This is a genomic window from Pseudomonas sp. RA_15y_Pfl2_54, assembly GCF_963971015.1.
Classification (GTDB): domain Bacteria; phylum Pseudomonadota; class Gammaproteobacteria; order Pseudomonadales; family Pseudomonadaceae; genus Aquipseudomonas; species Aquipseudomonas baetica_A.
In genome coordinates, this window is record NZ_CAXAPN010000038.1 from 1 (window position 1) to 57,305 (window position 57,305).

50 protein-coding genes (1 of these 50 running past the window's edge) are annotated in these 57,305 nt (G+C 59.1%); 14 read left to right on the plus strand and 36 right to left on the minus strand.

Features of this window, described 5'->3' with window-relative positions:
- Positions 1–172: 172 nt before the first annotated feature.
- Complete coding sequence (gene metR, locus AACY50_RS24090) at positions 173–1,090, minus strand: transcriptional regulator MetR (RefSeq protein ID WP_339433523.1); 918 nt, start codon at positions 1,088–1,090, stop codon at positions 173–175.
- Positions 1,091–1,201: 111 nt separating this feature from the next.
- Here metR and metE point away from each other — a divergent pair, with 111 nt between their 5' ends.
- A complete protein-coding gene (metE, locus tag AACY50_RS24095; protein WP_339539262.1) occupies positions 1,202–3,514 on the plus strand; it encodes a 5-methyltetrahydropteroyltriglutamate--homocysteine S-methyltransferase in 2,313 nt (770 codons plus the stop codon).
- 72 nt (positions 3,515–3,586) lie between these two features.
- On the opposite strand, the gene AACY50_RS24100 is transcribed toward metE, so the two are convergent.
- Entirely contained in the window at positions 3,587–9,157 is a 5,571-nt protein-coding gene (locus AACY50_RS24100) for a dermonecrotic toxin domain-containing protein (protein WP_339539263.1), read from the minus strand.
- A gap of 206 nt (positions 9,158–9,363) precedes the next feature.
- On the opposite strand from AACY50_RS24100, the gene AACY50_RS24105 reads away from it, so the two are divergent.
- Positions 9,364–10,398, plus strand: a complete 1,035-nt coding sequence (locus tag AACY50_RS24105; protein ID WP_339433519.1) for an alpha/beta fold hydrolase — start codon at positions 9,364–9,366, stop codon at positions 10,396–10,398.
- Between the two features lie 153 nt (positions 10,399–10,551).
- Positions 10,552–11,217 carry a DsbA family oxidoreductase gene (locus tag AACY50_RS24110; protein WP_339539264.1) on the plus strand — a complete coding sequence of 222 codons (666 nt, stop codon included), beginning with the start codon at positions 10,552–10,554 and terminating at the stop codon, positions 11,215–11,217.
- A gap of 62 nt (positions 11,218–11,279) precedes the next feature.
- On the opposite strand, the gene AACY50_RS24115 is transcribed toward AACY50_RS24110, so the two are convergent.
- The 15 genes from AACY50_RS24115 to AACY50_RS24185 form a co-directional block, all read right to left on the minus strand.
- Complete coding sequence (locus AACY50_RS24115) at positions 11,280–11,618, minus strand: GlpM family protein (protein WP_339433517.1); 339 nt, start codon at positions 11,616–11,618, stop codon at positions 11,280–11,282.
- Positions 11,618–12,946 (minus strand): sigma-54-dependent transcriptional regulator, encoded by a 1,329-nt coding sequence (locus tag AACY50_RS24120; RefSeq protein ID WP_339433516.1) that lies wholly within the window; start codon positions 12,944–12,946, stop codon positions 11,618–11,620. Before AACY50_RS24120 ends, AACY50_RS24115 begins: the two co-directional genes overlap by 1 nt.
- Positions 12,943–14,844: a sensor histidine kinase gene (locus AACY50_RS24125; protein WP_339466330.1), complete on the minus strand. Its 1,902-nt coding sequence runs from the start codon at positions 14,842–14,844 to the stop codon at positions 12,943–12,945. The genes AACY50_RS24120 and AACY50_RS24125 overlap by 4 nt, the downstream gene beginning before the upstream one ends.
- Before the next feature lie 165 nt (positions 14,845–15,009).
- Entirely contained in the window at positions 15,010–15,744 is a 735-nt protein-coding gene (locus tag AACY50_RS24130) for an amino acid ABC transporter ATP-binding protein (RefSeq protein WP_339433514.1), read from the minus strand.
- Complete coding sequence (locus tag AACY50_RS24135; RefSeq protein ID WP_339433513.1) at positions 15,741–16,412, minus strand: amino acid ABC transporter permease; 672 nt, start codon at positions 16,410–16,412, stop codon at positions 15,741–15,743. Before AACY50_RS24135 ends, AACY50_RS24130 begins: the two co-directional genes overlap by 4 nt.
- Positions 16,412–17,158, minus strand: a complete 747-nt coding sequence (locus AACY50_RS24140; RefSeq protein WP_221732107.1) for an amino acid ABC transporter permease — start codon at positions 17,156–17,158, stop codon at positions 16,412–16,414. Before AACY50_RS24140 ends, AACY50_RS24135 begins: the two co-directional genes overlap by 1 nt.
- Before the next feature lie 194 nt (positions 17,159–17,352).
- A complete protein-coding gene (locus tag AACY50_RS24145) occupies positions 17,353–18,267 on the minus strand; it encodes a glutamate/aspartate ABC transporter substrate-binding protein (protein WP_339539265.1) in 915 nt (304 codons plus the stop codon).
- A 263-nt stretch (positions 18,268–18,530) separates the two neighbouring features.
- Positions 18,531–19,790, minus strand: a complete 1,260-nt coding sequence (mtr, locus tag AACY50_RS24150; protein ID WP_339539266.1) for a tryptophan permease — start codon at positions 19,788–19,790, stop codon at positions 18,531–18,533.
- A 160-nt stretch (positions 19,791–19,950) separates the two neighbouring features.
- Entirely contained in the window at positions 19,951–21,285 is a 1,335-nt protein-coding gene (locus AACY50_RS24155; protein ID WP_339466332.1) for an amidase family protein, read from the minus strand.
- 31 nt (positions 21,286–21,316) lie between these two features.
- Entirely contained in the window at positions 21,317–23,026 is a 1,710-nt protein-coding gene (locus AACY50_RS24160) for an NAD(P)/FAD-dependent oxidoreductase (protein ID WP_339433509.1), read from the minus strand.
- Positions 23,027–23,045: 19 nt separating this feature from the next.
- Entirely contained in the window at positions 23,046–23,531 is a 486-nt protein-coding gene (locus AACY50_RS24165) for an aromatic-ring-hydroxylating dioxygenase subunit beta (RefSeq protein WP_339466334.1), read from the minus strand.
- Positions 23,512–24,810: a Rieske 2Fe-2S domain-containing protein gene (locus tag AACY50_RS24170; RefSeq protein ID WP_339433507.1), complete on the minus strand. Its 1,299-nt coding sequence runs from the start codon at positions 24,808–24,810 to the stop codon at positions 23,512–23,514. Before AACY50_RS24170 ends, AACY50_RS24165 begins: the two co-directional genes overlap by 20 nt.
- 13 nt (positions 24,811–24,823) lie before the next feature.
- Complete coding sequence (locus tag AACY50_RS24175; RefSeq protein ID WP_339433506.1) at positions 24,824–25,756, minus strand: flavin reductase family protein; 933 nt, start codon at positions 25,754–25,756, stop codon at positions 24,824–24,826.
- Entirely contained in the window at positions 25,753–26,169 is a 417-nt protein-coding gene (locus AACY50_RS24180) for a DUF4440 domain-containing protein (protein WP_339433505.1), read from the minus strand. Before AACY50_RS24180 ends, AACY50_RS24175 begins: the two co-directional genes overlap by 4 nt.
- A complete protein-coding gene (locus AACY50_RS24185) occupies positions 26,150–27,517 on the minus strand; it encodes an MFS transporter (protein WP_339466336.1) in 1,368 nt (455 codons plus the stop codon). Before AACY50_RS24185 ends, AACY50_RS24180 begins: the two co-directional genes overlap by 20 nt.
- 105 nt (positions 27,518–27,622) lie before the next feature.
- Here AACY50_RS24185 and AACY50_RS24190 point away from each other — a divergent pair, with 105 nt between their 5' ends.
- Positions 27,623–28,510 (plus strand): LysR family transcriptional regulator, encoded by an 888-nt coding sequence (locus AACY50_RS24190; protein ID WP_339433503.1) that lies wholly within the window; start codon positions 27,623–27,625, stop codon positions 28,508–28,510.
- A gap of 89 nt (positions 28,511–28,599) precedes the next feature.
- Here the strand turns inward: AACY50_RS24190 and glpD are convergent, their stop codons facing one another.
- From glpD to AACY50_RS24210, 4 genes are all read right to left on the minus strand, one after another.
- Complete coding sequence (gene glpD / locus AACY50_RS24195; RefSeq protein WP_339466339.1) at positions 28,600–30,135, minus strand: glycerol-3-phosphate dehydrogenase; 1,536 nt, start codon at positions 30,133–30,135, stop codon at positions 28,600–28,602.
- A gap of 295 nt (positions 30,136–30,430) precedes the next feature.
- Positions 30,431–31,186: a DeoR/GlpR family transcriptional regulator gene (locus tag AACY50_RS24200; RefSeq protein ID WP_007916700.1), complete on the minus strand. Its 756-nt coding sequence runs from the start codon at positions 31,184–31,186 to the stop codon at positions 30,431–30,433.
- Between the two features lie 95 nt (positions 31,187–31,281).
- Positions 31,282–32,784 (minus strand): glycerol kinase GlpK, encoded by a 1,503-nt coding sequence (gene glpK / locus AACY50_RS24205; protein WP_221732102.1) that lies wholly within the window; start codon positions 32,782–32,784, stop codon positions 31,282–31,284.
- A 77-nt stretch (positions 32,785–32,861) separates the two neighbouring features.
- Positions 32,862–33,713 carry an MIP/aquaporin family protein gene (locus AACY50_RS24210; RefSeq protein WP_210703427.1) on the minus strand — a complete coding sequence of 284 codons (852 nt, stop codon included), beginning with the start codon at positions 33,711–33,713 and terminating at the stop codon, positions 32,862–32,864.
- 361 nt (positions 33,714–34,074) lie between these two features.
- On the opposite strand from AACY50_RS24210, the gene ybaK reads away from it, so the two are divergent.
- The gene (ybaK, locus tag AACY50_RS24215) at positions 34,075–34,545 is read left to right on the plus strand and encodes a Cys-tRNA(Pro) deacylase (protein ID WP_339433501.1); all 471 of its coding nucleotides are present in this window, start codon (positions 34,075–34,077) and stop codon (positions 34,543–34,545) included.
- A gap of 95 nt (positions 34,546–34,640) precedes the next feature.
- Complete coding sequence (locus AACY50_RS24220) at positions 34,641–35,423, plus strand: PhzF family phenazine biosynthesis protein (RefSeq protein ID WP_339433500.1); 783 nt, start codon at positions 34,641–34,643, stop codon at positions 35,421–35,423.
- 119 nt (positions 35,424–35,542) lie between these two features.
- On the opposite strand, the gene AACY50_RS24225 is transcribed toward AACY50_RS24220, so the two are convergent.
- Entirely contained in the window at positions 35,543–36,652 is a 1,110-nt protein-coding gene (locus AACY50_RS24225; RefSeq protein ID WP_339433499.1) for an ABC transporter ATP-binding protein, read from the minus strand.
- A complete protein-coding gene (argF, locus tag AACY50_RS24230) occupies positions 36,649–37,569 on the minus strand; it encodes an ornithine carbamoyltransferase (protein ID WP_339433498.1) in 921 nt (306 codons plus the stop codon). The genes AACY50_RS24225 and argF overlap by 4 nt, the downstream gene beginning before the upstream one ends.
- Positions 37,570–37,973: 404 nt before the next feature.
- Here argF and AACY50_RS24235 point away from each other — a divergent pair, with 404 nt between their 5' ends.
- From AACY50_RS24235 to grxD, 3 genes are all read left to right on the plus strand, one after another.
- Positions 37,974–38,264 carry a hypothetical protein gene (locus AACY50_RS24235; RefSeq protein WP_339433497.1) on the plus strand — a complete coding sequence of 97 codons (291 nt, stop codon included), beginning with the start codon at positions 37,974–37,976 and terminating at the stop codon, positions 38,262–38,264.
- Positions 38,265–38,397: 133 nt separating this feature from the next.
- Positions 38,398–40,503: a molybdopterin oxidoreductase family protein gene (locus AACY50_RS24240; RefSeq protein ID WP_339539267.1), complete on the plus strand. Its 2,106-nt coding sequence runs from the start codon at positions 38,398–38,400 to the stop codon at positions 40,501–40,503.
- Positions 40,504–40,600: 97 nt separating this feature from the next.
- Positions 40,601–40,942 (plus strand): Grx4 family monothiol glutaredoxin, encoded by a 342-nt coding sequence (gene grxD / locus AACY50_RS24245; RefSeq protein ID WP_016773402.1) that lies wholly within the window; start codon positions 40,601–40,603, stop codon positions 40,940–40,942.
- Positions 40,943–41,048: 106 nt separating this feature from the next.
- Here the strand turns inward: grxD and bfr are convergent, their stop codons facing one another.
- The gene (gene bfr, locus AACY50_RS24250) at positions 41,049–41,522 is read right to left on the minus strand and encodes a bacterioferritin (protein ID WP_003227727.1); all 474 of its coding nucleotides are present in this window, start codon (positions 41,520–41,522) and stop codon (positions 41,049–41,051) included.
- A gap of 201 nt (positions 41,523–41,723) precedes the next feature.
- Entirely contained in the window at positions 41,724–41,942 is a 219-nt protein-coding gene (locus tag AACY50_RS24255; RefSeq protein WP_003227725.1) for a bacterioferritin-associated ferredoxin, read from the minus strand.
- A 314-nt stretch (positions 41,943–42,256) separates the two neighbouring features.
- On the opposite strand from AACY50_RS24255, the gene AACY50_RS24260 reads away from it, so the two are divergent.
- Positions 42,257–42,859, plus strand: a complete 603-nt coding sequence (locus AACY50_RS24260; RefSeq protein WP_003227723.1) for a peroxiredoxin — start codon at positions 42,257–42,259, stop codon at positions 42,857–42,859.
- 74 nt (positions 42,860–42,933) lie between these two features.
- Here the strand turns inward: AACY50_RS24260 and rnt are convergent, their stop codons facing one another.
- Together rnt and pyrC are read right to left on the minus strand one after the other, a co-directional pair.
- Entirely contained in the window at positions 42,934–43,611 is a 678-nt protein-coding gene (gene rnt, locus AACY50_RS24265) for a ribonuclease T (protein ID WP_095190452.1), read from the minus strand.
- Positions 43,608–44,654, minus strand: coding sequence for a dihydroorotase (gene pyrC, locus AACY50_RS24270; RefSeq protein WP_221732093.1), 1,047 nt, complete (start codon positions 44,652–44,654; stop codon positions 43,608–43,610). Before pyrC ends, rnt begins: the two co-directional genes overlap by 4 nt.
- Before the next feature lie 159 nt (positions 44,655–44,813).
- On the opposite strand from pyrC, the gene AACY50_RS24275 reads away from it, so the two are divergent.
- On the plus strand, positions 44,814–45,722 hold the full coding sequence (locus tag AACY50_RS24275; protein WP_339539268.1) for a flagellar protein MotY: 909 nt from the start codon (positions 44,814–44,816) through the stop codon (positions 45,720–45,722).
- A 129-nt stretch (positions 45,723–45,851) separates the two neighbouring features.
- Positions 45,852–47,069: an argininosuccinate synthase gene (locus AACY50_RS24280; RefSeq protein WP_186622245.1), complete on the plus strand. Its 1,218-nt coding sequence runs from the start codon at positions 45,852–45,854 to the stop codon at positions 47,067–47,069.
- Positions 47,070–47,202: 133 nt separating this feature from the next.
- Here the strand turns inward: AACY50_RS24280 and AACY50_RS24285 are convergent, their stop codons facing one another.
- A complete protein-coding gene (locus AACY50_RS24285) occupies positions 47,203–47,916 on the minus strand; it encodes a hypothetical protein (protein WP_339539269.1) in 714 nt (237 codons plus the stop codon).
- Between the two features lie 516 nt (positions 47,917–48,432).
- Between AACY50_RS24285 and AACY50_RS24290 the strand changes: the two genes are divergently transcribed.
- Complete coding sequence (locus AACY50_RS24290; RefSeq protein WP_042560733.1) at positions 48,433–49,059, plus strand: response regulator transcription factor; 627 nt, start codon at positions 48,433–48,435, stop codon at positions 49,057–49,059.
- A gap of 90 nt (positions 49,060–49,149) precedes the next feature.
- On the opposite strand, the gene AACY50_RS24295 is transcribed toward AACY50_RS24290, so the two are convergent.
- The 8 genes from AACY50_RS24295 to metG all read right to left on the minus strand — a co-directional run bounded on the left by AACY50_RS24295 (position 49,150) and on the right by metG (position 56,166).
- Positions 49,150–49,329, minus strand: coding sequence for a PA3496 family putative envelope integrity protein (locus AACY50_RS24295; RefSeq protein WP_339433493.1), 180 nt, complete (start codon positions 49,327–49,329; stop codon positions 49,150–49,152).
- Positions 49,330–49,435: 106 nt separating this feature from the next.
- Complete coding sequence (nth, locus tag AACY50_RS24300; protein WP_339539270.1) at positions 49,436–50,074, minus strand: endonuclease III; 639 nt, start codon at positions 50,072–50,074, stop codon at positions 49,436–49,438.
- Positions 50,071–50,640, minus strand: a complete 570-nt coding sequence (locus tag AACY50_RS24305; protein ID WP_339433491.1) for an Rnf-Nqr domain containing protein — start codon at positions 50,638–50,640, stop codon at positions 50,071–50,073. The genes nth and AACY50_RS24305 overlap by 4 nt, the downstream gene beginning before the upstream one ends.
- Positions 50,637–51,242: an RnfABCDGE type electron transport complex subunit G gene (locus AACY50_RS24310; RefSeq protein WP_339466344.1), complete on the minus strand. Its 606-nt coding sequence runs from the start codon at positions 51,240–51,242 to the stop codon at positions 50,637–50,639. The genes AACY50_RS24305 and AACY50_RS24310 overlap by 4 nt, the downstream gene beginning before the upstream one ends.
- Positions 51,239–52,222, minus strand: a complete 984-nt coding sequence (locus AACY50_RS24315; protein WP_339433489.1) for an RnfABCDGE type electron transport complex subunit D — start codon at positions 52,220–52,222, stop codon at positions 51,239–51,241. Before AACY50_RS24315 ends, AACY50_RS24310 begins: the two co-directional genes overlap by 4 nt.
- Complete coding sequence (gene rsxB, locus AACY50_RS24320; RefSeq protein WP_339539271.1) at positions 52,209–53,417, minus strand: electron transport complex subunit RsxB; 1,209 nt, start codon at positions 53,415–53,417, stop codon at positions 52,209–52,211. The genes AACY50_RS24315 and rsxB overlap by 14 nt, the downstream gene beginning before the upstream one ends.
- On the minus strand, positions 53,414–53,983 hold the full coding sequence (locus tag AACY50_RS24325; RefSeq protein WP_339539272.1) for an electron transport complex protein RnfA: 570 nt from the start codon (positions 53,981–53,983) through the stop codon (positions 53,414–53,416). The genes rsxB and AACY50_RS24325 overlap by 4 nt, the downstream gene beginning before the upstream one ends.
- 131 nt (positions 53,984–54,114) lie before the next feature.
- The gene (gene metG, locus AACY50_RS24330; RefSeq protein ID WP_339433486.1) at positions 54,115–56,166 is read right to left on the minus strand and encodes a methionine--tRNA ligase; all 2,052 of its coding nucleotides are present in this window, start codon (positions 56,164–56,166) and stop codon (positions 54,115–54,117) included.
- A gap of 155 nt (positions 56,167–56,321) precedes the next feature.
- On the opposite strand from metG, the gene apbC reads away from it, so the two are divergent.
- A protein-coding gene (apbC, locus tag AACY50_RS24335) for an iron-sulfur cluster carrier protein ApbC (protein WP_339433485.1) crosses the window boundary here: on the plus strand, positions 56,322–57,305 show its 5' portion. The gene runs 111 nt beyond the window's last position; only the first 984 of its 1,095 coding nucleotides appear in the window; the start codon lies at positions 56,322–56,324; its stop codon lies off the right edge, out of view.

Sequence of the window (57,305 nt, forward strand, 5' to 3'; positions counted from 1 at the left end):
GGTCTGGCCAGACAAGAAACTGGGAGCCGATGGGCACTGTGATGTTGAACCCGGATCGGCAGCAGCAGACCAAGAAAAGAGCGGCATAGTTAGACGGCGACGCGACAACAACCTTGAAAAACGCCGAAACCAGCAAGTAGTACCGACTGGTTTCCTTTTGGTGTTGGGTGATTCAACGCACCGCGCTAACACCATCCAGCGTCGAGAACGAGGTGTCCTTGGCCGTCAGCAGAAAATCGCGCATGTACGGCGCATCGAGCATATCGGCGCGAATCCCGGCGTACAGCGTGGCAAACAAGCCTTTCTCCCCCAGCCGTTTGCCCTTCACGTAACCGCGTGAGCTGTATTCATGCAGCGCCCAGTGCGGCATGCCGCAGACGCCACGGCCGCTGGCGACCAGTTGCATCATCATCACCGTCAGTTCCGAGGTGCGTACCTGCGCCGGTTCGATGTCGGCCGGTTCAAGGAAACGGGTGAAAATGTCCAGGCGGTCGCGTTCCACCGGGTAGGTAATCAGCGTTTCGGTCAGCAGGTCTTCGGGGACGATGTAGGGTTTGTTCGCCAACGGGTGCTGATTGGCCACCGCGAGCATGGCTTCGTAGGTGAACAGCGGCACGTAGGTGATGCCGGCGATGTCCAGTGGATCAGAGGTCACTACCAGATCCAGATCACCCCGGGCCAGGGCCGGCAGCGGGGCGAAGGAGAAGCCCGAGGCGAGGTCGAGTTCGACTTCCGGCCAGGCGTCGCGGAACTGGTCGATGGTCGGCATCAGCCACTGAAAGCAGCTATGGCATTCGATGGCCATGTGCAGGCGCCCGGCGGTGCCGCCGGCCAGTCGGGCGATGTCGCGTTCGGCGCCGCGCAGCAGCGGCAGGGTCGCGTCGGCCAGTTGCAGCAGGCGCAGACCGGCGCTGGTGAAACGCACCGGTTTGGTCTTGCGCACGAACAATTGCATGCCCATGCGCTCTTCCAGCTCCTTGAACTGGTGGGACAGCGCCGATTGGGTCAGGTGCAAACGGTCGGCGGCATCGACCAGGCTGTCCGCCTCGCGCAATGCGTGCAGGGTTTTGAGGTGACGGATTTCAAGCACCGGCTGGCTCCATGAACAAAACTTGTGATCAACACGAAAAGGTTGAGTTTGTCTCATGTTGGCCTGGCTGTCGACAATGGCGCCATCTTTTACTCATGGAGCACCTTCGACATGGCCGTGGCCCACACCCTTGGTTTTCCGCGCATTGGCGCCGACCGCGAACTGAAAAAAGCCCTCGAAGCCTACTGGAAAGGCGATCTCGATCAGGCCGCGCTGAACCAGGTTGGCCGTGATTTGCGTGCCACTCACTGGCAATTGCAGAAAGCGGCCGGCATCGACTTGCTGCCGGTCGGCGATTTTGCCTGGTACGACCAGGTGCTGACTCACTCGCTGACCTTCGGCGTGATCCCCGAGCGTTTCGACGGCGTGCGCGATGAGCACGGCCAGCCGAGCCTCGACACCCTGTTCGCCATGGCCCGTGGCGCTACCTCGAACTGCTGCGGTAGCGAACACGGCCAAACCCGATATGCCCAAGAGCTGACCAAGTGGTTCGACACCAATTACCACTACCTCGTCCCGGAATTCAGCGCTGATCAACAGTTCAAGCTGAGCTGGGAGCAGTTGTTCGATGAAGTCGAAGAGGCCAAGGCGTTGGGCCACAACGTCAAACCGGTGATCATCGGCCCGTTGACGTATCTGTGGCTGGGCAAGGCCAAAGGTAACGATTTCGACAAACTCGACTTGCTGGAGCGTCTGCTGCCGGTCTACAACCAGATCCTCGTGCGCCTGGCCGAGCAAGGCGTGGAATGGGTGCAGATCGACGAGCCGATCCTCACCCTCGACCTGCCGCAAGCGTGGAAGAGCGCCTTTGAGCGCGCCTATCACATCCTTCAGTATTCGCCGTTGAAAAAACTCGTGGCGACCTACTTCAGTGGCCTGCAAGACAACCTTGGTCTGGCTGTCGGCCTGCCGGTACAAGGGCTGCACATTGATGCGGTGCGTGCGCCGGAGCAACTCGGTCAAGTGCTGGATCGCCTGCCGACCTACAAGATTCTTTCGGTGGGCCTGGTCAATGGGCGCAACGTCTGGCGCTGTGAACTGGAGCAGGCGCTGGCGCAATTGCAACCGGCGCAGGAGCGTTTCGGTGACAACCTGTGGGTCAGCAGTTCCTGCTCGTTGCTGCACAGCCCGGTGGATGTCGAGCGTGAAGACAAGCTCGATCCGGAACTCAAGAGCTGGCTGGCATTTGCCGTGCAGAAGTGCAGCGAAATCTCCGTGCTGCGCGATGCGTTGAACGACCCGCAAGCGCCCAAGGTACAAACCGCACTGGCCCAAAGCCGAGCGATTCAGGCAAGCCGTGCGCAATCACCGCGCATTCATAAAACCCAGGTGCAGGCGCGGATCAACGCGATCAATGCCAGCGACAGCCAGCGCCATTCGCCGTTTGCCAAACGCATCGCCAAACAACAGGCGCGCCTGCAATTGCCGACGTTCCCGACCACCACCATCGGCTCGTTCCCGCAGACCGCTTCGATCCGTCTGGCGCGTCAGGCCTTCAAGCAGGGCAAGCTGTCGGCCAACGATTACCACGACGCCATGCGCAGTGAAATTCGCCACGCCGTGCAGGTGCAGGAACGCCTGGGGCTGGATGTGCTGGTGCACGGTGAGGCCGAGCGCAACGACATGGTCGAGTACTTTGCCGAGCAGCTCGACGGTTACCTGTTCACCCGTTTCGGCTGGGTGCAGAGCTACGGTTCGCGCTGTGTGAAACCGGCAGTGATTTACGGCGACCTGAGCCGGCCGCACGCCATGACGGTGGACTGGATCAGCTACGCGCAAAGCCTCACCGACAAAGTCATGAAAGGCATGCTGACCGGTCCCGTGACCATGCTGATGTGGTCGTTCCCGCGTGAAGACGTGTCGCGCAAAGTCCAGGCGCAGCAATTGGCGTTGGCGCTGCGTGATGAAGTGGTGGATCTGGAAAACGCCGGGATCAAGATCGTGCAGATCGACGAAGCGGCGTTCCGCGAAGGCCTGCCGTTACGCCGCGCGCAATGGCAGGAATACCTCGACTGGGCGGTTGAGGCGTTCCGCTTGACGGCTTCGGGCGTCAAGGACGAAACGCAGATCCACACCCACATGTGTTACAGCGAATTCAATGACGTGATCAAAGCGATTGCCGACATGGACGCCGACGTCATCACCCTCGAGACCTCGCGCTCGGACATGGAACTGCTCGAAGCCTTCGAGGCGTTTGATTACCCCAATGACATTGGCCCGGGTGTCTACGACATCCACTCGCCACGGGTGCCGGACACCGCCGAGATGGTCAAGTTGATGAGCAAAGCGGTGCAGCGGATTCCGGCCGAACGGTTGTGGGTCAACCCCGACTGCGGCTTGAAGACCCGGGCGTGGCCGGAGACCGAAGCGGCACTGGTGAACATGGTGGCGGCGGCGCGGCAGTTGCGCACCCGGCTGGCGTAAGCGCTGGGGGTGATCGAAAGCCTGCGTGGCGAGAGAGTCGATCTCTCGCCACAGGCGTCCCTTGCCACCGCGTCAGTTAACGTCTGGCAGCATCAAAAAGTAATCGAGGATGGCCGATCCCCTGCCAATCTGCCCGGCAGGCAGGTCGGGGTTTTCGGCGCGGGTGACAAAGCGGTGTTCGGGCAGTTTCAAATGCGCTTTTTCGAAATCCCTGAACGGCACGCCCGGCCTTCGATAGTGAAAGTGGGCGTACCAAAGCAATTGTGCTGGGTCCAGCGATATGTCCCAGATCTCGTACTCCTGCATATGATCTGGTTTGTTCGGGGTTTTGGTGAGGTTCTGCAGGGGGCTGACCCTGCGGATCTCCACGACGTCGTGATCGATAAGATCCTGCAACATGCCATCGGTAGGCTGCTGGCTGGTCAATGATCGCTGGGTGCGTATGGATCGGCCGGTGACAATCAATTCGTCGGCCTTGTTGCGCAGTTGCTCAATGATCGGGAGCTGTGCCGACCTGGCCTGAATCAGGTTGGCGCGTTGATTCAACTCGCCGGCCTGACTGACCATCATGTGTTCCAGGTCGACGGGAAGCATGCCCAGATCGGCATTGCTTTCAACCGTGGCCCGGTAGGCTGCCTGGGCGTCCAGACGCCGTTGCGCATCGCTTACAAGGACGGCGAGCGCCACCTGTGGCGGTGTGGGGGGCGCAATGTTTTGCGGGTTCGTCAGACGGATTCTGCCGTCGGCGCCTTGTTCCCAGATTTCCTTGTATCCCCCGCGCCCGGTGAACACGTACTGGCGTGCCTGGGTCACCGGATGCCATTGCTCAACGCCATAAAGCACCTGATTGTCGGCGGTGGTGAAGACCCGCTGCACTACCTGCCCTGTGCGCCTTGGTGCAGGGGGATCAATGATGCCCCGGCGGGCACGGTCGCCCAAACGCTCGATTCCGCTCAGCAGCGGTTCAACCACATCCAGGTGGAAGTGTTGCGGATAGTTGGTGGTCCAGATCGTCATCTCGAGACGAAACCGGGAATACAGGTTGAGGCAATTTTGCAGAATCTGGTTGCGTTCGGCCTGTGACGCAATGACGTTAGGCAGGTTGTGCTGCGTGTACAAAGCCAGGTCAACATCGTCGCGAAGTTCGCGTGCCTGGGCCAACAGGTAGAACCACGACAAATCATCCGTGCTGCCATAGTTCTTGACCATTTCCAGTCGATGGGCGGTTTTCAGATACAGCAGGTTGGTATCGCTGTGGTTGGTATTGAGCTCCTCGACCAAGTGCGTCATGTTTTGTTTGTCCGCTCTGACGCGGATGCGGTCATACCAGAGGTTGACTTGCCCCCTGAGTGCCTCCATCTGCTCCAGCCATTGCACCATCTGTACACGCAACGTGCGGGTTTCTTCCAGCATCATCAACCGCTGGTGGAGCGTATCGGGCAGTAGATCGTCCATCGCATCACTCAGCACTTTGATTCTTTCTGACAAGGCTTTGGCTCTGTGTGAAAGGTGCAACGCGCGGCGCCTGTGCCGGTCAGTGATCAACCATGCGGTCTTGCTCTGCATTTCGATCAGGGTTCGTTTCTTGTTGCCATGGGTCAGTGGCATCAGGTCAACCAGTGTCTGATAGCGTTTGCTCGCCAACTGGATATCGCCGACACAGGCGGCTTCGACAGCCGGTTGCAGGACCGCTCGATCCGCCAGCGAGGCGCTAGCGTATTTATTGATCAAGGCATCGCTTATCTCTCCCCGGGCCTGGAGTTGGTCGGCGAGGTCGTCAACCGCCTGCGTCAATTGATGGTGTCGGCGAAATGTACGGCTGGCCCACCATTGCGGCAGTCGTTGTCGAATGGGGGCCGGCCAGTGCGGATCAAGTGCATCGGCCAGATATCCGACGATGTTGCCGCCGCCGAGCATGCCGCCTTCCAGGGTGGTGCCATACACGCCGAACCAGGTATCCCACTGGCCGGTTTCGTCCAGGGCGATGGGCTGTTTGTAGGTTTTTTGCGAGTTGCCACGCAATCGCCAATTGCGTGAATCGGTGCTGGGCTGAACTTCATAAATCCGCCCCTGACGCACGATGAAGTCACCGTCGGCGTGGCGGTAAACGCCGCGATAAAGGCCGCTGGTCCCCGGCTCCAGCCCGGCCAGGGAAATCGGACGTTGATACTCGTAGCCGGCAAAACGGGCGATCAAGTGGCGGGCCTGGCGCTGCGAAGGCATGTGCATCGCCGTCGCCGAGGTCGCCAGTGCTCGGGCCTGGCGTGCCCGCACCAATGAGCGAACCCCGCGCGAGACTCCCGAAAACACCATTTCACCGGGCAACAGATCCATGGCAGCGTCAATCAATGACACCAGTACCGACTCGATTTCGGCCAGGCCGTCACCCACGTCTGCGCGCAAAAAAGCCGCCACGGCCTGATTAGCCGCCGTCCAGGCATCGTAGAGCGCCAGGGCGGTGCCGATGAAAGGCAGCATGCCCAGGGCCATTTTGATGTAGTTGAATGCTCGCGGCCCTTTCAGGGCATAACGCTCCATGTACAACGCATCGTTGGAGCGAGAGGTCGAACGATGGGCTTCGATCAATCGGCCCATGTGCGCATCGAGCAGGTGGGCGGCAAACGAAGTCGTGGCCGGCCAGCGCACGCCGACGCCGATGATGGCGTCAAAACGCTTGAGCACGGCCTGCGCAATCCGGCCTTCATGTGCCCGCACGGTGCCTTGCAATGCCCGGCCGGCCAGATAAGAGGTCCACTTGTCTGTCTGACACAGCGTGTACAGGCCCAGGCGGGCCGCTTCCAGGTTGTCGTAACGGCGCAGGAATCGCTCATCGGGGCTGTCGGGCAGATACAGCAAGGTCGTGCCGCTGACTTGCTCTTCAATAAAAGTCACCCCGGACAATGTGGCCGGGCCCTCGTTGTGCGTGTCCTTGCCACCCGCGCTCAGATAGGCCGGGCGGATCACCACACGTTTGTTATCGGCATGCCAGGCCTCAGCGGTGTTGGCGTCGATGGCAATTTTCAGAATCTGCAACTCGTCCAGGCTGATCTGCTTCTGCAGATGGGCGAATTCACCTTGCAGTCTGAGCATGACCTGCCAGGGCTCGATCAGGCATTCGCGGCGATGTTCGCGCACATAAGCGGACTCATCCACCGACCCTGTGAAGGTATCGCGAATGAGTTTTTCATAGGCGTTGGGCAGATCCAGTTCCGGAATGACACGTTTGAGGTACGCAAAGGTAATGCCGTCCTCCAGCGTCTGGCGTTCGGTGGCATCGGTGGCGGTGATTTCGGTCTGGACGAAATTCAAACGCAACGAAAGCGGTTCGAGTTGCATGGACGGGGTGTTGTCGATGTTGAGCTGAGCAAACTCCACCAGGGTCATTTTGCTGCGGGCGGTACTGGGCACCATCACCAGTTCATAACCGGAATGTCCCGGGGCGGGCTTGAAGCGTTTTTCGTATTTCACAGACTCGGGCAGGTCGAGCGTCACCTCGAAATCGCCCTTGATCGAAAAATCATCGCCCAGTCGCTTCAGCAAATGTTTGCGGGTGAATTCGTCTCGCGATTCCAGCGCCAGCGCCAGTTGTTTATGGCTGCGGTGCATCGCCGAAATAAAGCGCTGGATCAGGTCCTTGAGTGTGCCCCGGTCTGTCTCGGACAGATGCTTGAGCCAGCCTGGCAGACGGGTGGCGAGCGTGTCGCTGCGATCCTGCTCCAGCACATGAGCGAAGGTCAGGTTGCGCGCGGCATTGACCGGCACCTGCAAGGCGGCGAGGGTGCGTTTACGCAGGATTTCCAGCTCGTCGGCGTGTTCGCTGCGGCCACGCAGTGCGCTGGCGTTCGACTCGAACTCACTGATCTGCGCATCAAGGCTCGAGTGCAGCGGATCGGTGTCGATCCGGTTCAACAGCAGCGCCAGTTCGGGGTCCTTTTCCTGGATCTTGAACACTTCGCGTTCCAGTTCGCGGCGATTGGCAAAGCGTTGCAAGCCGCCTCCACTGCCGGGCCAGTAAAGCAACACACTGCCTGTTGAGTCTGGGTCGAGAAGCGCGGCTTGCCGCATCACAACAAGCGGGCCCTTAAGTGTTTCGGTCTGCTTGGTGGTGGTCGGGTCAGACGTTTGAGTCATTGTCAGGGTCAGGCTGGCAACCGTGAGCTCAGCGTCGCGCTCGGCTGCGAGGGGCGTGTCCAGAATCGCCTTGAGCAGATTGTGCTCAGCGCTATCGAGTTGACCCAGTGCCAATTGCACTGTTGCCTCGGCGTGCAAGCCGTCCTTGTGCGCCTGATGAATCTGATTGAACGCTGTATTGAACGTGCTCAGGTCCTGTGGTCGCGCTCGATACAGCAGGGCCGTCGCGGCCGTGTCGCAGGTTTTTTCTGCTGCTTCCAAGGCTTTGAGTGCGTCTTTGCACGCTTGCTGACGATGTCCCCTGCCGTCGTTTTCAAGCAATGCGTCGAGTGCGTCGCGCGCTCGTTTGAGCGACGCCTGTCGCACCGACAACGGGATTGCTGCGCGCAGGCTGCCGAACAGCGATTGTTCGTCGGTTTCGATATCGAGTTGTGCGGGCACCGGGTTTGGCGGCAACGCCACGATGATCGCTTTGCTGCGCTGGCTATCGAGCAGGTCTGCCTGAACAAGCGAGTGCGCGCCATGCTCCATCAGCCCGGGCTTGCCGTGGTTGGCGTTGCGTAACGCGCTGATTTGAGCCTGTGGGCGATCGGCAAACAGGTCGCTTGAGCCCGTGATCATTGGATCGGCAGCGGCGCTGTAGACAAAGCGCAGGTCCTTGGTCGGCAAACCGGTCGGGACAAGCGCCTGGCCGCTCAGCCAGTCTTCCATGACTTGGCGTGTGCTGAAGGCCTGGATGGCAACGGGGTGGGAGGGCAGATACAGCAAAGGGCTGGCCTTGGCCGGATCGCCCACGCTGATGACCCACGCGCCTTTGAGTTTGACTTTGCTGTTATTGCTCAGCAGCAGTGCCAGTTGTTCCGTATGGATAGGCTGACCGTCCAGTGTCAGTACCCCGGTGCGGGTGTCGATGATCTGTTGCAACGGTTTGAGTTGTTCTACGGTCAGGGTCCTGCGGGCAAATGCCACCTGGGCAGTGGCTTCGAAGTGATCACGGTAAAGCTGAATTGCCCGTTCGCGTCGAGTCACCGGGGTGCCGCGCGCCCGCGCGTCCCAAAAACTCAACCAACGAGCCTGGTGTGCCTGTTCGGTGCTCATGGCTTTGAGCTGTTCAAGCATTTGCAGCGGCTTCAAGGTGGCCAGCGGATGAGCCACAGGCACGCCGGTCACCCGGCTGTACCGATCGACCGACGCCTCCAGTGTCGGGTGTTGCACAACAAAAGCACAGGCATCGGTGAGGCAGACAAAACGCTCTGGCTGGTTATCCGTGGCGGTCGAGCGCAGGCCGGCTTGCTCGCCATCAAGATCCAGTTGTTGGCGCAACAGTTCATTGATCGAGTCGCGCAGTGCTGGCGTCGCGGCAACCAATTCGCGCAAACCCTGGCTGCTTTCGCGCCAGCGGGCCGTGGCCTGCAGCAACAGGCTGTCATCAAGATGTCTGGGCAATGGGGCGGCGGGTGGCAGCGCCAGCGGTGGTGGGTAAGGCAGATCGGGGAAAAGGCTATCGGGCATGGCGGCATATCTCGCAATGGGAGCGGCGGTTCCACTCCTTGAGCAAGCCATTTAAAAGGGATCGCGAAGCACCATGGCGGTAGATAGTTATGGCATTGACGACCGCTCGGCACTCTTCATCAAACTGTCATCGAACTGTGGCAGCGCGCTTGTACAAACTTCATCAGACTCGCGCTCTACTGGGGTTCCGCGTTTCGGTGTTTTTCATGTACAAGGTTTTTCTATCAGTCGCGGCCATGTTGGCCGCGCTTTTGTTCGGTTTACCGGCATCTGCGGCGTCGCGTTGTGACGTGAATGTACCGACCGAGCGGGTTGATCTGGCGCAGGTAAGCCTTGCTTACCAGAGCATCGGTCGTGCCTCGGACCCGGCGCTGTTGCTGGTGATGGGCCTGGGTGGGCAATTGATCCATTGGCCGGATGAGGTGGTGGTTGCGCTGTGTCAGCAGGGCTTTCGAGTCATCCGCTATGACAACCGCGATGTCGGCTTGTCGACCTGGCGGCAGGCACCGGCGGAGGCCAACCTGACCTTTGAAGTGCTGCGCTACAAACTCGGTCTGCCGGTGGCGGCGCCCTACAGCCTGACCGACATGGCCGAGGATTCACTGGGTTTGATGGATGCGCTGCACATCGAGCAATTCCATGTGCTGGGCGCGAGCATGGGCGGGATGATCGCCCAGCACATCGCCGCCATGGCGCCGCAGCGGGTGGAAAGCCTGACGCTGATCATGACCAGCTCCGGCGCCGAAGGTTTGCCGGCGCCGAGTGCGGCATTGGTGCAACTGTTGTCACGGCGCAGCGCACCGAACCGTGAAGTGGCACTGGAACAACAGGCGGATTTGCTGGCGGCGCTGGGCAGCCCTTCGGTCACCGATGATCGGCAGGCGTTGTTGCATCAGGCGGCGGTGTCCTATGACCGGGCGTTCAATCCCGAAGGCGTGAAGCGGCAGATCATGGCGATCCTGGCCGAGCCGAGCCGGGTGGCGCTGCTCAATCAACTGCGCGTGCCAACGCTGGTGGTGCATGGCACGGCTGATCCGTTGTTGCCGGTGATGCACGGCGTGCACCTGGCGGCGCATATTCGTGGCAGCCAGTTGAAACTCATTCCGGGATTGGCCCACCGGTTTCAGGAGGCGTTCAAGGCGCCGTTGCTGGCGGCGGTGTTGCCGTATCTGCAGGCGCATCGTGAGGACACGTCGCATTGGGCGCAGATCGAACCGGTGGCGGCGGGGAATCTGTTGTAGCTGAGGTTTGGCGGGGGCCCTTGCGGGAGCAAGCTCCCTCCCAAAGGGGAACGCATTGCCAATGTGGGAGGGGGCTTGCTCCCGAAGGGGCCAGCACTGTCGCCGCAAGACCGGACAGGTGTATCGTCTGGGTTTTGCGGCGCGAGGTGGCTCATGAATTCCACTCTGAAAATCGATTTTGTCAGCGACGTGTCCTGCCCATGGTGCGTCGTCGGTCTGTATGGCTTGTTGCAGGCGCTGGAAATCCTGCGCAACGAAGTGCAGGCCGAGATTCATTTTCAGCCGTTCGAACTGAACCCGAAAATGAGCCCAGAAGGCCAGAACATCGCCGAGCATATCCAGGAAAAATACGGATCGACCCCGGAGCAGTCGCAGAAAAATCGCGAAGCCATCCGTGTCCGTGGCGCTGAGCTGGGGTTTGCCTTTCGCACCGATGGCAACAGCCGGATCTACAACACCTTCGATGCCCACCGTTTGCTGCATTGGGCGGGGCTGGAGGGGTTGCAGTTGCCGTTGAAGGAGGCGTTGTTCAAGGCGTATTTCACCGATGGCGGAAATCCGTCGGATCACGCGCAATTGGCGCAGATCGCCGAAGACGTCGGGCTGGATCGGCAACGCGCCGAGGCGATTCTGGCGGCGGACGAGTTTGCCGGGCCGGTGCGCGAAGAAGAGCAGGTATGGCTGCAGCGCGGGGTGAGTTCGGTGCCAACCGTTGTGTTCAACGGTCAGTACGCGGTGACGGGCGGGCAGCCGGTGGAGACCTTTGTCGGGGCGATCCGGCAGATCATGGCCGAGTCCAAGGGTGGCACCGTCAACTGAAGAGCTACGAGCCCCTCACTGAAGACCTCTCCCGCAGGGAGAGGGGCTGACAGGCTTTGATCTTAACTGTGAAGACGCACCCAAACGGTCACCAACACCGTCGCCGCCATCAACCACGCCACCGCCGCGACCGCCAGCGAAGCCTCCAGGCGCATTCGATCGACCATCACATACAACGTCGCCAGATATACGAAGTATGGAATGATCGACCACATGCCGAACACGATCGTGGTCTTGAGGTCATCGATTGATCGCCCCTTGCCGACGATATAGTGCGCGATCAAGGCGAACGTCGGAAAAAGCGGCACCAGGCCGGCGATGTAATAGTTTCGGGTCTTGGCCAGCGCCGCCAGAATCACGACAACGGCAGCGCCGAGTGCCGCTTTCAGTAGCAGATCCATCAGTGGCTCAACCCATACTTTTTCACTTTGTCGAACAGCGTGGTCTTGGCCATTCCCAGTTCCAGGCTGGCCTGGGTCAGGTTGCCGCCACTGCGCAGCAAGGCGTCGTTGAGCAGGTTGCGTTCGAAGGCTTCCACCGCTTCGGCGAATGTCAGCCCCTGGCTACCGCTGCTGGCGCCGGACTTCTTGAAGGCCGGCAAGCCGAGGGCGAAGCGTTCGGCGACGTTACGCAGTTCACGCACGTTGCCCGGCCAGTCGTGGCTCATCAGGTTCGACAGGGTCTGGTTGTCCAGTTCCGGCAGGGCACGGTCGAAACGCAGGGCTGACTGCTGGGTGAAGTGTTCGAACAGTTGCAGGATGTCTTCGCGGCGTTCGCGCAGTGGCGGCAACTCCAGGGTCACTACGTTGAGGCGGTAATACAGGTCGCTGCGGAATTCGCCGGCCTTGCTCGATTCATCGAGGTCGGACTTGGTTGCCGCAATCACCCGGCAATCCACCGCCACGCTCTGGTTCGAACCGAGGCGTTCGAGGGTGCGTTCCTGCAATACGCGCAGCAGTTTGATCTGCAACGGCAGCGGCATGCTTTCCACTTCATCGAGAAACAACGTGCCGCCGTCAGCGTGTTCGATCTTGCCGATGCGGCGTTTGCCGGCGCCGGTGAAGGCGTTGGCCTCGTGGCCGAAGATCTCGCTTTCAAAAAGGTTTTCCGGCAGACCGCCGCAGTTCAATGCGACGAACTGCTTGCTGTGACGGCGACTGAAATCGTGCAGGCAACGGGCAACCAGTTCTTTGCCGGTGCCGGTTTCGCCCTCGATCAGGACGTTGGCCGAAGTGTCGGCGACGTTGGCGATCAGCTCGCGCAGGTTTTGCATGGCTGGCGAACGCCCGATGATCCGCCCTTCAAGGGAATCGCGTTCGGCCAGTTGCCGACGCAGCGACGAGACTTCGCGCGCGAGGCTGCGTTGCTCCAGCGCACGCCGCGCAACGTCCACCAGCCGCTCCGGCGAGAACGGCTTTTCCATAAAGTCGTAGGCGCCTTTCTGCATGGCGCCGACGGCCATGGAGATGTCGCCATGGCCGGTGATCAGCACCACCGGCAGGCTGCGGTCACGCTGCTTGAGACGGGTCAGCAACTCCAGGCCATCGATGCCCGGCAGACGAATGTCGCTGATGACGATCCCGGCGAAGTTGTCGCCGACCCGCTCCAGGGCTTCTTCGGCACTGCCGACGCCGATGCAGGGAATGTCTTCCAGCGTCAGCGCCTGTTGGCAGCCGAGCAGGACATGGGGGTCGTCTTCGACGATCAGCACACTAAGGTCGTGGTTCATATTGGCTCGGCAGGAGTAGGGCTTACCAACGGTAAACTGAGGACGAAGGTGGTGCCACCGCTGGCCGGGTGTTCGACACCCAGATGCCCGCCGGTGGCGGCCGCGAGGCTGGCAGAAAGGGTCAGGCCCAGCCCCAGGCCTTGCTCGCCCGGTTTGGTGGTGAAGAACGGTTCGAACAGATGCTTGCGTACTTGGGCGTCGACACCATGGCCGTTGTCGCGCACCCGCAGGCGATATTTTCCGTTGAACTCGTCACCCTCCAGCCACAGCTTGGGCAGCGGCTGCGCTTGCATGGCGTCGAGGGCGTTGCCGATCAGGTTGACCAGAATCTGTTCGAGACGGGTCTGGTCGATCTGCACCTGCACATCTTTGAACTGCCGATGCAGTTGCAGCGCCGAGCTATCCAGGCGTGCGCCGAGTAATTGCAGGGCCGCCTCCACGGCCTTGCCGAGGCTGGCCTGGCCCTGATTGTCACCACGCCGGGCAAAAGAACGCAGGCTGGCGGTGATCCGGCCCATGCGATCGATCAAGTCATTAATGGTCTTGAGATTGGTACTGGCGACATCGAGTTGACCGCGCTCAAGGAAGCGAACGGTGTTGCCCGACAGCGTGCGCATGGCCGCCAGTGGCTGATTCAATTCGTGGGCGATGCTGGTGGACATCTGGCCGATGGCAGCGAGTTTGCCCGCCTGCACCAGCTCATCCTGAGCCCGGCGCAACGTCTCTTCGGCCTGACGCCGTTCGCGAATCTGGCTCTTGAGGCGATCGTTGCTGGCGCGCAGGTCAGCGGTGCGTTCGGTAATCCGACGCTCCAGTTGATTGTTGGCTTGCTGCAAGGCTTCGCGGGCTGCGAGGCGGGTGGCGATGACCTTGCGCCGCTCGTTCCAGGCGATCAGCAGGAAGGCGACCAAGGCAAACGCGATGGCGACCAGAATGCCCTGATTGATCGCTTCGCGGCGCAGATCCTGAAGCGGCGTGAGCAGTGTGAAATTCCACGGTGTATCGCTTAAGGGGCGGGTCTGTGCCAGATAACTGATGTTTTCGTCATCGGACTGTAATTCACTGTTGGCCGGGAACGTGAGTTTTTCCACGCCTTCGGCCAGGGTTTCCCGGGCCAGCGGTTGCAGTTCGTTGAGCGGAAACCAGTAGTACTGCAGGCTGCGGGCGAGTTTTTCCTTGGTCTCATCGCTCAGCGGTACCACCGATTTGAGCCGTCGGGCCGGATCGCTGGAGAGAATGATGATGCCGTTTTCGTCACTGACAAACGCTTCGAGGCGCGCCCGTTGCCAGCGCTCTTCCATGGCTTCGAGCCTGACTTTGACGACGGCAACGCCGATGATCTTGCCGTGTTCTTCCAGGCCATGGGCCAGGTAATAACCGGGTTCGCCGTTGGTGCTGCCGATCCCGTAGAAGCGTCCGGGTTCGCCACGAACGGCTTTCTGGAAGTAGGCGCGAAAGGACAGGTCTTCACCGAGGTAACTGTCGACATCGCGCCAGTTGCTGGTGGCCAGGACGCGGCCAGTGGTGTCCATGACGTAGATGGCCCGACTGCGACTGCGCCGGTTCAGGCCCTCAAGGTATTGGTTGACCGTTTGCCGATGTTCCGGGGTCGGGTCGGCCAGCAGTTGCGGGACACTGGTTTCCAGTTCCAGCAGGCTGGGCAGGTAGGTGTATTTGCTGATCTCGCTTTCGACTGCTCGGGCGTGCAGTTCTAGCTGACGCTGGCCGTTCTCGCCGAGGCTGCGGATACCGAAGTGTTCACTGGTCCAGAAGCCGATGTAACCCAATCCGATCATCAGGGCGATGACCAGCGGCGGCAGGAACAAATGACGAATCAGACGGGGCTTCACGGCAAGTGATGGCGGCGCGGCGCGATAGAGAGTGGGGTCGCATTTCATCACAGATGCCTTGGGTCAACCACAACACAAATCTCAGGATCATCATTGATCCAGTGTGAAAGCGGGCTTGCTCGCCAAAGCGGTGGGTCAGTCAACGATAATGTTGAAAGTGCCGGCCTCTTCGCGAGCAAGCCCGCTCCCACAGAGGGGAGCGGTGTGTTGCTTTTAGTGCTGCAGAATTTTCTCGAGGAAATGCTGCGCACGTTCGGAGCGGGCCTTGATGTCGCCGAAGAACTCTTCCTTCGGGCAGTCTTCGATGATCTTGCCGGCGTCCATGAAGATCACGCGGTCGGCCACTTTGCGAGCGAAGCCCATTTCGTGGGTCACGCACATCATGGTCATGCCTTCGTTGGCCAGTTGCACCATCACGTCGAGTACTTCGTTGACCATTTCCGGATCGAGCGCCGAGGTGGGTTCGTCGAACAGCATGACGATCGGGTCCATCGCCAGCGCACGGGCAATCGCCACACGCTGTTGCTGGCCACCGGACAGTTGCCCCGGGTGCTTGTGGGCGTGGGCCGACAGACCGACGCGCTCAAGCAGTTGCAGACCTTTCTGGGTCGCCTCTTCCTTGCTGCGGCCCAGCACCTTGATCTGCGCGATGGTCAGGTTTTCGGTGATGGTCAGGTGCGGGAACAGTTCGAAATGCTGGAACACCATACCCACGCGTGAACGCAGCTTCGGCAGGTTGGTCTTCGGATCGGCAATGGAGGTGCCGTCCACGACGATGTCACCTTTCTGGAACGGTTCCAGCGCGTTGACGCACTTGATCAGGGTCGATTTGCCGGAACCCGACGGGCCGCAGACCACGATCACTTCGCCTTTTTTGACCTCGGTGCTGCAATCAGTCAGCACCTGGAAGTCGCCATACCACTTGTTGATGTTCTTGATGGAGATCATACGGCAAACCTTTTTTGCAGACGCTTGACCAGCAGCGAGGCGGCAAAGCTGATTGTGAAGTACACGACACCGGCAATAATCAGGAACTCATTGGAACGGCCAATGATGTCGCCACTGGCGCGGGACGCGTTGAGGAAGTCCACCAGGCCCACGGTGTAAACCAGCGAGGTGTCCTGGAACAGAATGATGCTCTGTTGCAGCAGCAGCGGGGTCATCTTGCGAAAGGCCTGCGGCAGGATGATCAGACGCATCATCTGGCCGTAGGTCATGCCCAGTGCCTGCGCCGCACCCATCTGGCCTTTGGGGATCGACTGCACACCCGCCCGGACGATTTCGCAGAAGTACGCCGCTTCAAACATCATGAACGCCACGATGCAGGAGGCGAACGCACCGATCGGGGTGTCTTCACCGGTAATCCAGCGCAGCACGAACGGCACCGCCAGATAGAACCAGGTGATCACCAGCAGCAGCGGGATCGAACGGAAGTAGTTGACGTACGCGCCAGCGATGCTCGAAAGCAGCTTGTTATGCGACAGACGCATCAGCGCCAGGATGGTGCCGAGAATGATCCCGCCGACCACGCCCATGGCCATCAGTTTGAGGGTCATCACCATGCCGTTCCACAAACCGGGAATGGCCGGGACGATGCCACTGAAATCGAATTCCATTATTTACCCCCCACGGAGATCAGGCCGGGCACGGCAACTTTCTTCTCGATCACGCGCATCAGCAGCATCAGGCTCATGTTCAGGGTGAAATAGATCAGCGTTGCCAGGGTGAAGGCTTCGAACAGGTTGGCCGAGAACTCGGCTGTCTGTTTGGTTTGAGCGAGCAGCTCCATCAGACCGATCAGCGAGGCCACGGAGGAGTTTTTGAACACGTTCAAAAACTCCGAGGTGAGCGGTGGAATGATGATCCGGTAAGCCTGGGGCAGCAGCACGTTCCAATAGATTTGCGGCAGCTTGAAACCCATGGCACGGGCGGCCGATTCCTGGCCGCGAGGCAGCGCCTGGATGCCGGTGCGCACCTGTTCGCAGACCCGCGCGGCGGTGAACAGGCCAAGGCACACGACAACACTCAGGTAGGCCGAGGTGGTCGGGTTCAGGTCCTGCTTGTACCACTCTTGCAGATCCGGCGGCAGCAGGTCGGGTACCAGGAAGTACCAGATGAACAGCTGAACCAGCAGCGGCACGTTACGGAACAGCTCGACGTAGCAGGTCGCGATGCCCGATACGATGCGGTTCGGCACGGTACGCATGACGCCCAGGATCGAGCCCAGCAGCAGGGCGATGATCCAGGCGACGATGGCGATGGCGATGGTCCAGCCCAGCCCGGAAATGAACCAGTCGAGATAGGTCTCGCTGCCCACGCCGGTGGACTTGAAGAACACGCCCCAGTCCCAGTTGTAATTCATTAGGGTCTCCCCTCGATTCGATCGATGTACAAGTGCCCGCCTGGGGAAACTCCGTTCCCGGCCTGATCCTGAGGGTCAGGCACACGCGATCGGCTCGACAGACACCGGTTCGAGTGTTTCCAAAAAATGCCAGCAGGGAGTGACCATCCCCTGAAGAGGCAGGTGCCTCTTCAGGGGACAAGGTTAGTCAGAAATCAGGACTTCTTGTCGTCAGCCGCTTTGTCGGTCGGATTGGCGATCAGGGCCTTGAGCTCGTTGCTCATCGGGAAGTTCAGGTTCAGGCCTTTTGGTGGAATCGGCTGCATGAACCACTTGTTGTAGATGGTGTTGATCGCGCCCGAGGCGTAGGTAGCCTTGATGGCGTCATCGACAGCCTTTTTGAACGGCTCGTCGCCTTTGCGCATCATGCAGCCATAGATTTCGTACGACTGTGGAGTGCCGGTCACTTCCCAGTCAGTCGCCTTCTTGGCCTTGGCGGCTTCACCTGCCAGCAACGCGTCGTCCATCATGAACGCAACGGCACGGCCCGATTCCAGCATCTGGAAGGACTCGCCGTGGTCCTTGGCGGAGATGACGTTCATGCCCATTTGCTTGTCGGCATTCATCGACTTGAGGATGCGCTCGGACGTGGTGCCGGCGGTGGTCACGACGTTCTTGCCTTTGAGGTCGTCGAAATCCTTGTACTTGGAGTCTTTCTTGGACAGCAGACGGGTGCCGATTTCGAAGATGCCGACGGAGAAGTCAACTTGCTGCTGACGCTCGACGTTGTTGGTGGTGGAACCGCACTCGACGTCCACGGTGCCGTTCTGCACCAGCGGGATACGGGTTTGCGAGGTCACCAGGTTGTATTTGACCTGCAGGTCTGGAAGGTCGAGGTCTTTCTTGATCGCTTCGACGATGGCCATTTGGATATCGTGCGAGTAGCCGACCGGTTTGCCGGACGCATCAGCGATGTAGGAAAAAGGAATAGAAGCGTCGCGGTGGCCCAGGGTGATCACACCGGACTCTTTGATTTTCTTCAGGGTGCCGGTGAGTTCGGCGGCGAAAACTGGCGTGCTGATCAGAGCGGCAGCAATGGCTGCGCCCAGGATATGGGGAACGATGCGCATCAAATTTTCCTCGACATTGTTTTTTTTATGGAGCCAGTTCGTCGGCCCTTTTGTGCTTCGAATGCCTGACGGCTCCTGAAGGATTGGCTCAACAGACATTCGTCGCGAGAGTGTAGAGCATGAGTCGTGCCAAACCAGTCGAAAGTGGTTAACTGCTTGATCTGCTTGGTTATTAAGTTTTTGTGTCGGTGTTATTCGGGAAAACTGATCCGGTTATCCGAATCGACCGGAAGGTCGCGTTCGGAAAACCGAATACAGCCACTTCAGCGCCAGACCGGCAGGCAATCAAAAACAAACAGCAGGTGCGAAACCGCGCAGATCACCCCGAAAAACAGCACCAAAACGATCATCGGCGTACCGCCCCAGACCCGATAGCGCGGGCTGCCGAAGCGTTGGCGCGAGGCTCTGGCCAGCAAGGCCGGGGTAATCACCGCCCACAGGGTAGCGGCCAGTCCGGCGAAACCGATGGCGTGAAGAAACCCTTCGGGCCAGAGCAACCCACACAGCATCGGTGGCAGGAACGTGACCGCGGCGGTCTGCAGGCGGCCCATGGGGCTGTCATCGAAACCGAGCACATCGGCGAGGTAATCGAACAGGCCAAGGGTGACCCCGAGGAACGAGCACGCCACGGCAAAGTTAGAGAAGAAGGTCAGCAACAGATCGATGTTGGCGCTGTTGAGTCGCGCGCCCAATGCGCTGATCAGCACGTCGATATTGCCCCCTTGCCGGGCGATGTCCTTGAACCCGTCCCGGGGAATGTTGCCCATGCTGCACAGCATCCACACCAGGTACAGGCCAAGCGCGATCAGCGTGCCGCTGACCAGGCAGGCGCGAATCCGCTGTGGGTCCTTGCCGTAATGCTTCATCAGGCTCGGCACGTTGCCGTGGAAACCGAACGACGTCAGGCAGAAGGGCAGGGTGACCAGCAGATAGGGCCAGTAGTGGCTGTCGGCGCTATCGAGATTGAGCAGGGTGGTGCTTTGCACATGGCCGAGCAGCCCGCCGAAGGTCAGAAAGAACGCGAGGATTTTTGCCCCGAACACCAGCGTGGTCATGCGGCTGACTGCCGTGGTGCTGAGCCAGACGATAAACGCCACCAAGAGCGTGAAGCCCAGACCGCCGACACGCGATGACAGATCCAGGCCCATTGATTGCGCCGTATGGCGGATCACCGAACCGCTGGCCGAAATGTACGCGTAGGTCAGGATGTAGAGCACAAAGACAATGCTCAGGCCGTTCAGCCGGTTCCAGTGGCGTCCGAGCAGATCCCGGGTGATGGTGGAAAAACTCGCACCTTCGCGGTAGTTGAGATTGGCTTCGAGGATCATCAGGCCCGAATGCAGGGTGCAGAACCAGGCGAACAGCAGGACCGACACCGAGCCGTAAAACCACAGGCCGGACATGACCACCGGCAACGAAAACATGCCCGCGCCGACGATCGTGCCGCCGATGATCATGGCACCGCCAAGGATTGAAGGTGATCGTTCGACAGCGGGAAGGGAAGCTATTGAAGTGACGCGCATGGCAAGGGCCTGCAATTTGAGTTGTTATAGGTACGGCTAACACGACCCCTGTGGGAGCGGGCTTGCCCGCGAAGAGGCCATCGAATTCAACGTCTCTGTTGACTGATCCGCCGCCATCGCGGGCAAGCCCTCTCCCACAGGGTTTTGTGCACGATGCGATTCAAACGATGTTCAGCAGGTGCGTCAGCAGCCGCACGCTCGCCAACAGGAAGTCGTCCTGCCCCGGCAGCGCATCGAACGACAACCCCACCGGCAACGAACCGGCGCGGGCGACCGGAATGCTGATGCTCGGCGCCGCCAGGTTGCTCGCCGGGTCGGTATTGCGCACGAAGGTCTCGAAATTGCTCTCGTCCGAGCAATCGCTGAGCAACGGCGCGCTGCACGCAACGGTAGGGTAGGCGAGCAGGTCCAGTTGGTGCTGGCCGAACAACGCCCGGTATTCCTTTTCCAGGCGCAGCTTGCTCATCAACGCCTGCACGTAGTCGGTGTAGGAGATCGCCGGGCTTTCCAGTTGGGCGGTGAGAATCCGCTTGATCGCCGGATCGCGGATCTGCGCGAGGATGTCGAGGAACTGCTCACCACGCCCTTGCCCCATGAGGAAACGAGGGAAGTCGATGAAGAACTCATAGATTGGCAACGGAAACTGAATGGCTTCGTTGATTTCACCGATCAGGGCATCGTCGACCGGCACGATGCTCACGCCGCGATCGGCCAGGCTGTCGATCGCGGCGCGGCAGTCGCGTTGCACGTTATCTTCAAGGTCGGCCCACAGGAAACGTTCCGGGATGCCGATGCGCAGCGGCCGATCATCGGCCAAACGGACGGGACGGTTACCGGTGAGGTGGCGGTGAACAAACTGGCAGTCCTCCACGGTGCGGGTCAGCAGGCCCGAGGTGTCCTTGGTCTGCGACACCGGGACGATGCCGTCTACGGGATATAGCCCGGTGGTCGGGCGGAAACCGACGATCCCGCAGAACGCTGCCGGGATACGCACAGACCCGCCGGTGTCGGTGCCGACCGCGCACGGCACCAGCCCGGCGGCGACAGCGGCGGCGCAACCGCCGCTGCTGCCGCCGGCGCTGTGGCGCTCGTTGGCAGGGTTGATCACGGCGCCATGGGTATGGTTGGCCGACGTCACGCCGAACGACAGTTCGTGCATGTTGTTCTTGCCCACGACCCGTGCGCCCAATTGTTTGAAGCGCTGGACGATGCCCGCATCGTGCTGCGGAAAGTAATCGGACAGGCCGGGGGTGCCAGCGGTGGTCGGCATGCCGCTGACGTTGATGTTGTCTTTGAACGACACGGGCAGGCCAAACAGTGCGCTGTCACGCCCGATCCCATCGGCCTTGAGCGCCGCCGGGTCGAAGGTGATGAAGCTGTTCAGGTGTTGCGCCATCGCATGACGATCGCGCAGCGCTTGCTGCCAGGTGTCCAGGCAGAGTTGGCCACTGCGGAATCCGTTGACGAGCGCTTCAATAGAAAGCTGGCTGTACATGAATGTGTCTCGGCGATTGAAAGGGGCGGATTCAGCAGTAGCGATACTGCGAGTGCAGGTCATCGAGCGGGTTGCCGGCAATCAAGTCGCCACCCAGGCTGCTGATCACTGCGCAGGCACCGTTGAGTGCCGTCTGAATCGCACCTTCGGCCCAACCGCCGGTGAACGAGGCGCCGCAACCGGCCAGGTACAACCCGGTGTCTTGATTCGGATCGAGCGCGGTGCGGAATTGATAGAACAGGCGTTCGGAATAAATGTCGTCGCCGGGGAAGTTCAGCTTGAAGGCGCCCAGCGCATGCTTGTCGGTCAGCCAGTCGTATTCCAGAACGTAGCGCTGGTAGTCGCCACCGAGCGGCAGCAGATGGCTGGCAAATTCCGGTGCACTCATCGCCAGCTCATCGACCAGACGCAGGCAGCGCTGCACTTTGTCGGACATCGAGACCATTTTGTGCGAGTCATCTTCCCAGGTGTAACTGATCAGCACCACGCCCCAGGATTCCGGGTCCTGCGGTGCGTAGTCCAGGCAATACACGCCTTTGACCAGGGTGTCGGTCTGGATGTTTTGTGGCAGGCCGTGCTTGAGCCAGAACTTGTCCTTGGTCAGGATGAACAACTTGGACGAACCGACCATATGGGTCTCATTGATTGCCCGCGCCACGTCGCGATTGACGAAGGCCTGGTTCTGCGTGAGCTTGAGGTTGACTTGCAGTGCGCGGGTCGTGGTCGTGGTAATCACCCGGTCGCAGGCGTAGGTTTCGCCGTTGCTGCCAGCCAGCAGGATTTGCCCGTCCGGGCCTTTGTTGATCGATTCGATGCGCGTGCGACAGATCATGTCGCGTACCTGAATACCGTTGAACGAGGTGTCGGCGATCAGTTCGGCCAGCGCCGAGATGCCGTTGGGCACCAGGCGTTGATTGACCTCCAGGGCATTGACCACCAGCCGCAGGATTTCCGTGAACGAGGCGCGATACACCGACTGGAAACCGCCCGAGCCAATCCCCAGCGAACCGAACAGGTGGAAGTCTTCCGGCTTGCGCCACGCCCGGCCGCCGGGCGGATTGTTGCCGGTGAAAATGCGCACCATCGCCGAGTAAAACGAGCTGTCGCCGAAGCAATCCAGATAGCGCTGCCACTCCGGCTGCACTTCGCAGTAGTTGTGCTGCTTGAGCAATTCAGTCAGCAGCAGCGGCGGTGCGAGACTGCTGCCGTCATCGAGTGTTACGCCTTCGCGCAAAAATGCGTTCCAGCCTTGGTGTACGGTGCTGAACAAGGCCGGCGGCGGTTGCATCGCAGCCCAGTGATGGGCCTCGCCACGGTAGTGGATTTCTGTGTCGACGACGCCCGGATCGGGAAACGCTTCGGTGGTTTCGATGCCGAAGCGGTTGAGGTAATGGAACAGTCCGACTTCGCTGGGCGGGAAGCGCATGGCGCCCATTTCGGCGATGAATTGCGGTTGGTCTTCGTCAAAGCACTGGGTCAGCAGACGACCGCCGACGTGTTCCGGTTCGGCTTCGAACAAGGTGACGCGGCGTGCACCCGAGCGCAGCAATTCGTAGGCGGCGACCAGCCCGCTCAGGCCGGCACCGACGATACCGATGTGTTTCTCGGCGGTTTCCACTGGCAGGTAACCGATGGCTTCTTCGGCATTGCGCAGGAACTGGCCGTAGTCATACAGCAGATCGACATAGGGAAAAGACAGGCACGCGGACGCCTGGTTGGAGCCTTTGGAAGTAGGGTTCACAGGGGGGATTCTCGGTCGATCAGATAATGAGCTGCAGGCTTTCAAGGGCGCGTGCGGGGTTGAGCAACAGGATCTTTTTGCCGTGGATTTTCCAGGTGCCATCGATATTGATCAGTTGGTGTTCGACGGTCACCGGGTAATGCCATTCGCTGTCGCCACGGGCTTCGCAATACAGCATGTTGCTGCTGGCGACGGCGCTGTACGACGATTCATCCAGGGTGATGCGCGGGCGTTGGGCGATGTGCAGGCTGCGGCTCTTGGGCTGCTGGGAAAAGTTGCGCGCATTGGCCAGCCGATTGATGCGCAGCGTGGTCAGAAAGCGGTCTTCATACACCAGCGATGATTCATGCAACGGGCTGCGTTGCTCGCGGGTCATGGGGATCCAGTAGGTGTAGTCGTCGCTGAGCAATTGTTGCCAGGCGTCGAAATCCTGCTGGTCGAGCAGGTGCAGTTCGGTCTCGATCAGTTGCTCGATGGCGTGTTGATTAGATGGATCGTGTCGCATGGTCGCCCCGCATCAAGTGCTGCCAACTGTTATAGAAATTACGCATCGCCATTTCGCTGGTGCCGGACACCACCTGGGTCTGCTCGTAGGTTTCATTGGGTTCGAACAAGCGACTGACGTTGACCCATTCGTTGGCATCGCTGCCCAGGCCTTCCATCGCCCGCTCGTACATTTCCACGTCGTCGTGGGCGACCATCGAGCACGGCGAGTTGATCAGGTTGTTGTATTGCACGGTTCTTTCGAGCAACTGCACGGGCGCGCCTTGCAGTTCGAAGATCCACGATTCGACGATGGTTTCCCGGGCGCTGACCGGCTTGATCACGCGCAGCGTCTGGATCGGGCCCTTGACCATCAGATTGGGGAAGTACACGGTGTTATGCCGGGTGTCGTCGAGGATCGCCCGGGCCTGGTCTTCGCCGTAGCTGTCGACCATCAACTCCCAGTAACCGGGAATATCGGTGTAAGCCTTGTGGATCGAGTTGCTGACCCCGGTGTGCCCGTGGCCGTTGGGCCAGACGCGAATGCCCATACCGGCGAAAAACTCGTAAGAAGCCATGAACGGCGAGAACAGTTCGACGGCCATCGGCGGCTTGCCCTGTTCCCCGGTTTCCTTCCACAGACGAATCGCTTCGCCCGCCGAGGACTCGTGAGCGATCATCGGATGGCAGGTATCAGTCTGGTTATCGACGACCATTTTCCAGTTGCAGCGATGGCGGTGCAGCAGCGGTTGGCCGATCACTTTCAACTGACCCCGCGGCGAGCGCATGACCATGTTGTCGAGGGTCGACAGCGATTCGCCGAAGAACTCGTCGAAGCCGATACCTTCTTGCGTCAAACGCACGAACACGAAGCCGCGATAGTTATGCACCGCCGCCACGTTGCGCATGCCCTTGTGCGCGGAACAACTGCTGAGGTCGCAGTCGTCGTATTCCTTTTTTACCGGAATGCTCAACAACTCGCCGTCGGTCTTGAACGTCCAGGCGTGGTACGGGCAGCGCATGAAACGCCCGACATTGCCACGAGTCTCGGCCAGGACTTTCACGCCCTTGTGCGGGCAGCGGTTGTGCAGCACGACGATCGCGCCGTTCTTCTGGCGCACCATCGCGAGCGGCTGCTGGGCGAGGGTGGTAGTGAAGTAGTCACCGGTTTCGGGGATCAGGCTGTCGTGACCCAGGTAACACCAACTCGCGGCGAAAACCCGCTGTTGTTCCTGTTCGAAGAGTGACTGATCAAGGTACAGAGATTTATGCACTTCTCTGCCATTGAAGTAGTTGTCCAACGGGGTGTCCTCTTTAGATCGCCAGCTTCAGGCGTGGGCTTTTCGCCCGTGAAACACAGGGATAGATCCGTGCGCTACAGGCAGCTTCTTGTTCGCTCATGATGAAGTCGCGGTGGTCGACTTCGCCTTCCAGTACGTCCAGTGCGCAGACGCCGCATTCGCCGCGACGGCAGTCGTACAACGGATCGAGCCCGGCCGCTTCCAGGGCTTCGAGCAGCGTTTGCTCAGGGCCGATTTCGACGCTAACGCCAGAGTCGGCCGCGTCGATCACAAAGCCTTGTGCGGCATCGTTGCGGGCAACGTTGAACACCTCAAGATGGATGCGCTCACGGGCCAGGCCGACGGCTTCGGCATGGCTCAAGATTTCGTTGAGCATCGAAGTCGGGCCGCAGACATAGAGACGGTCGTCGGCGTCGAGGTCGGCGAGCAGTTGATTGATCGCCGGGCGGCTGCCGGACAGGTGCAACTGCATGCGCTCCTGCAACTGAGCTTGCAGATGTTCGGCGTAAGCGGCGTCATCGGCACTTTTCGCGAAGTAGTGCAGGAGCGGCGTTCGCTCAAGCGTATGCAGATGGCGCAGGATGCCGGTCAACGGTGTAATGCCGATACCGCCGGCAATGGCGATATCGCGGCCGGTGCTGGCGTCGAGCGGGTAGTTGAAGGTGTTGAACGGGCCTTCCAGTTCCACGCAGTCATCCACGGCCAGAGCGCCGATGTAGCGGCTGCTGGCGGAATCCGGCGAGAGGCGGATAGCAAAGGTGAAGTTGCCGTCGGCGGCCTCATCCAGATGTACCGTCGAATAGTGACGGCAGTCGCTCAGCCCGGGGATCAACCACTTGAAATGCGCCCCGGCATGGCTCATGGCGGCCAGGGTGGCCGGGCCGCTGACCGTTATTTCCTTGATCGACGCCGACAGCATCCGGCATTGGGTGACGGTGTATTTCATGCGGGCTTTACCGGGCTGATTGGCGTTTCGTGCAGGTACAACCATTGGACGTCGTGGTGCTGAACGCAAAGGATCGCTACCGAGATGCGCGACGTTTCAACCTGGTTCAGGCGATGGGTTTCCTTGTAGCGTAGCGCTACTGTCGCGCCTTCGTGCCAGACCGTATGCAGGTCGCTGATCAGGATTTCCAGGCCTTTACGGGCGCCGATTGCACCTTTGAACAACTGTTCGACCTGCGCCCGGCCGACCACCGCGGCTGAGGTGGTGACCATGCTGAAGTGCTCGGCGAAGACCGCCATCAGCGGTTCCACGCTGGCTTCGCCCGTGCCGTCGGTATCGGTAAACACGCGATGAATCAGTTCATGCACGTGGTGAATGCTGTGTTGCGCTTGTTCAACCAGGTTGTTGTTCATGACATTCCTTTGGAGGGTTCAATTGGCTCATTTGAAACAGCGGAAACAGCCCGACCAGCGCCGCAATCGCGAAGGTCGCGTGATAGGCCGCCGTGGTGTCGAACTGCTTGAGCAGCAGGTTGAAGATCATCAGAAACAGCGCGGCACCGAGGCTGAACGACATTTGCCGGTTGATGTTCCAGATCACGCTGGCCTTGTGCGTGTCGCCGCCGGCAAAATCCATCAGCGAAGTGGTTTGCGCGGTGTTGGCGCCGATGCCGCCACCGATGCCCATCAGGCTGTAAGCAATCACGATTACCCACAGATCCGTCGGCGCATTCACCAGCATCAGCGTGGCGATGCCCGCGCTGTGCAAGAGCATGCCGAGGATGAACAGGCGTTTGGCGCCGACCCGGTTGTAGACCCGGCCACAGATCGTCATCGCGATGAATGCGCCGATGGCATAGAGGATCATGAACATCCCGGTCAGCCGGGCGCTGAAGTGCAGGGTGTTCTGCAGGAAGAAAATGCTCATCAGGTTGACCCCGGTGAACACCCCCGGAATCGCGTAATAGATGAAGATCGAAGTGCTGAGTTTTTTGCTCTTGAGCAGGCTCAGTTCGATGATTGCGTTGCTGGATTTACGGTAGTGCGCAAGGTACAGCGCGATGAATATCAGGCCCGCGACCAAGCAGGCGATCGCGGCCGCTGCCGGGTAGTCGCCGCCATACAGCGACATGCCCATCAGCAGGCTGGCCAGTGCTGCGCTGACCAGCAACAGGCCTTTGATGTCCGGGCGGGGCAGGCTGGCGGGTTTGCTTTCCTTGATCCAGAACCACGACAGCCCGGCAGCGATCAACGAGAACGGGATGTTGCTGTAGAACACCCAGCGCCAGGAACTGCTATCGACGATGATGCCGCCGACCGTGGGCGAAATGGCCGGGGCGATCAGTGCCACTGCCATGACCAGCGTGGAGATTTTTGCCCGCTGCTCGCCCTGAAACAGATTGAACGTCAGCGCCTGGCCCACTGGAATCAGCAGCCCGCCGCCGATGCCCTGGATAAAACGCCAGATCACCAGTTCATGGAAGCTGTCGGACAAACCGCACATCCATACGGAACCGGTGAATACCAGCATCGAGGCGGTGAGAATCTCGCGACTGCCGAAGCGGCCCGCGAGCCAGGTGCTCACTGGAATAATCAGGGTCAGGCCGAGAATATAAGCATTGGCGACCCAGGCCACCGACGAAGTACTGACTTGCAAAGTTGCCGAGATACTGGGCAATGCCACAGCCGACATGAATATATTAATGCAGTCAATAAAAAAGCCGATCAAAAAAATCAGCGCGATTTTATAGCGATAGTTCATGTTGTATCCCCTTTGCCGCGCAGCATAGGGGCGGTGGACTTGAAGTGTCGATACGACTATGCTTAAAACAATGTTTGACAGGATTTAACAGTGAGCCATAGCGCCATGCACTCTCATCTTAATCGGGTTCAGACGTTTCTCGCGGTGGTTGATTTTGGTTCTTACACCAAGGCCGCCAATTACCTGAGTATCAGCAAAGCCATGGCCAGCCTGCATGTCAAGGCGCTGGAAGAGGTTTTGTCTGCGACATTGCTTATTCGCAATACGCGCAATATATCGCTGACGGAAATTGGTCAGGACTTTTATGAAGAGTTCAAGGGAATAGTCGCGGACATCGATAATGCCTTCGATAACGTATTGAAGGGTAATAATCGTGTCTCCGGTAAGTTGCGCATAAGTTCCACGAGTGAATATGGCGAAAAGTATATTCTGCCGTTGATCCCATTGTTCTCCGAGCGCTATCCGGAAATTCGCTTGTGCTACAACTTCAATTCTTCATTGAATGATCTGGTGGCGGAAAAACTCGATCTGGTGATTCGCCTCGGCAACTTGGCAGACTCGGCATTCAAGAGCCGCAAGCTGGCGGATTACGAAATTGTGCTGGTCGCCAGCGAAGGGTTTCTCGCTCGTTATCCGGTGAATGAGCCACAGGCTCTGAACAATGTGCCGTGGATCGCCAACAGCAATCTGCAGGCACCGACACAGTGGAGCCTGCGTGACGGGCAAGGGCAAAGCGTCGAGATCAACGGCATCAATCACTTCGAGTCGAATTCCTCCACGGCCATTCGTTCGATGACGCTGTCGTCGCTGGGGGTTTCGGTATTGCCGGTGTGGGTGGTCGAGGATGACATCGCCAGCGGGCGTCTGGTGCGTTTACTGCCTGAGTATGCGCTGCCTTCGCAATCGATCAACGTGGTGTTCCCCAACAGCCCGCACCTGCCGCACAAGTCGCGGGCGTTTATTGATTTTCTGTTGTTGCATCTGGCGCGCTGACCTCGCTGGTCAGCGCCCGATCCGTAGAAAAGAAAAAGCCCCTGAATCTCACGATTCAGGGGCTTTTCCGTTCAAGCGATGATCAGTGATCAGGCCGCTTCAATCTTGCCATTGTGCTCGACCTTGCCCAGATACGCCGCCAGTTTCTCCTGCTCGGCCGCAGTGGTGAACAACCCCAGCTTGCTGCGGCGCCACAGAATGTCGTGCGCGGTAGTCGCCCACTCTTCGCTGCACAGGTAATCGACTTCACGGGTGTAGAGCCCGCCACCCAGGTGTTCGCCCAGGTCGGCGAAGGTTTCCACGCCTTCGAGCATGCGCCAGGTGCGGCTGCCGTAGGTGGTCGACCAGCGGCGAGCGATTTCAGTCGGCACGAAGTCGAACTTGTCGCGAATCAGTGCGCTCAAGGCCTGCGGGGTGGTCATGTCTTCGCCGCCGGGCAGGGTAGCGGTCGCCGTCCAGCTCGGGCGCATCTGGGTGAAGAACGGCATCAACTGCGCCATCGCCGACTCGGCGAGTTTGCGGTAGGTGGTCAGCTTGCCGCCAAACACCGACAGCAACGGTGCTTCTTCGCCGCTGCCGGACAGCGCCAGGGTGTAATCGCGGGTCACGGCCGACGGGTTGTCGGATTCGTCGTTGCACAGCGGACGCACACCCGAATAGCTGTGCTGAATGTCGTCGCGGCTGATCTGCTTCTTGAAGTGGGCGTTGACCACTTTCAGCAGGTAATCGGTTTCGCCCTCGGTGATCGCCACTTTGGCTGGATCGCCGGTGTACTCGCGGTCGGTGGTGCCAATCAGCGTGAAATGGTTCAGGTACGGAATGGTGAAAACGATGCGCTGATCTTCGTTTTGCAAGATGTGCGCATGTTCGCCTTCGTACAGTTTCGGCACGATGATGTGGCTGCCCTGAATCAGACGGATGCCGTACGGCGACTCCATCTTCAAGTCATCACGAATGAACTTGGCGACCCACGGGCCGGCAGCGTTTACCAGCGCTTTGGCGGTGATCGAAAACAGGCTCCCGTCGGCGCGCTCCAGGTTCAGATGCCACAAGCCTTTGGCGCGACGGGCGCTGACGCAACGGGTCTGGGTGTGGACGTGGGCGCCTTTTTCCCGGGCGGCCATGGCGTTCAGAACAACCAGGCGAGCGTCATCGACCCAGCAGTCGGAGTATTCAAAGCCTTTTTTGATTTCGCTTTTCAGTGCGCTGTCGGCGCCGAACTTCAGGCTTTTAGAACCTGGCAACTTTTCGCGCTTGCCCAGGTTGTCATACAGGAACAGACCGGCGCGGATCATCCACGCCGGACGCAGGTGCGGGCGGTGCGGCAGCACGAAACGCATCGGCTTGACGATGTGCGGCGCCTTGGCCAGCAGGACTTCGCGCTCGGCCAGTGCTTCGCGCACCAGACGGAATTCGTAATGTTCGAGGTAGCGCAGACCACCGTGGATCAGCTTGCTACTGGCCGACGAGGTATGGCTGGCCAAGTCATCCTTTTCGCAAAGGAAAACAGAGAGACCGCGACCGGCGGCATCCGCTGCGATCCCGACCCCATTGATCCCGCCACCGATGACGGCGAGGTCGTAGATCTCAGAGATAGGGGGCGTACGCAAGGTAGATGTTGACATCGGCTGGCCTCGGGCTCTTTTGATTTTCTGTATTGGAAATCGAACATTAATGTTCATTTTCGAAAATGGTAGCTCATAAAGACGCGCACAGCCAGTCGACTTCGATTGAAAAAACTCATCGAAGGGCGGTTAAAAGAAGATATTCGAACATCAAATGTGCGCAAGAGCGCGGCAGATGTGCTGTTTGTGAGGGACTCTTCGCGAGCCAGCCCGCTCCCACAAGGGGAGCGCATTCCATAGGTGGGAGCGGGCTGGCTGGCGAAGGCGTCGGTACAGCCGATGAATATTTGAGGGGTTAAACGACTTCCAGGCGAATCTTGTGCTGACTCAGCAACTGCGCCAACGCTGGCACTGGCTGCTGATCCGTCACCAGGCAATCAATCAGGCTGATCGGGCCGAGCCGAATCATCGCATTGCGCCCGAATTTGCTGGAGTCCGCCGCCAGGATCACCTGCCGCGCATTGGCGATGATCGCTTGGGAAACCCGTACTTCCTGATAATCGAAGTCGAGCAGGCTGCCGTCCTCGTCGATACCGCTGATACCGACCAGGGCGAAATCGACCTTGAACTGATTGATGAAATCCACGCTCGCCTGACCGACAACCCCGCCGTCACGGCGCACATTGCCGCCCGTCAGCAACACATCAAAGTCATCCTTGGCACTGAGCATCGACGCCACATGCAAGTTGTTGGTGATGATTTTCAGGTGGTTGTGATTGAGCAGGGCGCGGGCAATCGATTCGGTGGTGGTGCCGATGTTGATGAACAGCGAGGCGTGATCGGGGATCTGGGCGGCGATGGCTTCACCGATGCGTTGTTTTTCATCGCGCATCTGATCGGCGCGCATCGCATAAGCCGTGTTTTCGACGCTGGAGTCATAGGCGGCGCCGCCATGGTAGCGACGAAGCAGATTGGCTTCCGCGAGCTGATTGATGTCGCGGCGAATGGTTTGCGGGGTAACAACGAACAGCGTGGCCATTTCCTCGATACTCACATAGCCGCGTTCGCGGACCAGTTCGAGGATTTGCTGCTGACGGGGAGGCAGATTCATGGGGCTTCCTTTGGGCTGCCGTGCAAAATTTGCCCATGATGCCGCAGGAATCCGCTCCCTACCAGTTAGAACCCTATAAGGATCCCGAGACTGTCTTATTCAGCGTCTTCGCGTTCCCAGTCACGGGTACGGCTGACGGCTTTTTTCCAGCCTTTATAGAGTTTCTCTTTTGCCACTTCGTCCAGGCTCGGTTCGAACTCGCGTTCGATGACCGCTTTGCCGCGCAGTTCGTCCAGGCTGCCCCAGAAACCGCACGCCAGACCCGCCAGATAGGCAGCGCCCAGGGCAGTGGTTTCGCGCATTTGCGGGCGCTCGACCTGCGTGCCGAGGATGTCGGCCTGGAACTGCATGAGGAAGTTATTGGCAACTGCGCCGCCGTCCACACGCAGGGCCTTGAGGCGTTCGCCGGAGTCCTGCTGCATGGCGTCGAGCACGTCTCGGGTCTGGTAGGCAATCGACTCCAGAGCGGCACGGATGATGTGATCCACGCGCACGCCACGGGTCAGACCGAACAGGGCGCCACGGGCATACGGGTCCCAGTACGGTGCGCCCAGGCCAGTGAAGGCTGGCACCAGATACACGCCGTTGCTGTCTTTGACTTTATTGGCGAAGTATTCGGTGTCGTGGGCGTCGTTGATGATCTTCAGTTCATCACGCAGCCACTGCACGGTGGAACCGCCGTTGAATACCGCGCCTTCGAGCGCGTAAGCCACTTCGCCGCGCGGGCCGCAAGCGATGGTGGTGAGCATGCCGTGCTTGGATTTCACCGCTTTGTCGCCGGTGTTCATCAGCAGGAAGCAACCGGTGCCGTAGGTGTTTTTCGCCTGGCCCGGCTCGACGCACATCTGGCCGAACAGTGCCGCTTGCTGGTCGCCGGCGATACCGCCGATGGCGATGCCGCTCTTGGTGCGACCGTAGATTTCCGAGGAGGCTTTGACTTGCGGCAGCATTTCGCGCGGGATGTCGAGGATCTCCAGCATCTTCGAATCCCATTCAAGCGAATGGATGTTGAAGAGCATGGTGCGCGAGGCGTTGGTGTAGTCGGTGACGTGCACCTTGCCGCCAGTGAATTTCCAGATCAGCCAGCTATCGATGGTGCCGAACAGCAGTTCGCCGTTGCGCGCACGTTCGCGGCTGCCTTCAACGTTGTCGAGGATCCACTTCAGTTTGGTGCCGGAGAAGTACGGGTCGGTGACCAGGCCCGTGGTGTCGCGGATGTAGTCTTCGTGGCCGTCACGCTTGAGCTGCTGACAGATCTCGGTGCTGCGGCGGCACTGCCAGACGATTGCGTTGTACACCGGGCGGCCGGTGGTCTTGTCCCAGACTACGGTGGTTTCACGCTGGTTGGTGATGCCGATGGCAGCCACCTGATCGTGATGCAAGCCAGCCTGAGCCAGCGCTTCAACCATCACTGCGCTTTGGGTGGCGAAGATTTCCATCGGGTCGTGTTCAACCCAACCGGCTTGTGGGTAATGCTGGGCGAATTCGCGCTGCGCGGTGCAGACCACGTTCGCGTCGCGGTCGAAAATGATCGCGCGGGAGCTGGTCGTACCCTGATCGAGGGCAATGATGTAGTTCTTATTCTCAATGTCGGTCATGTCGATTGCCTTGGACGAAAAAAGGGAGAGTGGGCCTTGGCGCAGGCTCTATTGGGCAGGAGCCTGCGCCGACTGTTTCAAGAAGTTCTTGGTTTGCCGTCAATGGCCGGTTCTGCATCCTTTGTAGCAGGTGTGGCGCCGGTCAGGTGGCGGGCGATGAGCCCGCGATACCCGGCAGCGCCGAGGCAGGCACCGACAATCGGTGCAAAAATCGGAATCAGGAAGTACGGAATGTCGCGGCCGCCAGTGAAGGAAATTTCACCCCAGCCGGCGAAGAAAGTCATCAGCTTGGGACCAAAGTCACGGGCCGGGTTCATCGCAAAGCCCGTCAGCGGGCCCATCGAACTGCCAATCACGGCAATCAGCAAACCGATCAGCAGCGGCGCCATCGGGCCTCTTGGCAGGCCGTTGTTGTCGTCGGTCAGGGCCATGATCACGCCCATCAGGATGGCGGTGATGATCATCTCGACCAGAAATGCCTGGGCGGTCGACAGCACCGGGTTCGGGAAGGTGGAGAACACCGACGCCAACTCAAGGCTGGCCGCCGAGCCGCGCACCATTTGATGAGTTTGTTCGAAATCGAAGAAGAGATTGCTGTACAGCGTGTAAACCAACAGCGCGCCGCAGAAGGCGCCGGCAATCTGCGAAAGGATGTAGAACGGCAGTTTGCGCTTTTCGAAGTCAGCGAAGATGGTCAGCGCGATGCTCACCGCCGGATTCAGGTGCGCGCCGGAAACGCCTGCGGTGAGGTAGATCGCCATGCTCACGCCTACGCCCCAGATGATGCTGATTTCCCACAGACCGAAGCTGGCGCCCGCGACTTTGAGCGCGGCGACACAGCCAGTACCGAAAAAGATCAGGAGTGCAGTGCCCAGGAACTCGGCCATGCATTGGCCTGAAAGCGATGGTTGCTGTAACGCAGTTGTCATTGAAAACCTCGATTTTTGTTGTTGTCTGGCGCACTGCCGACAGGGCAAGGCGCGATTTTCACCGAGGCGGGATCCCCATCCCGTTCTCGGTCTGCTGCTGGGTGCTGCCGTGATCATAATTCTTACATTATTCAGATTCGAAAAAATATAGACAAGAAACAAACCTGTCAAAGGTCGAAAGTGAACCATTGGTCACAATAAAACTATCAATGCGGTGAATGATCCTATTTGGAGGATGGAAGTTTTTTCGGTTGTTCGCCTGCAGGCCATGGGAAACGTGACTTGTGCTAGAGCCTTTTCGCCGGCGATGGCCTAGAATTCTGCGCAGGATTTTTCTGTCACTGCCGAGCCTGGAGCTGTCATGACCCCTGCGTTGGACTTGTTGAAAAAAGTTCGTGCCGAACATCGCGTGCACAGTTACGAACATGACCCCAAAGCCGCGTCTTACGGGCTGGAGGCCGCAGAAAAACTGGGGCTTGAGCCTGCGCAGGTGTTCAAGACGCTGCTGGCCGCCACTGAAAAGGGTGAATTGCTGGTCGCCGTGGTGCCGGTCGTCGGAAGTCTCGATCTAAAAGGTCTGGCACACGCCGCCGGTGTCAAAAAAGTCGAAATGGCCGACCCGGTGGCGGCACAGCGTTCTACGGGGTATCTGTTGGGTGGCATCAGCCCTCTGGGGCAGAAGAAACGCTTGCGCACTTTTATTGACCGCTCGGCTCAGGGGTTTGCGACCCTTTACGTCAGTGCCGGCCGACGCGGGCTTGAGGTCGAGTTGGCGCCTGCCGCGTTGGCCGAACATACCCAGGCCACATTTGCCGACATCGGCCGCGCATGACCATTTGCACTGTATGAAGAAAATTGGCCGGTTCTGTCACTGGCGCGGATCAGGTGTCAGTTGCATGCTCGATCAACGGACTGAGGGAGAAGGTTATGCAGCTCGAGTTTCATCAGGTCGACGCGTTCAGTGATCGGCCGTTCAGTGGCAATCCAGCGATGGTCTATCGGCTCGACGCCTGGCTGGCGGACGAGTTGATGCAGAAAATCGCCGCCGAACACAATCTGGCGGAAACTGCGTTTCTGGTACGCGAAGGTCAGGCTTGGCATATCCGCTGGTTCACCCCGACCACCGAAGTGCCGTTATGCGGTCACGCCACGTTGGCCAGTGCCTATGTGCTATTCGAAATTTACAAGGAAACCGCCGAACGCCTGGATTTTGTCTGTCAGTCCGGGCCGCTGAGTGTCAGTCGTGAGGGGCGGCGATTGTGGCTGGACTTCCCGTCGATCGAGCCTTGCGAGATTGGTGTGACGCAGGATGTCGAGCGGGCGTTGGGAGTCGAGGCGCTGGATGTGCTCGGCTCCAGTGAGCTGTTTGTGGTGCTGGAGTCGGAGCAGGCCGTTCTGGATTGCAAGCCGGACAGGGTCGCGCTGGCCAAGCTGCCGTGGTTGGGTGCGATCGTCACCGCTCGCGGCAATCAACACGATTTCGTCTCGCGCTACTTTGCGCCAGCGATTGGTATCGATGAAGACCCGGTGACTGGTTCGACCCATTGCAGCTTGATTCCATACTGGTCAAAGAAATTGGGCAAATCGAGCCTGACCGCATGCCAGCGTTCGGCGCGGGGCGGGGAGTTGTTCTGTCGGCTGGAAGGTGAGCGGGTGAAGATTGGCGGTCATGCGACGCTGGTGGCGAGCGGCACACTGCGCCTGGGTTAAGACAAAAACCAATGTGGAAGCGGGCTTGCTCGCGAAGGCGGTGTATCAGCAAACACTCGTGCTGAATGACACGACGCTTTCGCGAGCAAGCCCGCTCCCACATTTTCTATCGTGTTGAATCAGAGCGCGCTGCTGTAGCGGCGCACGCCGTTTTCCACTGCCGGAATCTGCGCTGCCGTGCTACCGGATGCCTGGAACAACACCAGATGTTCGGCTGCAACACGAATCCCCACCTCAGCACCGACGTGGTGATCGGCATGACTGGGGAAGATCGACTCCAGTTGCGCACCGGTCGGCAGTTGCAGGCGATAAAGCGTCGAAGCCCCCAGGAACGTCTTGCCGACAATCCTCGCCTTCAAAGCACTGTCCGGCGCATAAACGATGTCGTCCGGACGCAACAGCACATCCACCGCACCACCCACCGGCCAGGTATAGGCGCGATTACCGCGCAGTTCACCCAGTTCGGTCTGCACCGATTCCGGGCTGCCGAGCTGGCCGCGAATGAAGTAGCCCTGACCGATGAAACTGGCCACAAAAGGCGTCGCCGGTTCGTGATACAGGTTGTACGGGGTGTCCCATTGCTCCAGTCGCCCCTCTTTGAAAACGCCGACGTGATCACTCACGGCAAAGGCTTCTTCCTGATCGTGGGTCACCAGTATCGCGCTGGTACCACGAGCCTTGAGGATGTCGCGTACTTCATGGCTGAGTTTGCGGCGCAGTTCGCCATCGAGGTTCGAAAAGGGCTCGTCGAGCAGCAGCAGTTGCGGCTCTGGCGCCAAGGCGCGGGCGAGGGCGACACGCTGTTGCTGGCCACCGGACAATTCGTGCGGGAAGCGTTTGCCAAGGTCCTTCAGGTTGACCAGTTCCAGCAACTCCTCGGTCACGCGCTCCTTGTGCGGATGCTTGCGAATGCCGAAGGCGATGTTGTCCGCGACGCTCAGGTGCGGGAACAGCGCGTAGTCCTGAAACACCATGCCGATCCGGCGTTTCTCCGGTGCCAGGGTGAAACCAGGGCTGGAAAGGGTCTCGCCACCGAGGGTGATTTCACCTTCGTGCACCGGTTCGAAACCGGCGATGGCGCGCAGGGTGGTGGTCTTGCCGCACCCGGATGAGCCGAGCAGGCAGCCGATATCGCCGGCGTTGAGGTGCAGATTGAGGTTCTGCACCACACGTTGATCTTGATAGCCGCAAGCGAGGTTGCGCAGGTTCAGCAGTAATTCATGGCTCATGCGTGGTGATATGCCGGTTCGACGAGGAACTCGAGCAGGGCCTTCTGTGCGTGGAGACGGTTTTCTGCCTGATCCCAAGCGACCGAGCGCGGGTCATCAAGCAGGTCGAGACTGATTTCTTCGCCACGGTGCGCGGGCAGGCAGTGCATGAACAGCACGTCCTCGGCGGCCAGATCGAGCAGGGCACGATTGACCTGGAACGGGGTGAACAGCTTGAGACGCTTGGCGGTTTCTTCTTCCTGGCCCATGGACGTCCAGACGTCGGTGCTCACCAGGTGCGCGCCGCGCACGGCGTCCTGTGGGTCGCGGACGATGGTCACGCGGTCGCCGGCCTTGGCGACGAACTCCGGGTTTGGCTCGTAGCCTTCCGGGCAGGCGACGCGCAATTGGAAGTCGAACTGGATCGCGGCCTCTATATAGCTGTTGCACATATTGTTGCCGTCGCCGATCCAGGCAACCGTTTTGCCCTGGATCGAGCCGCGATGTTCGAGGAACGTCTGCATGTCGGCCAGCAACTGGCACGGGTGCAGGTCATCGGACAGGCCGTTGATCACGGGCACGCGGGAGTTGGCTGCGAATTCGGTCAGGGTGCTGTGGGCAAAAGTACGGATCATCACCGCATCAAGCATGCTCGACATGACGATGGCGCAGTCGCCTATCGGCTCGCCACGGCCCAGTTGGGTGTCGCGTGGCGAAAGGAAAATCGCCTGGCCGCCGAGCTGGATCATGCCGGCTTCGAAGGAGATCCGGGTGCGCGTCGAGGATTTCTCGAAGATCATCCCCAGCACACGGTTTTTCAGAGGCTCGAACAGTACGCCGCGGTTACGCAGGTCCTTGAGCTCAACGCCTCGACGGATCACGCTGACCAGCTCTTCGGGCGTGCAATCCATCAGGGAGAGAAAGTGCCTTGCGCTCATCATTGACTACCTTTTGCTACACACCGCAGATGCTCAAAGCCTTGTTTAACGGAACAACGGGCGAGACCTGCGGCGTAAGCCGCACGGGGCGACGAAAATGGGGGAAGGCGCGATATTGACACTAAATGTCGCGTTTTTCCAATAGGCTACGGTTTTTTGCGGAATTCGGAGGGCGGACTTGGAGTTGCAGTCGCGCATTTGAAGCCGGGTTCAGGACAGCAGCAAGCCTCTTTGTACACTGGCCTCAAGGGGCTTGGCAATCCGCCGTGGCGCAGATGGCGCTGCTTTGGTCGGTTTACGACCACAGCGGCACGAATCGCTTGGTCGGGTGCTCGGGCTGAAACATTTGCTAAAGCAAAGTGCTGGGTTATAAATACATTTCGAGCGACGCAGGAAGCCTCCGCATGGAATCGAAAGAACAACTGTTAATGGAATTGCTGGGCCACACGGCTCGCTCACTGACCCATCTCACCGCCTCGGTCACCTCGATGTCCTTCGAGCTGCTGCGCAGCGAGGACGAAGTGGTCAAGACTGCCGGTCGGCACATGATCGACCGGATGGCAACCATCAGCGCCGGGCTCGACGAGCATTGGCGTCTTATCGGTGAACTCACCGGCGTGCATATTGCCCACGAACAGATCGAAACCATCCAGGAAATTCAGTTGCAGGCGCCACCGCACTTGCCGCAGAACTGACGCAATGGGCTATCGGCTCGCCTGATAACCGTCGATTCACAAGACGAACGTCGCTGGCGCCCGGCCGGCGCCCGGGCCATAGTTTTGTTCCCGCAGGCGTAGTGCCCGCCCCAGAACAAGACAGAGACTGGCCATGACCAAGACTCTCCATCACCGTGCCTGCCACCTGTGTGAAGCCATCTGTGGCCTGACCCTCGAGACCACCGAAACCGATGGCAATGTTGCGATCACCTCGATCAAGGGCGATGCCCTCGACACGTTCAGCCGTGGGCACATCTGCCCCAAGGCCGTGGCGTTGCAGGATATTCAGAATGACCCCGATCGCCTGCGCCAGCCAATGCGCCGGGTTGGCAGTGAATGGCTGCCGATCGAGTGGGATGAGGCGTTTGCGCTGGTGGCCGAGCGTCTGGCGGCGATTCAGGAGCGCCATGGGCAGAACGCGGTGGCGGTCTATCAGGGCAACCCTAGCGTGCACAACTACGGGTTGATGACCCACAGCAACTACTTCCTCGGTTTGCTGAAGACGCGCAATCGCTTCTCGGCGACCTCGGTCGATCAGTTGCCCCATCATCTGAGCAGTTATCTGATGTACGGCCACGGTTTGCTGTTGCCGATTCCTGATATTGATCACACCGATTTCATGCTGATTCTGGGCGGTAATCCGCTGGCGTCCAACGGCAGCATCATGACCGTGCCTGACGTCGAAAAGCGCCTCAAAGCCATTCAGGGCCGGGGCGGCAAAGTGGTGGTGGTCGATCCACGGCGCAGCGAGACGGCGGCAATCGCTGATCAACATCTATTTGTGCGGCCCGGGGGCGATGCGGCCTTGCTGTTTGGTGTCCTCAACACATTGTTTGGCGAAGGCTTGACCCGCGACAGTCACTTGCCGGTCGACGGCCTGGACGAGGTGCGCGCCGCCGTGGCGACGTTCACCGCAGAAGCCATGAGCCCGTTGTGCGCCGTGCCCGCCGAACAGATCCGCCAGTTGGCCCGCGATTTTGCCGCCGCGCCCAGCGCGGTTTGCTACGGGCGGATGGGCGTTTCAACGCAAGCCTTCGGCACCTTGTGCCACTGGGTGGTGCAGTTGATCAATCTGGTGACCGGCAACCTTGATCGCGTCGGCGGGGCGCTGTGCACGGAGCCTGCGGTGGATCTGGTGGCATCGACCTCGGGCGGGCATTTCAATAAATGGCAAAGCCGTGTGTCGGGCCGTCCCGAGTACGGCGGCGAGTTGCCGGTGTCGGCGCTGGCCGAAGAAATGCTCACCGACGGCGAGGGGCAGGTGCGCGCACTGATTACCGTCGCCGGTAACCCGGTGCTGTCGACGCCTAACGGGCGGCAACTGGAGCAGGCGCTGGACGGTCTGGAGTTCATGGTCAGCATCGACCTGTACATCAACGAAACCACGCGTTATGCCGACCTGATCCTGCCGTCGACTTCGGCGCTGGAGAACGATCACTACGACACCACGTTCAATCTGTTCGCGGTGCGCAATGTCACCCGTTTCAATCGCGCAATTCTCGCCAAACCCGAGGGCGCCTTGCATGACTGGGAGATTTTCGTCGGCCTGGCCAAAGCGTTTGCCGAAAAAACCGGCAAGGAACTGAAGCCAACAATGCCGCCGGCGAAGATGATCGACTTGGGCCTGCGCATGGGGATCTACGGTGACGCGGGCGAGCAGAAACTGTCGCTGGCAACGCTGTTCGATCATCCGCACGGCATTGACCTTGGCGCGCTGAAACCCAATCTCACGCCACGCCTGAAAACGCCGAATCATCGCGTGCAGGCCGCGCCGCCGGAGATCCTCGCCGACCTCGCACGGTTCGCGACATTGCAGGCGCCCGCCGCCGATGAGTTGCTGATGATCGGCCGCCGCCATGTGCGCAGTAACAATTCCTGGATGCATAACTATCATCGTCTGGTGAAAGGCAAGCCAAGGCATCAATTGCTGATGCACCCGGATGACCTCGCCAGTCGTGGGCTTGAAGATGGCCAGTTAGTGCGCGTCAGTTCACGGGTCGGGCAGATCGAAGTCCAAGTGCTCGGCAGTCTGGACATGATGAAAGGCGTGGTGAGCTTGCCTCACGGCTGGGGGCATGCGCGTCCCGGTGTACAGATGGCGATTGCCAGCAGTCAGCCGGGTTCCAGTGCCAACGACCTGACCGATGAGTGTCAGCTTGACGAGCTGTCGGGTAATGCCGCGCTCAATGGCGTTCCGGTGACGGTGGTGGCAGCCTGAGCATGTCTGTCGGGGAGACCGAGCATGGCGCTCGGGATTCCGTTACAATGCGCCACCGTGCCGACCCATGAGTCGGAAAGTTCAGCCGAGGTGCTCCATGGATATCATCGAAACGATTAAAGAGCAGATTGCCAACAACACCATTCTGCTTTACATGAAAGGCTCGCCGAATGCCCCGCAGTGTGGCTTCTCCGCGAAAGCTGCGCAGGCTGTGATGGCGTGTGGCGAAAAGTTTGCGTACGTGGACATCCTGCAGAACCCGGAAATCCGCGCCAACCTGCCAAAGTACGCCAACTGGCCGACTTTCCCGCAATTGTGGGTGGGCGGTGAGCTGGTCGGCGGTAGCGACATCATGACCGAGATGGCTGCAGACGGTTCGCTGCAAAGCACCATCAAAGCGGCTGTCGAAGCCGCTGCTGCGAACAAGTCCGAAGCCTGATCGGCTTTTTCGGGTTTCGGCCAATGCTGAAACCCGAGCAATAAAAAGCCCCGCGCCTCAAAAGAGGGCGGGGCTTTTCAGTGTCTCGCGTTTAGCGGGCGCTAACTTACTCTTCGCCCATCTGCGATTGCAGATAGTTCTCAAGACCGACTTTATCGATCAGGCCCAGTTGGGTTTCCAGCCAGTCGATATGTTCTTCTTCGGATTCGAGAATGTCTTCGAGCAGTTCACGGCTGCCGAAATCGCCAACGGATTCGCAATGCGCAATCGCGGCTTTAAGGTCAGCATGGCCGGTCTTCTCGATACGCAGGTCGCATTCCAGCATTTCCTGGGTATGCTCGCCGATGTGCAGTTTTCCCAGATCCTGCACGTTCGGCAGCCCTTCGAGGAACAGAATGCGCTTGATCAGCTTGTCCGCGTGTTTCATCTCGTCGATGGACTCGTGGTACTCGTGCTTGCCCAGCTTGTTCAGGCCCCAATCTTCATACATGCGGGCATGCAGGAAGTACTGATTGATCGCGACCAGTTCATTGGCAAGGATCTTGTTGAGATGCTGGATGACTGTAATGTCGCCTTTCATGATGGGAGTCCTGCCCTGTATTAGCTGTATATAGGGCGGAGTTTGGGCTGCACTTTTATAAGTGTCAAACCTAAGTTATTGAATAATAAATGAAAATAAATCTGAATAAGAATGTTTGTGTTCCGCGTCTGGAGCCTAACCAATTGATTTTCAGGCATAAAAAAACCGGACATCAAGTCCGGTTCTTTGAAATGAGGGTATTTACGCGGCAGTAAATTCTACCGGGTAGGGGATCGCGGCCTGGGCGGTTTGCAGCTTGGTCAGGGTTTCGCGAACCACTTCCTTGGCCAGGCAAGCACATTTGCCACATTGGCTGGCGACGCCGGTGGCCTGGCGAACTTCTTTGTAGCTGCAGCAACCTTCATAGATCGCTTCGCGGATCTGTCCGTCGGTGACGCCAGTGCAGAGACAAACATACATAAGTGAGAACCGTCGCTGGTTGTGACTCAATTGCGATGGATCTTAATGTTAACGAGAATGATTGTCAAAGTGCTTTCGCAAAGCTTTTGGCCAGAATGGCCAGTGACTGACGAACGGTGACAAGTGGCTATTTGCCTGGCCCTGTAAATGCAGCGTCCTTATTCGCCTGCCCCAAAAAACCTTTAAGGACAGGCCAAAAACGCAGTGTATGATGGTCGGCCCTTGCGAAGGGGGTTCGTGTCACAGGGCTGTCGCCTGAGGGTGGCAGGCTGGCCCGGACCCTGAACTTCAAGTTTTTACACCAGGAGATATCAATGAGCGTACTCGTAGGCAAACAAGCCCCTGACTTCACCGTACCGGCCGTACTCGGCAATGGCGAGATCGTTGACAGCTTCACCCTGTCGTCGGCCATCAAAGGCAAATACGGCCTGGTGTTCTTCTACCCACTGGACTTCACCTTCGTCTGCCCGTCCGAGCTGATCGCTCTGGACAACCGCATGGCCGACTTCAAGGCACGCAACGTTGAAGTGATCGCGGTTTCGATCGACTCGCACTTCACCCACAACGCCTGGCGCAACACCCCGGTCAACAATGGCGGCATCGGCCAGGTGAAATACACCATGGCTGCCGACATGAAGCACGACATCGCCAAGGCTTACGATGTTGAATCCGAAGGCGGCGTGGCGTTCCGTGGTGCCTTCCTGATCGACGACAAAGGCGTTGTCCGCTCGCAGATCATCAACGACCTGCCGCTGGGCCGTAACATGGAAGAGCTGATCCGTCTGGTCGACGCTCTGCAATTCCACGAAGAGCACGGCGAAGTCTGCCCTGCCAACTGGAAGAAAGGCGACAAAGGCATGAACGCTTCGCCAGAAGGTGTTGCGGCTTACCTGACCGAGAACGCTGCTGCCCTGTAAGGCGCAACGTCAAGGTACAAAAAAACCGGCTCACGTAGCCGGTTTTTTCATGCGCGGGATTTATTCGAAAACCATCAGTCGTCGAAGTCTTCCCAGCCGCCCATCTGTTTCCAGCGATTGACGATGCCGCAGAACAGCTCAGCGGTTTTCTCGGTGTCGTAACGCGCGGAGTGCGCCTCACGGCCGTCGAAATCGATATCGGCTGCCTGACAGGCTTTCGCCAGTACGGTTTGACCGTAGGCCAGACCGGCCAGCGTGGCGGTGTCGAAGCTGGAGAATGGGTGGAACGGATTGCGCTTCATATCCAGTCGCGCAACAGCGGCATTGAGGAAGCCGAGGTCGAAGCTGCTGTTATGGCCGACCAGAATCGCCCGTTTGCAGCCGTTGGCTTTCAACGCCTTGCGGATGCCACGGAAGATATCGGTCAGCGCCGTTTCTTCGCTGACGGCCATGCGCAACGGGTGATCAAGCTTGATCCCGGTGAACTCCAGTGCCGCCGCTTCGATGTTGGCGCCTTCAAAAGGCTCAACGCGGAAGAAGTAGGTGTGATCCGGGTAAACGAAACCCTTTTCATCCATGGCGATGGTGGTCGCGGCAATCTCCAGCAATGCATCGGTGGCCGAGTTGAAGCCACCGGTTTCTACGTCGACGACAACCGGCAGGTAACCGCGAAAACGCGCTGCCATTGGATGACGGGAACCGCCGCCGCCACCTTGACCTTCCAGTTCGTCGTCGAAATGGTCTTCACTCACGCGTGTTCCTCCAGCAGGCGCCAGCGCAGCTTTTCACCGGCGCGCAGCGGGATAACGGTCAACTCGCCAAACGGCAGGCTGGTCGGGGCGGTCCATTCTTCGCGAACCAAAGTGATGCGGTCGGTATTGGCCGGCAGGCCGTAGAAGCGTGGCCCGTTGAGGCTGGCGAACGCTTCTAGCTTGTCCAGCGCATTACGCTGTTCGAAGGCTTCGGCGTACAACTCGATGGCGGCGTACGCGGTGTAGCAGCCGGCGCAGCCGCAGGCGGCTTCCTTGGCGTGCTGGGCGTGCGGTGCCGAGTCGGTGCCGAGGAAGAACTTCGCACTGCCGCTGGTGGCGGCGTCGAGCAGGGCTTCCTGATGGGTATTGCGCTTGAGGATCGGCAGGCAATAGAAGTGCGGGCGAATCCCGCCAACCAGCATGTGGTTGCGGTTGTAGAGCAGGTGATGCGCCGTGATGGTCGCGCCAACGTTGGCCGAAGCCTCGTTGACGAACTGCACCGCATCGCCAGTCGTGATGTGTTCGAACACCACTTTGAGCGTCGGGAAACGCTCGACGACACGGCGCATGTGCTCATCGATGAAAATCTTTTCGCGGTCGAACACGTCGACATCGCCGCGCGTGACTTCACCGTGGATCAGCAGCGGCATGCCGACTTCGGCCATGGCCTCCAGCGCCGGGAAGATCTTGTCGATGCTGGTCACTCCGGAATCGGAGTTGGTGGTCGCGCCGGCCGGGTACAGTTTGGCGGCGTGCACGAAACCGCTGGCCTTGGCCTCACGAATTTCTTCGGGCTGGGTGCGGTCGGTGAGGTACAGCACCATCAACGGCTCGAAACCACTGCCGGCCGGGCGAGCAGCGAGAATCCGCTGGCGATAGCCGTCGGCTTCAGCGGCGTTGCGCACCGGAGGTACCAGGTTGGGCATGATGATGGCGCGACCGAAGGTGCGCGCAACATCGGCAACGGTATTGGTCAACACAGCACCATCGCGAAGATGAATGTGCCAGTCGTCGGGACGCAGCAGGGTCAGGCGGTCGGACATGAGGGGATTCCAGGCGGGTCAAACTGAGGGGAATGCTACCCGAAAAGACTCTTGCAGGCACTCGCTATCAAGTTTTGCAGGAACCTTCCGATATCCCATAGGTATGCCGTAAACATGTGTCTATCGGTCTTTTTGTTGCAGAAGCCAATGGAGCCTCCCGTGCGCCAGCGTTATTTAGCCTTGCTCAGTGTGTTTGCCAGCCTTCCCGCGATGGCGCTGACCTACCAGACTCGACTGGAGAACATTGAGTGGACGGTCGCCGGCGATAAGTTCGAATGCCGTCTGACGCAACCGATCACTGATTTCGGTTCGGGAGAGTTCGTGCGCAGGGCCGGTGAACAGGCAATATTTCGTTTGAACGCCTATAACGCCATGCTGGGCGGCGGTTCGGCGACGTTGCTCGCGGCAGCCGCGCCATGGCAGCCGGGGCGCGGCGACATCAATCTGGGCTCTGTCAGGCTGGGCAGCGGCAACATTCTGTTCAGCAGTTCGCAGTCTCAGGCAGGTGGACTGATGAGCGGCCTGATGGACGGGCGCAGCCCTGTTGTACGCCGTGCCTCGGGCGATGGCCGGGTTTCGGAAGTGCGCCTGTTGCCGGTCAAGTTCAGCAAGGCGTTCAACGAATACCAGAGTTGTGTGGCGAAATTGCTGCCACAGAATTTCGATCAGATCAAACAGTCGCAGGTCGGCTTCCCTGGGGGGGGCATTGATCTTGATGCTGCCGCCAAGGCCAAACTGCAGGTCATGCTCGATTACATGAAGGCCGATCCGACGGTCAATCACATCGAGCTTGACGGCCACTCCGACAACAGCGGTAATCGCCTGACCAACCGCGAGTTGTCGCGCCGCCGTGCATTGGCTGTGGTCGACTTCTTCAAGGCCAACGGCATTCAGGAATCGCAGATCACTGTGCGTTTCCACGGTGAACGTTATCCACTGGTGCCGAACACCAATGCGACCAATCGGGCGAAGAACCGCCGGGTGAATGTACATTTGTCGCGCGTGACCCCGACCACGGCTCCAGCGCCTCAGGCCAGCACTCCCGCCAATACCGCGGCGACTTCCTGACCTGCCGGTCATCGTCGCGCTCTCGACAGATTCTGTCGCTTTGTCGTCTTAAGCTGTCGCGCCTCTGTAAATTATCGCGTTGGAGCGGTAGACTCCTCGGCTTTCCGTAGAACCCCGTGGAGTGATGGCATGGCGGACGTAAACAAGGTCGTTCTGGCGTATTCCGGCGGCCTGGACACTTCGGTGATCCTCAAGTGGCTGCAGGATACTTATAACTGTGAAGTGGTGACCTTCACCGCAGATCTCGGTCAAGGCGAAGAGGTCGAGCCGGCCCGCGCCAAGGCTCAGGCCATGGGCGTCAAAGAAATCTACATTGATGATCTGCGCGAAGAGTTCGTGCGTGATTTCGTGTTCCCGATGTTTCGCGCCAACACCGTTTACGAGGGCGAGTACCTGCTGGGTACTTCCATCGCACGTCCATTGATCGCCAAGCGTTTGATCGAAATCGCCAACGAAACCGGCGCTGACGCCATTTCTCACGGTGCGACCGGCAAGGGCAACGACCAGGTGCGTTTCGAACTGGGTGCCTACGCACTCAAGCCAGGCGTGAAAGTGATTGCTCCGTGGCGCGAGTGGGATCTGCTGTCCCGCGAGAAGCTGATGGACTACGCCGAGAAGCACGCGATCCCGATCGAGCGCCACGGCAAGAAAAAATCCCCGTACTCGATGGATGCCAACCTGCTGCACATCTCCTATGAAGGCGGCGTGCTGGAAGATACCTGGACCGAGCACGAAGAAGACATGTGGCGTTGGACCGTCTCCCCGGAGAACGCTCCTGACACCCCGCAGTATCTGGAACTGACCTACCGCAACGGCGACATCGTTGCGCTGGACGGCGTCGAAATGACCCCGGCCACTGTTCTGGCGACACTGAACAAGATCGGTGGCGAGCACGGCATCGGCCGTCTGGACATCGTCGAAAACCGTTACGTGGGCATGAAGTCCCGTGGTTGCTACGAAACCCCGGGCGGCACCATCATGCTGCGCGCTCACCGCGCCATCGAGTCGATCACTCTGGACCGCGAAGTCGCTCACCTCAAAGACGAGCTGATGCCGAAATACGCCAGCCTGATCTACACCGGCTACTGGTGGAGCCCTGAGCGTCTGATGCTGCAACAGATGATCGACGCTTCCCAGGTCAACGTGAACGGTGTGGTTCGCCTGAAGCTGTACAAGGGCAACGTGATCGTGACCGGCCGCAAGTCCGACGATTCGCTGTTCGACGCCAACATCGCAACGTTCGAAGAAGATGGCGGCGCTTACAATCAGGCCGATGCGGCGGGCTTCATCAAGCTCAACGCGCTGCGCATGCGCATTGCTGCCAACAAGGGCCGCAAACTGTTCTGAGATTTTTCAGACTGATGCGCAATGAAAAGGCGGCCTTGTCTTTGAGACAAGGTCGCCTTTTTTATCAATTCTTTGTTTGGTGCTAATCGAGCAATGTCCCTGGTCTGTCTGCTTCTGCGGTAGTCCTCACCCGTCAAACCCGCCCCAGCAGCGTTACCGCTTGCGAGCACAGGTTGTAAACAATACAAAGCGTTGTGCCCGAGCCTTTCTTCGCGTGCCTGATCTGCGATAGCGCACTCTTGGTCAAGGAAACATCCGACACATGATTGGAAAGAAATACGATGGCCCGCGCAGTTTTCTTGTCGGTACGGCGGATCCTTTCCAGCATCGTGTTCAGTTCTCTCGATGCATCAATATTCCTTGCATCGATGATGTGCAGGTGGCTGATGGAGACAGGCAAGTGAATATTGTGTTGAACCGTCAGGTTCGGCGCTGAGCCGATGCCTGGTGGCGGGTCGGGCGCATTGTGGATTTTGCACGACTCCTTGCCTTGGGCTGCGCCGGGTTCGCTGGGCACGATGAAACTTGATATTCCGAAAGTCCCGTGAGCTGGATCCTGCTGTGATGTGTTTCGCTTGTTATCGCGACAATTATTGTTGATGACTTTTAAGAAGCTCTTGTCCTTGCCGAAATCAGAGGGTGAATAGAGTGAGCGGTAGTTGAAGTTTAAAGTGATAAAGAAAAGAAATAACAAGTAGAACGGAAAGCTTATCAGGAACCAGACGTAGATTTCGCGATCTTCGCTATCAAGGAACGGCAGAGAAACGGCGGCGGAGGCCTCGGATATAGCGGCGAATATAGCGATAATCGTCATCGGGTTGGATATTTTGTTTTTTATCTTTAACATTTAAGTGCTCTTTTTTTTGAGTGGTTTTGTTATGGGTGACTGTGTTTTGTTGTTTGTTGGTTAAGTGTGCTGTTGATGTTTGTATTTATAGCAAAAGTGTTTGCTTAAGTATAAATATCTTGTTTCAAGTGTTTATGATTCGGTCGGTTGTATATTAAGGTTGTAGGAGATTGCCGTCATTGCATGATATTTCTGATTGGGAGTGAATTCGTGTTGTGGCGCTGCTATTCGACACAGGTCCCGCAGTTTGAATGTCATGATGCCCGGCTGTGAGACCGCGTTGCACAGGAGTCGGTCGCAAGCTGTTACAGGTAAAAAACAGAAATGTTTCAGGGGCGTGAGCGAGGTGCTTTGTCGGATATTTAGAGAAGAGTGGGATTTTTGTAGGATTAATCCTTAATGCCCGTAGGGTATGTCTCTCGATGCAAGTGCGTGAGAGCGCTGGCATGCCATCAGGCAAGTGACTGGGCTATTGTGCGTGTTCTAAAAATTCGAACAGCGAAACTGGACTTGCCCATGAATAAAGTGCTGATCGTGGATGACCACCCCGTCATTCGTCTTGCGGTACGTATGCTGATGGAACGTCATGGCTACGAAGTCATTGCAGAAACTGACAACGGTGTAGATGCACTACAACTTGCTCGTGAACAAATGCCCGATATTGTTATTCTGGATATTGGAATACCGAAACTTGATGGTCTGGAAGTTATTGCGCGCCTGACTTCGGTCGCGATGCCCATAAAAGTTCTGGTGCTGACTTCCCAGGCGCCCGGGCATTTTTCAATGCGTTGCATGCAATCGGGGGCGGCGGGTTATGTATGTAAACAGCAGGATCTGACCGAGTTGCTCAGCGCGATCAAGGCCGTTTTGTCCGGCTACAGTTATTTTCCCAATCAGGCGTTGCATACAGTACGTACCAGTCTGGGCAATGCCAGCGAAGCCGACATGGTAGATCGCCTTTCCGGGCGGGAAATGATGGTTTTACAACAGTTGGCGCGAGGCAAGACCAACAAGGAAATCGCCGATGGCATGTTTTTGAGCAACAAGACAGTGAGCACCTACAAGACTCGCTTGCTGCTGAAACTCAATGCGCGCTCGCTGGTTGATCTGATCGAGTTGGCGCAACGCAATGGGCTTGTCTGAATACCTCAGTAAGCTGACGGGGTCATGGGCCGATCGAATTCAGCTAGTTATAGAAAGTGAAAAGCCTCCGGTTCGGGAGGCTTTCAAGTATCAGAGATCAAAATCGTAATCGGCCAATTGCTTTTGCAGTCGGCGCTCCTCCAGCAGGTTGTCGATCGTGCGGCGCTTGCTCAGATTGGTTTTGGCGACTTCCACGACCGGTTCCTCTGCATCAGCGTCTGCGGTGTCAACGTCATCTTCTATGTCCAGTTGTTCTTTGTCGCTACTCATAAGGTTAACTCCGGCTAAGACTGCCTTTGGCGCTCCTTATATCGGTAATGCAGCGACGGGTAAAAAAGATTTTTTCAATCGACCAATCAACAAAGCTAATAGCCGCTCAATCGTCCGATGTTTTGGCTTTGTACTCGCACAAGTCCTCGATCCGACAGCTACCACAGCGTGGCTTGCGCGCCAGACACACATAGCGGCCAAGAAGAATCAGCCAATGGTGGGAGTCGAGCAGGAATTCCTTTGGCACAAATTTCATCAGCTTCTTTTCAACCTCGACGACATTCTTGCCCGGTGCAATGCCTGTGCGATTGCTGACGCGGAAAATGTGCGTGTCGACCGCCATGGTCAACTGGCGAAACGCGGTATTGAGTACGACGTTGGCGGTCTTGCGGCCAACGCCGGGCAAGGCTTCCAGCGCTTCGCGCGTCTGTGGTACTGCACTGTCGTGGCGTTCGACCAGCAGACGGCAGGTTTCGATGACGTTTTTCGCCTTGCTGTTGTAGAGGCCGATCGTCTTGATGTATTCAGACAATCCTTCGACGCCCAAGGCATGGATTGCTGCTGGCGTATTGGCCACCGGGAACAGTTTTGCCGTGGCCTTGTTGACGCCAACGTCGGTGGACTGCGCCGAGAGAATTACGGCAATCAGCAGTTCGAAGGGCGAGGAGTAGGCCAGTTCAGTCTTCGGCTCGGGATTGTCTTCATGCAGTCTGCGAAAAATCTCATGACGTTTTGCGGCGTTCATGGGCGATGCGATTCCTTGGATATAGAGTTCGAGCGAGTCCACGCCTGACGGGCCGCGAGCAGTAGCCCCAGCACGATGAAGGCGCCGGGAACCGTGGTTGGCAGATGCAGGCCATCGCTGAGCAAAACAAGACCTTGCCAGTGTTCGGATAGCCCGCGACCGAGACTGCCGTGACCGATGAGTTCACGCAGTGCGGCGAGCGCCAGCATGAGCCCGCCAAACAGGCCCGCTAGCTTGAAGCGCTTGGCCGGCGGTTGCTGGAAGAAGCCATTGTGCTCCAGCACCACGCACTGCAAGGCGATCAGGCCCGTATAGAAACCGAACGCCTGATGCCATGGCAGCAACCAGCGCTGCGCAAGAATATCGGCGCAACTGGTCAGCGAAGCGGCGAGCAGCAAACTGGCCAGCAACGCACTTGCCCCGGTCAGTCGCGAGCGCATCAGCGGCATGCACACACCATAAATCCCCACGACAGTGACAAACATCAGTAGCGTGCCCAGCGCGGCGGCCAGCGTTTGCGTGGCGCCAAGCAGCAGCACCAGCATCAGCGTGTTCGACAGCTTCATGATCCACTCCCCAGCAACGCCGGCCTATGCTCATCGAAGTAGCGCAACGCATCATGGATCGCGTTGATCGCTGCACGGGAGGTGATGGTCGCCCCGGCCATCTGATCAAATTGTCCCTGATCGCTTTTCAACGCCCAGCCTGCGTTCGTCGGCTCATGGCTCGATTGGCCGGTGAACGCTTGCAGCCAGGCATTTGGCCAGTCACCAATAACCCCTCCCAGCGCCGGGGTTTCGGTTTGCTTCAGGGTTTTCACACCGAGCAATTTTCCGTCGGCATCAATGGCGATCAACAGTTCTATGACACCGGCATATCCCTCGGTCAGGCTACGCAGCAGCACCGCAACCGGTTGCCCGCCTTTGGTCGCCCGATAGCCGCCCGCCAGCGTGCTGTGGCTTAAGGCAATGTCGGTCAAGGCCAGAGGTTGGTCCAGCGGTTGATTGTCGTAAGACTCGGCCGGGATCACATCCAGTAATTTGCGGTTATCGATCAGGCGTTGTTCGGCGGCGATCTGCGGCGCATTGCTACGCTGCACGAGATACGTCGCACCGATACCGATGAAGGCCAACAAAAACAGCGTGATGAGGCTGGTCGTGCGGTTCATGGACTCACCTGTGTCTGGCGGGCGGCAGCAAAGCGTTCCAGTGCCGGTACGCACAGATTCATCAGCAATACGGCAAACGCCACACCGTCGGGATAACCGCCCCATGTGCGAATCAGATAAGTCAGCAGCCCGACGCCGACGCCAAACAGCAGGCGGGCGAACAGGTTTTTAGCCCCGGACACCGGCTCGGTAATGATGAAAAACGCACCGAGCATGGTCGCGCCGCTCAGCAGATGAAACAACGGCGATCCGTGGGAGTTCGAACCCGAGCCGTTCCAGCACAACAGGCTGACGGCAAACAGGCTGGCGAGCATGCCGAGCGGCGCCTGCCAACCAATCACTCGGCGTTGCAGCAGGAACAGTCCGCCGGCGAGAAACGCCAGGTTGACCCATTCCACACCACGCCCGCCGACACCACCGAACGCCGGATTGGTGGCGAACAGTTCATCGATGGTCAGGTTTTTGTTGATGCGCAAGCTGTCCAGTGCCGTGGCCTGAGCCCATGCATCCGGCGGCTGTCCTGGATTGAACACCTGTTGTACGGCTGCGATCAGGTCCATGCCGTGGGCCGGCCAATGAGTCATTGGCTGTGGGAACAAAACGATGGCCAAGACAAATCCGAGCATCGCCGGATTGAACGGGTTTTTTCCGACGCCACCGTACAAGTGCTTGCCGAGCAGCAGGCCAGAAGCAATCGCCGTGACCGTCAGCCACCACGGGCAGTAAGGGGGCAGGGCGGCCGCTAGCAGTGTCGCGCTGACCACCGCGCTGCCATCGATAAGGGTTGACTGAATGGGGCGATGACGTAAGCGGGTGGCCGCCGCTTCGACGACCAATGCAGTGGTTATCGCCAGGATCAGATTGATCAGCACGCCCCAACCGTAGAACCAGAACAACGCCAGCAACCCAGGCAGCGTCGCGAGCAGCACCTGTTTCATCGCCTGTTGCAGGCGATCGTCCGGCATCTCAAGGGGCGACATGGTCTTGCACCTGGCGCTCGGCGTCTTGCAGGCGAGCGCGGGCCTTGTCGAGTGTTTCGGTTGGGGTGTCGGCGTGGCGTTCCAGTTTATTGAGTTCGGCGCGAGCGTAGGCCAATGCGGTTTTCAACTGCCGAAGCTGGCTGTCGATCGGGCGTTTTTCCACGCGCACAAGGTCAGGAGCTGGCTGATCACTGGAGGCTTCAGCGGCATGCAGGGCTTGCTCGGCATCACACAGCGCCTGTTCCAGCGTCGCGATTTGCTCCGTTGAAGCTTCCGCAGTTTGTGCTTTTTTCAGTTCGGCGCGGCGCATGGCCAGCTGGATTTTCGCTCGTTTAAGGTCAGCGTCTTTTGCCGGGGCAGGCGCTGGCGGGGCGGTTGGAGTGCTGTTTTCGAGTGATGCCAGCGCCTGTTCGGCCGCTTCGAATTGTTGCTGCAACACGATCAGTTGCGCCTGTTGCTCGAACGTCGGCGGATGACCGAAGGCTTTCAGCGACTTGTGCAATTGCGCGCGACTCATCGCGACATCGATCTTGGCTTTCTTCAATGCGGCATCGGTGGTGGCCATTTTCTGTGCCCGCACACGTTCCAGCGCAGCCTGCACCGGGTCGAGCGTGGAGACTTGGGGCTGCGCTGAACGTTTGGCGCGCGCTTCACGCTCGGCCTGTTTGTGCTGTTCTTCGCGTTCGAGGCGGGCATTGCGTCGCTCGAAACGCTGGCGCGCGTGATCGCGTTTGGCCGCGCGCTCGCGCTGTTCCTCGAGACTGAATGCCAGACCTCCCACCACTGGCAACGTAGTCGGCGGCAGCGGATGCATCTCAATGCAATCTACCGGGCACGGCGCCACACACAGGTCGCAACCGGTGCACTCGTCGATCAAGACCGTATGCATCAGTTTCGCTGCTCCGACGATGGCGTCGATCGGACAGGCTTGAATGCACTTGGTACAGCCGATGCATTCGGCTTCACGAATGTAGGCCACTTGTGGCGGCGCCGAACCTCGACTGATGTCCAGTTCCAGCACCGGTATTTTCAATAACCCGGCCAGCGCCGCGATGGTTTCGTCCCCCCCCGGCGGGCACTTGTTGATCGGTTCGCCATTGGCGATGCCTTCTGCGTAGGGCTTGCATCCGGGGTGGCCACATTTGCCACATTGGGTCTGCGGCAGCAGGGCATCGATGCGTTGAATCAGACTCATGTTTTGATCAGTCCACTGAATCCGAGAAAAATCACTGCCATCAGTCCGGCGCTGATCAGGTCGATCGGCAAGCCGCGAAAGGGCAGGGGAATATCGTTGCCAGCGGTGCGCTCACGCAAATCGCTGAACAGGCTCAATACCAGCCAGAAACCCAGCCCAGCGCCGAGGCTCAGCGCGGCGGCATGCAACAGCCCCTGATCATTCTGCGCATTGATCAGCGCCAGTCCAAGTACGCCGGCATTGCCCAGCAAGAGCGGCCATAGACCGTCGAATGGCCAGTTGGGCAGCCCGCACGCCAGCCATTTCAGCAGCGGTGCGATCAGCAACACGCTCAACGGCAGAAACACGAACAAGCGCAGGGCTTCAAGTTGCAGTGGTACCAGCAGCCAGTGCCAGATGACGTACCCCGCCACGCCGACGATCAGCATCAAGCACAGGGTCGCCAGTCCCAACGCATGCACCTGACGTCGACTGCCCGCCAACAGCGGATCGACGCCCAGCGGCCAGTGCAACACGAAGTTGTTCAGCAACGCAGCACTGATAAGCGTAAGCAGGAGTTCGGTCATGGTTCTGCCAGCAAAACGGGCGGATGTCTCATAAGGTTAGGCATTATCCGGCAGCCACGATGGGTGGGCCAGATATGAAAAATCCCACAGGCATGCGGGGCACGCCTGTGGGATCAATTTACCGCACCGTCTTACTTGATGCGCTGACCCGGCTTGGCGCCGCTGTCCGGGCTCAGCAGGTAGATTTCTTCACCGCCAGGGCCGGCGGCCATCACCATGCCTTCGGAGATGCCGAACTTCATTTTCCGTGGCTTGAGGTTGGCGATCATCATGGTCAGGCGACCGTCGAGCTGGGACGGATCCGGGTAGGCGCTCTTGATCCCGGAGAACACGTTGCGTTGCTCGTCACCGATGTCCAGGGTCAGGCGCAGCAGTTTGTCTGCACCTTCCACGTGCTCAGCCTTGACGATCAGCGCCACCCGCAGGTCGACGGCGGCAAAGGTGTCGAAGTCGATTTCCGGCGACAGCGGATCCTTGGCCAGTTCGCCGTTGCCGGCCGGGGCGGTTGCACCGGTGTCGGTCTGGCTGGCGGTCAGGTCTTCTTTCGAGGCATCGCTCATGGCTTGTACTTTTACCGGGTCGATGCGCGTCATCAACGGTTTGAATTCATTGAGCTGATGGTTGGCCAGCAGGGTGGTGTGGTCGTTCCAGGTCAGCGGGGCGACGTTGAGGAACGCCTCGGCATCGGCGGCCAGCAGCGGCAGTACCGGTTTGAGGAAGATCACCAACTGGCGGAACAGGTTGATGCCGGTGGCGCAGATCGCCTGCACTTCAGCCTGTTTGCCTTCCTGCTTGTTCAACGACCACGGTGCCTTGTCGGCGATCCACGCGTTGGCGCGGTCGGCCAGGGCCATGGTTTCACGCATGGCGCGGGCGAAGTCGCGGGCTTCATAGGCGTCGGCAATGCTTGGCGCAGCGGCCAGGAACGCTTCGGTCAGCTCTGGCGCGGCATTGTTGTCGACCAGCAGGCCGGCGTTGCCCTTGTGGATAAAACCGGCGCAACGGCTGGCGATGTTGACCACTTTGCCGACCAGGTCGGAGTTGACCTTCTGCACGAAGTCTTCGAGGTTCAGGTCGAGGTCATCGACGCCACGGCCCAGCTTGGCCGCGTAGTAATAGCGCAGGTATTCCGGCGACAGGTGATCCAGATAAGTACGTGCCTTGATGAAGGTGCCACGGGACTTGGACATCTTCTGGCCGTTGACGGTCAGGTAGCCGTGGACGTTGATCCCGGTCGGTTTACGCAAACCGGCACCTTCGAGCATCGCTGGCCAGAACAGCGCGTGGAAGTTGACGATGTCCTTGCCGATGAAATGGTACAGCTCGGCGGTGGAATCCTTGCCCCAGAACGCGTCGAAATCAAGCGCAGGTGTGCGCTCGCAAAGGTTCTTGAAGCTGGCCATGTAGCCGATTGGCGCATCCAGCCACACGTAGAAATACTTGCCCGGCTCGCCCGGGATCTCGAAACCGAAGTAAGGCGCATCGCGGGAGATGTCCCACTGCTGCAGGCCAGCGTCCAGCCACTCGGCAATCTTGTTGGCGACCGCGTCTTGCAGGGTGCCGCTGCGGGTCCAGGCCTGCAGCATTTCCTGGAAGTCCGGCAGCTTGAAGAAGAAGTGCTGGGAATCCTTGAGTACCGGGGTGGCGCCGGAGATGGCCGACTTCGGATCCTTCAGATCGGTCGGGGCGTAGGTCGCGCCGCATTTTTCGCAGTTGTCGCCGTACTGGTCTTCGGTGCCGCATTTCGGGCAGGTGCCCTTGATGAAGCGGTCGGCCAGGAACATTTTCTTTTCCGGGTCGAAGTACTGGGTGATCGAGCGTTGGGCAATGTGCCCGGCGTCACGCAGCTTGATATAGATCTGGCTCGACAGCTCACGGTTTTCTTCGGCGTGAGTGGAGTGGAAGTTGTCGAAGTCGACCAGGAACTCGGCAAAGTCGGCGCTGTGTTCAGCCTGCACGTTGGCGATCAGTTGTTCCGGAGTGATGCCTTCCTTTTCTGCGCGCAGCATGATCGCCGAACCGTGGGCGTCGTCGGCGCAGACATAGATGCACTGGTTGCCGCGATGCTTCTGGAAGCGCACCCACATATCGGTCTGGATATATTCCAGCATGTGGCCAAGGTGGATCGAACCATTGGCGTAGGGCAGGGCGCTGGTGACGAGGATCTTGCGTGGCTCGGACATGTGGGGCTTCGCTACTTGATGAAACGGAGGTCGGCCACTATAAAGCGCCGGGAAAGATATTTCACCCCTGCAAATAGTTGCAGGGCATGCCGTCAGGAGGGCAGAAGGGGTAGGATACCCGCCATCTTTTCCCAGTCTTGTTATCGGAGTTGCCCATGAGCGCCGTCACTCGCGCAGCGGTGGAAGCCGTCCTCAGCCAATACACCGACCCTTACCTGAACCAGGACCCGGTCAGCGCCGGTTGCGTGAAGAACATCGAAATCATCGGTGATCGCGTCAATGTTCAGTTGGAAATCGGCTATGCCGCCGGTCTGTTCAAGAGTGGCTGGGCACAATTGCTGCAACTGGCCATCGAAAATATCGACGGTGTGGTCATCGCCAGGGTCGAGGTCAACAGCGTGATCGCCGCGCACAAGGCCCAGGCACAGATTCCGGGCCTGGCCAACGTCAAGAACGTGGTCGCCGTGGCGTCGGGCAAGGGCGGCGTGGGCAAGTCGACCACCGCGGCCAACCTCGCGCTGGCGCTGGCCCGTGAAGGCGCCAAGGTCGGGATTCTCGACGCCGACATCTATGGCCCCAGCCAAGGCATCATGTTCGGCATCCCGGAGCGCACCCGCCCAGAGGTCAAGGATCAGAAGTGGTTCGTGCCGCTCAAGGCTCACGGTGTGGAAGTCATGTCGATGGCGTTCCTGACTGACGACAACACGCCGATGGTCTGGCGCGGGCCGATGGTTTCCGGCGCGCTGCTGCAACTGGTCACGCAAACGGCGTGGGGCGATCTGGATTATCTGGTGATCGACATGCCGCCAGGCACCGGTGACATTCAGTTGACCCTGGCGCAGAAAGTCCCGGTGGCCGGTGCGGTGATTGTCACCACGCCACAGGATCTGGCATTGCTCGACGCGCGCAAAGGCGTGGAAATGTTCCGCAAGGTCAACATTCCGGTGCTGGGCGTGGTGGAAAACATGGCCGTGCACATCTGCTCGAACTGCGGCCATGCCGAGCATCTGTTCGGTGAGGGCGGTGGTGAGAAGCTGGCGACTCAATACGGCGTCGAGCTATTGGCTTCGCTGCCGTTGTCGATGCTGATCCGCGAGCAGGCCGATGGCGGCAAGCCGACAGTGATTGCCGAGCCGGAC

Excerpts from the sequence above, each read along its gene's own strand:
- metE (WP_339539262.1), top strand. The coding sequence starts at position 1,202 with ATGGCCGTGGCCCACACCCTTGGTTTTCCGCGCATTGGCGCCGACCGC.
- AACY50_RS24100 (WP_339539263.1), bottom strand. The coding sequence starts at position 9,157 with ATGCCCGATAGCCTTTTCCCCGATCTGCCTTACCCACCACCGCTGGCG.
- AACY50_RS24105 (WP_339433519.1), top strand. The coding sequence starts at position 9,364 with ATGTACAAGGTTTTTCTATCAGTCGCGGCCATGTTGGCCGCGCTTTTG.
- AACY50_RS24110 (WP_339539264.1), top strand. The coding sequence starts at position 10,552 with ATGAATTCCACTCTGAAAATCGATTTTGTCAGCGACGTGTCCTGCCCA.
- AACY50_RS24115 (WP_339433517.1), bottom strand. The coding sequence starts at position 11,618 with ATGGATCTGCTACTGAAAGCGGCACTCGGCGCTGCCGTTGTCGTGATT.
- AACY50_RS24120 (WP_339433516.1), bottom strand. The coding sequence starts at position 12,946 with ATGAACCACGACCTTAGTGTGCTGATCGTCGAAGACGACCCCCATGTC.
- AACY50_RS24125 (WP_339466330.1), bottom strand. The coding sequence starts at position 14,844 with ATGAAATGCGACCCCACTCTCTATCGCGCCGCGCCGCCATCACTTGCC.
- AACY50_RS24130 (WP_339433514.1), bottom strand. The coding sequence starts at position 15,744 with ATGATCTCCATCAAGAACATCAACAAGTGGTATGGCGACTTCCAGGTG.
- AACY50_RS24135 (WP_339433513.1), bottom strand. The coding sequence starts at position 16,412 with ATGGAATTCGATTTCAGTGGCATCGTCCCGGCCATTCCCGGTTTGTGG.
- AACY50_RS24140 (WP_221732107.1), bottom strand. The coding sequence starts at position 17,158 with ATGAATTACAACTGGGACTGGGGCGTGTTCTTCAAGTCCACCGGCGTG.
- AACY50_RS24145 (WP_339539265.1), bottom strand. The coding sequence starts at position 18,267 with ATGCGCATCGTTCCCCATATCCTGGGCGCAGCCATTGCTGCCGCTCTG.
- mtr (WP_339539266.1), bottom strand. The coding sequence starts at position 19,790 with ATGCGCGTCACTTCAATAGCTTCCCTTCCCGCTGTCGAACGATCACCT.
- AACY50_RS24155 (WP_339466332.1), bottom strand. The coding sequence starts at position 21,285 with ATGTACAGCCAGCTTTCTATTGAAGCGCTCGTCAACGGATTCCGCAGT.
- AACY50_RS24165 (WP_339466334.1), bottom strand. The coding sequence starts at position 23,531 with ATGCGACACGATCCATCTAATCAACACGCCATCGAGCAACTGATCGAG.
- AACY50_RS24175 (WP_339433506.1), bottom strand. The coding sequence starts at position 25,756 with ATGAAATACACCGTCACCCAATGCCGGATGCTGTCGGCGTCGATCAAG.
- AACY50_RS24180 (WP_339433505.1), bottom strand. The coding sequence starts at position 26,169 with ATGAACAACAACCTGGTTGAACAAGCGCAACACAGCATTCACCACGTG.
- AACY50_RS24185 (WP_339466336.1), bottom strand. The coding sequence starts at position 27,517 with ATGAACTATCGCTATAAAATCGCGCTGATTTTTTTGATCGGCTTTTTT.
- AACY50_RS24190 (WP_339433503.1), top strand. The coding sequence starts at position 27,623 with ATGCACTCTCATCTTAATCGGGTTCAGACGTTTCTCGCGGTGGTTGAT.
- glpD (WP_339466339.1), bottom strand. The coding sequence starts at position 30,135 with ATGTCAACATCTACCTTGCGTACGCCCCCTATCTCTGAGATCTACGAC.
- AACY50_RS24200 (WP_007916700.1), bottom strand. The coding sequence starts at position 31,186 with ATGAATCTGCCTCCCCGTCAGCAGCAAATCCTCGAACTGGTCCGCGAA.
- glpK (WP_221732102.1), bottom strand. The coding sequence starts at position 32,784 with ATGACCGACATTGAGAATAAGAACTACATCATTGCCCTCGATCAGGGT.
- AACY50_RS24210 (WP_210703427.1), bottom strand. The coding sequence starts at position 33,713 with ATGACAACTGCGTTACAGCAACCATCGCTTTCAGGCCAATGCATGGCC.
- ybaK (WP_339433501.1), top strand. The coding sequence starts at position 34,075 with ATGACCCCTGCGTTGGACTTGTTGAAAAAAGTTCGTGCCGAACATCGC.
- AACY50_RS24220 (WP_339433500.1), top strand. The coding sequence starts at position 34,641 with ATGCAGCTCGAGTTTCATCAGGTCGACGCGTTCAGTGATCGGCCGTTC.
- AACY50_RS24225 (WP_339433499.1), bottom strand. The coding sequence starts at position 36,652 with ATGAGCCATGAATTACTGCTGAACCTGCGCAACCTCGCTTGCGGCTAT.
- argF (WP_339433498.1), bottom strand. The coding sequence starts at position 37,569 with ATGAGCGCAAGGCACTTTCTCTCCCTGATGGATTGCACGCCCGAAGAG.
- AACY50_RS24235 (WP_339433497.1), top strand. The coding sequence starts at position 37,974 with ATGGAATCGAAAGAACAACTGTTAATGGAATTGCTGGGCCACACGGCT.
- AACY50_RS24240 (WP_339539267.1), top strand. The coding sequence starts at position 38,398 with ATGACCAAGACTCTCCATCACCGTGCCTGCCACCTGTGTGAAGCCATC.
- grxD (WP_016773402.1), top strand. The coding sequence starts at position 40,601 with ATGGATATCATCGAAACGATTAAAGAGCAGATTGCCAACAACACCATT.
- bfr (WP_003227727.1), bottom strand. The coding sequence starts at position 41,522 with ATGAAAGGCGACATTACAGTCATCCAGCATCTCAACAAGATCCTTGCC.
- AACY50_RS24255 (WP_003227725.1), bottom strand. The coding sequence starts at position 41,942 with ATGTATGTTTGTCTCTGCACTGGCGTCACCGACGGACAGATCCGCGAA.
- AACY50_RS24260 (WP_003227723.1), top strand. The coding sequence starts at position 42,257 with ATGAGCGTACTCGTAGGCAAACAAGCCCCTGACTTCACCGTACCGGCC.
- pyrC (WP_221732093.1), bottom strand. The coding sequence starts at position 44,654 with ATGTCCGACCGCCTGACCCTGCTGCGTCCCGACGACTGGCACATTCAT.
- AACY50_RS24280 (WP_186622245.1), top strand. The coding sequence starts at position 45,852 with ATGGCGGACGTAAACAAGGTCGTTCTGGCGTATTCCGGCGGCCTGGAC.
- AACY50_RS24285 (WP_339539269.1), bottom strand. The coding sequence starts at position 47,916 with ATGTTAAAGATAAAAAACAAAATATCCAACCCGATGACGATTATCGCT.
- AACY50_RS24290 (WP_042560733.1), top strand. The coding sequence starts at position 48,433 with ATGAATAAAGTGCTGATCGTGGATGACCACCCCGTCATTCGTCTTGCG.
- AACY50_RS24295 (WP_339433493.1), bottom strand. The coding sequence starts at position 49,329 with ATGAGTAGCGACAAAGAACAACTGGACATAGAAGATGACGTTGACACC.
- nth (WP_339539270.1), bottom strand. The coding sequence starts at position 50,074 with ATGAACGCCGCAAAACGTCATGAGATTTTTCGCAGACTGCATGAAGAC.
- AACY50_RS24305 (WP_339433491.1), bottom strand. The coding sequence starts at position 50,640 with ATGAAGCTGTCGAACACGCTGATGCTGGTGCTGCTGCTTGGCGCCACG.
- AACY50_RS24310 (WP_339466344.1), bottom strand. The coding sequence starts at position 51,242 with ATGAACCGCACGACCAGCCTCATCACGCTGTTTTTGTTGGCCTTCATC.
- AACY50_RS24315 (WP_339433489.1), bottom strand. The coding sequence starts at position 52,222 with ATGTCGCCCCTTGAGATGCCGGACGATCGCCTGCAACAGGCGATGAAA.
- rsxB (WP_339539271.1), bottom strand. The coding sequence starts at position 53,417 with ATGAGTCTGATTCAACGCATCGATGCCCTGCTGCCGCAGACCCAATGT.
- AACY50_RS24325 (WP_339539272.1), bottom strand. The coding sequence starts at position 53,983 with ATGACCGAACTCCTGCTTACGCTTATCAGTGCTGCGTTGCTGAACAAC.
- metG (WP_339433486.1), bottom strand. The coding sequence starts at position 56,166 with ATGTCCGAGCCACGCAAGATCCTCGTCACCAGCGCCCTGCCCTACGCC.